This window comes from Vibrio rarus, from assembly GCF_024347075.1.
GTDB classification, from domain to species: domain Bacteria; phylum Pseudomonadota; class Gammaproteobacteria; order Enterobacterales; family Vibrionaceae; genus Vibrio; species Vibrio rarus.
In genome coordinates this window covers 57,672-115,342 of record NZ_AP024901.1, presented here as the reverse complement: position 1 = coordinate 115,342, position 57,671 = coordinate 57,672, and the positions used below count along the sequence as shown (strand labels likewise).

The window sequence follows — 57,671 nt, the reverse complement described above, 5'->3', positions numbered from 1 at the left end:
TGCGAACTCTAAGTTGTGCTGTTGATGTAGAGGTATCTTGTCGATAAACGTAGGGATAGGCGTAGGGTCAGTTTAAAAAAAACTATGGGTCAGGCGATGTTGTAGCCTCTGCCACAGATAATCTTAAAAACTGGCTCTATAGCGAAATCGAATGCCTGATTACATTGATGTCATCAACGATTGAGAATGGAATTTAAAATGGGATTAGCGGCAGTATTTGTATTCTTTGCCGGAATGATAAGAGGCTACAGTGGCTTTGGCTTTGCCATTATCACAGCTTTGTGTCTCAGCTTTATTTATTCTCCTTTTGAGTCTATTGCTATTGCCCTTACCCTAGATCTCCTGAGTAGCCTTTGCTTACTTCCAGGGATCAAACGACAAATCAATAAACGACTGTTGGCTCTACTCACCGTAGGTATGTTAGGGGCAATCCCTATTTCTCTGTTGTTTATCTCTCAGATTTCTGCCCATCAACTAAAGATGATGATTGCGGGCTTCTCTTTTATTGCGGGTACTTTGATTATGCTGAACCTAAAGGTGTCTTGGCTGAATCAGCGCTATGCATTGCTCGCTGGCGCCATATCAGGGTTTAGTATGACAACAGCCTCAGCAGGAGGACCGCCACTGGTGTTATACCTTTTGAATCTATCCCTAAATGCTCGCGAATTAAGGGCGACTGCCATTATATTTTTTATCTTCAGCTCATTGGCATCGCTAATTGGACTGCTGTATGTGGATGCCATTTCAGCAGAGTCTATCCACTTTAGCTTATTGCTTTTTCCCGCCGCGGTCATTGGCAACATAGTCGGCAAAAAGCTATTTAGCAAATATCCAGACCCATCACCAAGAAAAACAATAGCGCCCATTCTCGTAATGTTGGCACTACTCATCATCGTATTTTAAGAAGGAACTCAGAATGAAAAAAATCGCATTTATCACTGGCGCAACCTCCGGTTTTGGCAAGGCCGCCGCACACAGATTTGCACAAGAAGGATGGTCATTGGTGTTATCTGGTCGTCGTATTGAGCGATTGCTTGATCTGAAAGAAGCACTGTCTGTGCCTGTACACGTCATGCAATTGGACGTTCGTGATGCTGACGCAGTAAAACAGGCGGTAGACGCTCTGCCAGATGAGTTTTCAGCCGTAACTGCTCTCGTTAACAATGCAGGCTTAGCCCTTGCGTCACAAGGTGCTCCAGAGGTTGAGTTAGCCGACTGGCATACCATGATCGATACCAATGTAACAGGTTTAGTCAATGTTACCCATGCTCTATTACCCACCCTCATCAAAACAGGCGCAGGCGCAACCATCATCAATGTGGGCTCAATTGCAGGTCAATGGCCCTACCCTGGAAGCCACGTATATGGGGCGAGCAAGGCATTTGTTAAGCAGTTCAGTTACAACCTAAGATGTGATTTACAAGGTACTGGAGTGCGCGTTACTGATCTCTCGCCAGGCATTGCAGAAACCGAGTTCACGCTAGTACGCACTAAAGGCGATCAAAGTGCTTCTGATAATTTATATCAAGGTACTACTCCACTTAGTGCCGAAGATATTGCAGAGCAGATGTTCTACATTGCGTCACTACCGAATCACATCAACATCAACCGTGTAGAGGTAATGCCAACGCGTCAGGCCTGGTCTCCATTTGCGATTGAGCGCGACTAATATTGTTCGCAATTAAACTTGTAGGCCCTAGTTATCAACCAGCATCGCCTGAACATTTTAAGCATGTGATAAGCCGTTGCTGACTAGGAGCCCTAAAGGCTCACTCACTTTGCTTTTCTATAATATTTACACAAAGGTAACTAAACCGATTACGACGCAATATTTGGCTATATTATGTGAAAATAACAGCTTGGTAAAATCAGGTATAGGGCGTTGTAACTCACTATGTTATCAGAATAATTCTCTAAGGATCCTGTTATGGCTACGCAACCAGAAGCTCACGTTGAAACACCTCAAACTACTCGCCTTGAAGAAGATCTATTAGGTCAACGTTATATTCCAGCCGATGCTTACTACGGCATCCACACTCTGCGCGCAGTTGAAAACTTCAATATCTCAAATGTCACGATCTCAGATGTACCTGAATTCGTTCGCGGTATGGTAATGACTAAGAAAGCGGCGGCTTTAGCAAATAAAGAATTAGGTGTCATTCCTAGCGAAGTGGCTAAATACATCATCGAAGCTTGTGACCTAATTCTAGATACAGGTAAGTGCATGGATCAGTTCCCATCAGACGTTTTCCAAGGTGGGGCTGGTACGTCTGTAAACATGAACGCGAACGAGGTTGTTGCGAACGTAGCACTTGAACTTATGGGCAAAGAAAAAGGCCAATACAAGTTTATCAACCCAAATGACCATGTAAACCGCAGCCAATCGACAAACTGTGCATACCCAACTGGCTTCCGTATCTCTGTTTACAACAGCGTTCGTAAACTGATTGAGGCGATTGAATACCTAAAAGGTGCATTCGAAGTTAAGAGCCAAGAATTCAACACCATTTTGAAAATGGGGCGCACTCAGCTTCAAGACGCCGTTCCAATGACGGTTGGCCAAGAATTCCACGCTTGGGCTGTCACCATCAATGAAGAAATCAAAAACCTAGAATATACCTCAAAACTACTACTTGAAGTAAACCTAGGTGCAACCGCTATCGGTACGGGTCTAAATGCAGCACCGGGTTACCAAGGTCTCGCCGTTAAGCACCTAGCAGAAGTAACCGGCCTCAAGTGTGTTGCGGCTGAAGATTTAATCGAAGCAACCTCTGACTGTGGCGCATACGTAATGACACACGGCGCACTTAAACGTCTCGCGGTGAAACTGTCTAAAATTTGTAACGATTTACGCCTGCTTTCTTCTGGCCCACGTGCAGGCCTTAATGAACTCAACCTTCCTGAACTGCAAGCAGGCTCTTCAATCATGCCAGCTAAGGTAAACCCCGTTGTTCCTGAAGTAGTCAATCAAGTTTGCTTTAAGGTTCTAGGTAACGACAACACAATCTCTTTCGCTGCGGAAGGTGGCCAACTGCAACTGAACGTCATGGAACCTGTTATTGCACAAAGTATGTTTGAGTCTCTAGACATCCTAACAAACGCTTGTGTGAACCTACGCGACAAGTGTGTAGACGGCATTACAGTAAACAAAGAAGTCTGTGAATCACACGTATTCAACTCTATCGGTATCGTCACTTACCTAAATCCATACATTGGCCACCACGAGGGTGACATTATCGGTAAGATCTGTGCAGAGACAGGTAAAAAAGTTCGTGAGGTGGCTCTAGAGCGCGATTTATTAACCGAAGAAGCGCTTGATGACATCTTCTCTGTTGAAAACTTGATGCATCCTCAGTATAAAGCGAAGCGTTACAAATAACGCTAGGAACATATATGGTTCTGTCGTTTGTTTAGCAACGATTATCTGATCATAAATGAAGCCTTTTTCTATCTAAATTTCATTATTTAATAAGAAGTTAGCTCTTAAGATCCTGTCTATGTATTGGCATTAAACTATTACTACTAAAATTCAGGTTGAGACATTCGAGTAGGGAATACTCTTAAAATCTCAATACAGTTATCTTTGACTCGATAAGGTATGAGATATGGATACTTATTTAGGACAAGCTCTCTTGTTCCAAACACTCGGCCTGTGCGCCCCATAGCGGGATTTGTTTTTAGGAGGTTTGTTAAGTCATAGACCTCTTGAACAAATTCACGTGATGATAGTGGGTTGTGTTCGTGTAGATACTCCGCGGACTGCTCTAGATTGACTAAGGCTTTCCTCAGCCACTTAATCTGCATTCACACCCCACTTAGAGAATACATCCTGCACTTCTTCCTTATTGGCAAATTGTCCAGAATCAGCTTCATTCAGAGCGTCTTTGATTTCATTAATCTGCCAAAGCTCACGAACTAGGTAATCTTGAATTGCTTGGTTGGTAATCCATGACTTTGTTCGCCCCGTGGACTCTGCAAGTAGTGTTAGTTTTTGTTCGATATCTTCGGGGATTCTGACTGACATAGATGGCATGGTAAGCCTCCTTGTATTACGTTGATTACATTGTAATACAAATTTTGGTTCTGTCGTAAACTTTGAGGCTTTAAGTTAATATTTGCTTAATTTCTAAGTACTGGAATACGTTCGTCCTAAATATGCTTGTCGTCAGTGCGAGCAAACTGAAGACAACAACCGCATCGTTCAAAAGCCAGCACCGCAGAGCATTATCCCTAAAAGCTTCGCGACAGAAAGTTTATTGGCCAATATCATCCTTGGTAAATACCAATACGCAATGCCACTATATCGCCAAGAATCCTTGTTTACTCAATCGGGAATCGAACTATCGCGAACTACGATGGCAAGATGGGTTATCCAAGTCAGTGAGAAGTTCGTTCCACTTCCTGTTGCCTTCTTGGGGGATTTTAGTGGTTATCTGCAAACCGATGGTTATGGAGCCTATGATGGTCTTCACCAAGTAACCAATGTTGGTTGCTTGGCGCATGCACGGCGTAAGTTCATAGATGCGAAGAAGCTTCAAGGCAAAGGTAAATCAGGCAAAGCGGATAAAGCGCTGGTCAAAATCCAGAAGCTTTATGGGATAGAATCTCGCTTAAAAGGAATGTCTGCCCAGAAACGAAAAGCAGAACGTCAGCAGCATGCCAAGCCGATACTGGATGAGTTGTATGAGTGGATGACGACTCAACAAGTTGTAGGGTCTAGCTCACTGGGTAAAGCGATAAAATACACGCTCGGTCAATGGCCGAAGCTTATTCGCTATATCGATGATGGTCACTTATCGATAGACAATAACCGTGCTGAACGCGCAATTAAACCGCTGGTCATTGGTAGGAAGAACTGGCCAAAGCAAATGGTCTTATCTTGTACGACTATCTGGTCAAATGCATGCAGGAGCTAGCGAAAGCTGAACCTAATATCGATGCACTCCTACCTTGGAACTTCAAACACTAACAATATCGCCCCGAGGGATCATGGGACGCATACGTTGTTGCTAACCAGATACTATAAAGGCTTAGTCTGCGACTAAGCCTTTTGTTTTACCCTATACCCATTAACAGTGAAAATTAGAAATACTGTCACATGCCAATTTTATTGTTCCACGAAAGGATTACTGTATTTTTCATCACTTAACATGCTTTGATCGGTAAGCGTATCGAAGAATGCGATTAATGCTAGCTTCTCTTCATCTGTAAAATCAAATCGAATAGGCTCATCATTACTGCCTAAAAGTGGGCTCAATAAATTTTCATGCTTTTGGATACCGGTACTGTAGTGTTCAATCACCTCATCCAAATTGGCAAACCGGCCATCATGCATATAGGGCGCTCTAACTGAAATATTACGCAAAGATGGGACTTTAAATTTACCTTCATCCTTTCTTAGTTGAGTTGTTTCAGCAACACCTAAATCATCAGTTGATACCAGATCAAGCCCATTATTTGTGGCAATAGTTGTTGCTAATTCCTCATTTTCGAGTGGAACAACGCCAACAAATGCTTCGGATATATGACATCCAGCGCAATTGACCATGTCACCATTTCGAGTCTCTTGCGGTAAGAAAAATAGCGATTTACCTAAATTTTCCTGCTCGGTAAATTGAGGAAAATCTCTTATTGGTGAGCTTACATCTTGCCTTGCAAGATCATACTTTGCCGTAGTACTGACCATGCTCCTGATAAACTGGGCTAAAGCTCGTGAGATTCTGTCACTTGAAATCGTCGAATCGCCAAAGGCATCTTCAAACAATACAGGGTAATAATCCTGATTTCTGACAATCTCTTCTAACTCAGCTAACACTAATCCCATTTCCACAGGATCTTGAAAAGGCATTAACACTTGTTCTTCTAATGAATCCGCCCTTTCATCCCAGAAGAATTTACCTGAAGAGTAAAATGTGGCATTTGTTAACCCCATAGAGTGTCTTCTGGTTTCACCACCTTCAAAACCCACACTTAATACTTTAGGATCGGAAAAGCCATTTTCTTGGATGTGGCAGGAAGCACACGAAACGGTTCCATTAGCCGACAATTTTATATCGTAAAACAACACTCTACCCAACGTTGCTCCCGAATCTGTAGTGAAATTGTGATCCGGCTGATTATCCATATCGATCGCAGCGCGCTGAAACTGAAAGCCCGCTGGAAAATCGTTCACCAAATAATGTTCAGGAAGCTCAATATTGGAGTAATTAAAATGAGTCTCAGGTAAATTGAGTACTGGTGATGGGCTAGCTTCAGGGGGGCTTTCTGGGCTTGTCGGTATTTCAGGATCAACGCCTTCTCCCCCGCTACCACTATCACCCTCACTGTTGCACGCCGTTAAGCATAGCATCGTAAGTAAGATAACTAACGCAGTTTTAGTGCTTCTTGTTGGCATCATTAGCAATAACTTTAATCCATTAATTCATATGCTAGTTTAGCATACCCGAGCGTTTTGCAAACTGACGGCCAAAGGCAAGTTTACGTTGCTCAAGTAGAGATTGACGCGCTTGTTTCCAGTCATTTTTCTCTTTTGCAGGCCACTTATACTTGGCTTTTCCAAGGCGTTTATACCAAAGGGCGAAGCCTGTTTTATCCCAATACAATTCTTTGATTTTATCGCGCTGTTTATTGGTGAACAGGAACAGGAACAGTGCGCCACTTCCTAATAGTAAGTCGGTGTCACTTTCGATAATCGCAGCAAGGGCGTTGATGAACTTTCTCAAATCGACGCTTTCTCCATATAGGGAAATCTCTGAGGCGCTGAGCATACCTTTAATGACAATGCTCCCATGAACTCTGCAAGATAGGCCGCTGGCGTACCTTGCGAAATACTCAGCTCAACAACATTGACGAGAAGAGCCCTATTCGCGGTGGCTATTTGAGCTTGATACTTTGTTCTGTTCACGATGACTTCAGCCCGAACAAAGCCTTGAGATGCGTCAGTCTTATTCAATTGCTGGCGCTTAGCATAAAATGTAGAGGGGTTGCGTTCATTGTGCTTACAAAATGCCAGTCGTGACAATGAACTCGATTCAGATGGCTCGATAAATGTTTGTCATTCTTGCTTGGTACGTCGTTTACTATTTCAAATCTCCTCTTGACTGGAGACTGGATCTTAATATTCGTGCTAGGTGATTAGAATGTGGGATTTATGGAGCGCTTACTCAGTGACTAGCTACTTGCTTGATTCATTAACACAATGACCAAACATTCTATTTAGCTTGTAACATAAAAAAAGCCCTACTTATATAAGTAGAGCTTTCGATAATCTGCAGTAAATGAATACCAACTAGCGCATCATCCCCAAATCTTTTTGCATATGATCAGAAAGATCACGCGCGTAGTAAGTTTTACTTGGCTGCCCTTTGCCGAACAATATGTCGACAAGGTGCATCATCAATCCTTTGAAATCAATAGAATAGCTCTTTGCTTCCTGAGAGCTTGGTACTGCTATGGTGTTAATGTGCATTACTTGCGCCATGAGTGCCTCTTTAGATTCTGTAAGTTTCAATAAGTTATGGGGCAAATATAGGCAATAATTTGTTAACAATAAAACGAAGAATTTTTCATTTTCGCATTAGTTTTTCTAATTTTACAACATGGCAACACGGCTGAAAATCAACCAACATAATGCTTGCATAAATTATCATATATGCACCACTGAGTGCATAAGTATGAGATGGTAAATCGTCACCATGGTAATTTAACATTTTGATTACATTAATTTTAATTGTATTTATGTGATTAGCCCTAATTTAATTTGGCTTTCAATACGCAAATCATCGCGAGAAACAAACTCTAAAAAGCAGTCGGCCATCGACATTGCCGTCACTAACCAATCATCTCCACAATTGAGTATGGATGAATAGCCTTCTTTTCCTTTCATTGTGTATGCCGATGACGTTCCCCAATAGATCTGATCAGGTTGGATCTCGCACCACCCTTGCCTTTGATCGTACACTTTTAGGTTTTTGACTCTGTGTCCCTTTGGCCCAGTCAATACCACCTGATAATCTAATAGATAACAGTACGGATAACTTCCTGATCCTGTGCCACTTTTATCAATCGCATTATCAATAGCCCCTTCAAGAATGTCTTTGATATAACGCCCTGCTATAGCGTACACACCAATAGGTACTGCAAACGGCAGTAACTTACCGGTAATATCGGCTTTACTTATCGGGCCTGCGTTTAGTGAGCAACGCACGCCTCCTGCATTATGAATCGCAAAATCAACCCTATGACCACGGTGTTGCATGGCATGATAAAAAGACTCCGCCACTAGAGAGCAGATTTCACTGCCTCCCTTTTCATCAGGAATGCGAACGTGTCGCAGGCCACTTTGAAGATGGCCAACCATACTGGTTTGTAATGCATGCACGGCGGGTTTATAGGTTTGCATAAGCAAATGATCCAGTGCGTGATCTTTTTTACAGCGCACAACGTTTGGGTGGGTATTTAAATGATCAAACACCTGTTGATACTGGCCATCTAACGAACTGTCACTCATGGTGGCATCAAGACAGAGTCTTCTGCCGATCAACAGTTCGTTAAGACCGTTAAAGGCCACAATATTTCCTTGCTCATCAAAGTCGATATCACAATGACCTAATGCCTGCGCATGCATACCCGCCTGCACAATATAAGTACCATTCACTTGGCGTCCATAATGATCTTTAGAGGCAAGACCAAGATCGGAAAAGTCACCCTGTAACACATGTGAGTGTCCTCCAACAATAAGGCTGATGCCATCCACAGATTCGGCGAGCTTTATATCCGCCTCATAGCCTAAGTGACTCAGTAATATGACTTTATTGATGCCAGATTGCTTGATCTGTTGCAGCGTATTACGGGCTGTTTGCAATGCATTAACAAACGGAGTATCACAATCGGGATTGGCAATGTCTGCCATTCTATCAATAGATAAGCCAAAAATAGCAATGCGTTGCTGAGCGATATTATGCACCCACCATTTTGCGCATTGACGCTGAGGTTGATAGGAATATACGTTGTTAGCATCGCCAATTTTAAGGGGCTTATCCGCAGCTTCATTGGATAAATCCCAGTTACCACACAGTAAAGGAAACTGGATATTTTTTACAAAGGTTGCCACAGGCTCGTTGCCCATATCCAACTCATGATTGCCCAGTGTCATGGCATCAAGACCTAATAAATTTAATAGCCTTGAATTGGCTTCACCTTTAAACAGCGAAAAATACAGTGTGCCTTGAAAGCAATCTCCAGCATGTAAGAATAAAAATTCTCGGCCCGCTTGTTTGGCTTGCTCTCTTAATTGCTGCGAGCGTGTCTTTATGCGTGCAAAGCCACCGACACTCACATAAGGAGATACCGTTTGCTGATTAAAACTCAAACAAAGTTGCACCGTAGTCGGCTCAAAGTAAGAGTGTGTATCATTAATGTGAGCGACGCGTATTCTAGTCACTTTATTGCTTTTTTTATTCATTTATTCATCTCTAGATTCCACGCTATTGTAGTCGCGCGACTATGACAAACCAATGAATTATTTCAGTTTGTACCATTTGTAAAATATCGCTGTGATTAACTGAAATGGCGTTTCGATGCCTATTCCCTTCACATTGATTAGAACCATAATAATTATCAATTAGTTAGAAACTTGCCAAGCTTCGCAGAGAAAGTGTGCTCTGTTTTCTATAATGAAAGAAAAAGGGAATCGGCTATGCAACTAGAGCAAATTGAGATCTCAGGCTTTCGTGGAATCAAGCGCCTTTCCTTGCCTTTTGAGCAGTTAACAACGCTCATTGGCGAAAATACATGGGGGAAGTCTTCACTACTGGATGCTTTATCAGTGGCATTACCTACTAATGCACAACCCTACCAATTTGAAATGCGTGATTTTCATGTGGATTACGCTATCTCACATCCCCAAACGCAATATTTACAAATTATTCTGCGATTTCGTGCTAGCACCAACAATGAGCCTCGCTCTGGGCGTTATCGAAAAATAAAACCCATCTGGAATGACTATTCCAATGAACGTTCAGAAATTATTTATCAGTTAAGCGCCACTTTACAAGGCACTAAAGTCACCACTGATTACGCCTTTTTAGATAGAAATGGCGTGGTCAAAAAGCTCCATCACAGTGAAAAATTAGCGCAACAATTGATGGTTCTACATCCTGTTATTCGTCTGCGAGATTCGCGACGCTTTCAACGCATTGACCAGCAAGCGATGCCTGCTAATTCTAAAATTGAACAAAGAATCAAAAATACGTGTCGGCGCCTGATCTCACATCCAGGCTTGGTCAGTAAAGAAGAAATGAAAAGCAGTGTAAAAACCATGCACGATTTAGTGGATCATTATTTCTCCTACAAAAACCATGTACGACATGATCCCAGAGCCAGTCGCGACGGTATCTTTACCTCTAGCGCCGGCAGCAAAATGTCGCTGAAACAGTTTGTTGATCAAACCCAAGATAAGCAAACTCGTCTACTACTGATGGGGCTACTCAACAACTACCTACAAGCTAAAGGGAATACAGAGTTAAGACGCTGCGCGCGCCCCCTGTTGATAGTGGAAGATCCCGAGGGACGCCTGCACCCTACCCATTTAGCCCGCGCTTGGGCACTGTTACAAATGATGCCGATGCAAAAAATCTTGACCACAAACTCTGCTGTATTGCTGGGCGCTGTGCCATTAAGAAGCATTAAGCGTTTAGTGAGGAAATCTGATCGCACCGAAGCAAAATACATTCGCCCTGAAATGCTGTCAGCAGACGAGTTACGACGGGTGGGGTTTCATATTCGCTTTCATCGTTCTAGCGCTTTGTTTGCCCGCTGCTGGCTTCTTGTTGAAGGCGAAACCGAGGTATGGCTATTTAACGAACTGGCTAAATTATGTGGCTATGATTTAGCCGCAGAAGGGGTGCAAATTGTGGAGTTTGCCCAATCGGGCTTAAGATCGCTCTTAAAAGTGGCCCGTGCGTTTGATATTGACTGGCACGTGGTCACCGATGGGGATGCAGCAGGCAAAAAATACGCCGCTTCCGTGCGAGGCATGTTAAAGGGAGAGCAAGAGCGGCATAGGCTCACCGAATTGCCAGATAAAGACATAGAACACTACCTATATAACAATGGCTTTGAGTACTTCTTTCGTGACATGGTGAAAATCCCTTATGACCATCCTATTCCAGCGAAGAAGGTGATCAATCGAGCCTTAAAAAAACACGCTAAACCGGATGTGGCACTGGCTATTGTTGAATACTGTGAAGTGCATGGTGATGGCACTGTCCCCTTACTGATCCGTTGGACACTAAAGCGTGTTATCAGTATGGCAAATGGCAATACTTAACCCTCTATTTATATCACTCCTACTGCCCGTTAATAGAGCAATCCATTAACGGGCGGCTTAATGACCATGGGTCGCTATTTTTTCTTACCTTCGATGTGTAATTCCATGTCTACATAGCTTGATGCGCCCATGATTGGAATATTAAAATCGGCCAGTTGTAAACGAGTTGTCCCCATAAATCCGACCCGTTCACCACCCCACGGGTCTTTTCCTTGTCCAATAAAATCAGCGGCGATAATCACAGGTTTAGTCTGTCCATGTAGGGTTAACTCCCCCATCACTTCCAGTTTGCCGTCACCTTTATCGGTCACTTTAGTACTGGTAAAAGTGGCTTGTTTATACTTAGAGGCGTCAATAAAGTCGCTACTTCGAATGTGTTTATCTCGTTCCGCATGATTGGAGTCTAAACTGGTAGTATCCACCTTCACCATCACTTTTGAGGCGCTGACATTTGCAGGATCGTAGCTAAACTCACCGTCAAATCGATTAAAGCGCCCTTTTATAAAGCTGTAGCCTAAATGACTTACTTTAAAGTTGATGGAAGCGTGCGCTCCTTTAGTATCAATTACATAATCGGCAGCACTGACCTGAAACGGTATCGCTATAGCGACGGCTAAACCCAATATTGTTGCTAGTTTTTTCATTTTTAACTTCCTGTCATTTTGCGTAATGTGTCATCTCGATCAATAAAATGATGCTTAATAGCCGCTAGAGCGTGAATAACAGCTAACCCAACTAAAGAGCAAGCCACATAAAAGTGAATCTCACCGGACAAATCCGCTTGCCCTTCAAAAAGCTTACCAATTGCAGGGATCTCAAACCAACCAAACACTGAAATGCCTCTTCCGTCTTCGGTAGAGATCAAATAGCCAGAAACAAACAGCGTGAACAACAGCACATACATGAGGTGATGAGCAGCTTTGGCCAACTTAACTTCCAGCACTGTTCCAGTAACAGGTGGTGAGCCTTTTAATGATTTCCACAGCAGGCGCAACACCGTTAAGGACATAAGTAACAAACCAACAGATTTATGCCAAAATGGCGCCAGTTGATACCATTTATGGTAATAGTTGAGATCCACCATCCACCAGCCTAGCCCAAACAATCCCACAATCAGTATTGCCGACAGCCAATGCAGAATGCGTGCGGTTAGATTATAGCGAATCAATCTTTCACTCTTCATTTGCTTCACTTATATGCATCTTTTTACTAACATCTAGGCTACAAGAATATTATTGTATTGGTAAAGGAAAATTATGCAGGAGTGTGTGAATATAACTCACTTAATTTAAATTTTTGAACATACTCGTGATTTACCTATAAAGATAAGTAGAATTAATTTGATATCATCCACCTCTCATTTCTTCATCTGGATTCACCCTTGTTAAAAGACATTGTTGTTCAAACGTTAAAAGCGGTGCAAAATGACTGCTTATCTCTGTCGCAACACCACTACCCCACAGTGCACAATAGGGGTATGAATAACAATCATTTAACAGCCATGGTGGAAAGACGCTTATTGAAAGTCGCCAAAGAGTTTGCCTTGAGCGCAGAAACTAACGGAGTTGAAATAGAGAAAAAGGATAATATAGCGAATACGGTTTATCGACGGATCACATTACATCACGGTAGCGTTTGGTTATTTCCCTATTCAATCAAAACGGCCAACAAGGTGTTTAAATCTCACCTTGTGCAAATGCTCAGTGTTTGGCGGGCTGAATACGCTTATGCCATTCAACCTAACGATTGCGTTGTATTAGTGTGCGATCACTGGTTAAATCGCATTAGTACCAGCCAACAGTTACTGCATTGGTGGCACAATCAACTACCAGAGAATAATAGTGAATATGAACAACAAGCCATATTCCTAGAGCATTCACCGGCCCCTAGGTTAGATGATGTAATGAAAGCTCTTAATTTGTCTCCTTGCTACAAAACACACGTGCATCCATTGAAAAAACAAGAGGACGGATCTTTGGTAAAAAGATACGTCCACCTGTATGCCATCTTTGAGTGTAAATAACGTTATTTTGTCACCGCAGCTAGCACCTCACTAAAGCGGGTCCAAGACTTTTTATCGGCGTCTTCTCGATAACGCTCAGAACCAAAGACGGTAAAGGCATGCGGTGCACCGCCATAAGAAACCATTTCATGTTTAATGCCGGTTTTTTCTAATTCGTCAGCCAACATGGCAAAATCTTTCATCGTAATTGCGGTATCCGCCGTACCATGGAAAATCACCACTGGCGCTTTAGTCATTTTGTAGTCTTGACCTTTAGGGGTTGATAATCCTCCGTGGAAAGTCACAAAGGCTTTCGCATCGGCTCCCGCCCTAGCGGCTTCTAATACGGCCGCACCGCCAAAGCAATACCCCATAACCACGGTATTATCGCCATTACCATTTAACATCTCGCCTTGACGTTGGCTTTCTGCCATAAGCTTTTGTAATTTGGCACGATCTTTATATAGCTCACCGGTATGCTGTTTTTTATCTTTTACTTCCGTTGGACGAATACCTTGACCAAATAAGTCGGCGGCAAACACATTATATCCTTGTGCATTGAGCATTTCCGCACGCTTTATTTCATAGTCCGTTAAGCCATCCCAATCATGAACTAATATTACCAAAGGCGCCGTATCTGATACTTTTGACCAATAGCCTTGATAGGCATTTCCATCCACTTCATAAACAACATTTTCTCCAGCAACCGCACTTCCGCAACAGGCCAATAATGTTGCATATAAAAAATGACGCATGACTTAATCTCCTTTTTGTATGAGTCAATCAAAGTGTAGTACGCGCATAGAGAATTTAAGGATCTTTACACTCTTCCCTAGAACGAAATTACGCGACTTGGCTCACATAACGTGTCGTACTCTATTTTTATCTATTAATTTCGCCCTCTTTTTGATTGAGTTGGCTTGATGGATGGCGACTCATTACCAAATAAAACAACCTGTCACACAAAACCAACTAAGATAATAAATATTGCTAACGATGTTCTACCACTATAGATGAGAGCCAGTGCTTTGAAGCCATTAGCGGACAATGAAGATCACTTACATCCCACTCAACATTCTGCCCATCAGCCGATCCCGTTAGTTCGTGCTGATATTGTCAATGCGATTATTATGCAGTTTGAAAAGCAAGGATTTGATACCACAAAGACATTACAACAGGCCAACATCAGCCGTGGTATGTTGTTTGATGCTAACAATATGATTCTTAATGACTGTGCTATATCAATTTTAGGTCAGACCTATCAAAAAGAAGGTATCCTTCCTTTTGCGAATGCCATCGCAAGTGTAATACGTGATCATCTCATCCCTGATTTTGTAAAAACACTACCCAAAGCACTCACCGTTAGAGAAGTGTTAACCAAGTTCAACCTACTTATACGCGATTCCATTCCTGCAGCCTCACAATACTTAGAGGTAGGTGAGCATAATGCTTGGTTTTGTTCAGCATTTAAGCACACACAGATACGTGACTGGCAAGAAGTCTTCAATATTCTCTACACCACAGAGTTAGTACGAGCATTAACTAATAATTATAACTGGAAGCCCAAAATGGTTTCATTACAGCAAGGGCTAGATAAAGACTTTGCTCAAAATATCCCCCGCGATATCCAACTGCTCTTCTCTCAAAGTCACACCAAAATCAGTGTCGATTTAGATTTTCTAGACCAAACGATCAAGACACCCTACCCAGAGCCTAAACCTCGAGAAATCATCTGGCACAGTACTTTTACCGATACCGTTTACACGGCTTTAGCGCCCTATATTCATGAACAACGTTTAGATATTGAATTAGCTGCCAAGCTGTTTGGAATGAGTTGTCGCACATTACAAAGAAAGTTACACCAAGAAAAAAGTGCATTTAGAACCATTAAAAATAGCCTGATGTTTAATACAGCCTGTGAGTTGATGAGCTTAAACTTAAGTTTGACCCAGGTTTCTGTTCAGTTAGGTTATGCGGACATTTCTCATTTCTCACGCGCGTTCAAACGCTTTAGTGGCTTAACACCTAAGCAATACCAAGCCGCACTGCTTGATGATAGGCAGGATCAAAAATCTTAGTCCTGAATTTTTCGGCTATAGTTACCCAATACTCAAAGCCAATGTAAACGAGAATCACTCCAAAGGCGCACTATGAATACGACTTACACTATCGATAGCTTAGAGTCTTTTCTTATCGCAATCTCTGTGCTATTTCTTGGCCAGTTTATCAATAGACGCGTACCTTTTTTAAAGCAATATCAAGTACCTGAGCCCATTGTAGGGGGGTTGTTTGTTGCCATAATTATTACCATTTTACATGTGAATGGCATTGACTTAGATTTTAATCTGCCACTAGAAAAAATACTTATGCTGATGTTTTTCACCACCGTTGGTCTTTCCGCCAGTTATTCACAGCTGTTAAAAGGGGGTAAAAAGGTATTTGTTTTTCTTGGTGTGGCTTCTATTTATATCGTCATCCAAAATGCTATCGGAGTGAGTTTAGCCAGCATGTTGGATTTAAACCCACTACTGGGTTTAGTCGCGGGGTCTATTACACTGTCCGGTGGTCATGGTACAGGCGCTGCTTGGGCCGCCACTTTTGAGGAACTTTATGGATTAAAGACTCTTGAGTTTGCCATGGCGTCAGCCACTTTTGGGCTTATTGTAGGTGGTTTAATCGGTGGCCCTATTGCTCAGAGACGCATAAAAAAACATAACCTCATTTCACAATACGGTGACGGTTCAAAACACCATGATACCTTTCCCGATGTGGTTACCTATAATGAAACCGAAGAGGACAAAGTCACCCCTCGCCGTATGATCGAAACCCTATTTATGGTGCTTATCTGTGTGGTTGGTGCTACCTATATTAAAGCATTCACTGCCGACCTTGGCATTAGCTGGTTAAAAGGCATTCCCGATTTTGTTTTTGCGCTTTTTCTCGGGGTGATCCTCACTAACCTATACGAAGTAAGCGGGATCTATAAGTTTAATACGGATACCGTAGACATTATTGGCACTGTATCCCTATCACTATTCTTAGCCATGGCATTAATGAGCTTAAAGCTTTGGGAAATTTTTGATTTGGCGATGCCCTTATTGGTTATTCTAGCCGTACAAACTGTTGTATTAGCTATCTTTGCCTATCATGTCACCTTTAGAGTCATGGGCAGTAACTACGACGCGGCTATCATAACGGGCGGGCATTGCGGGTTTGGTATGGGAGCCACCCCTACCGCAGTAATGAATATGGGGTCTCTGGTCAACCATTACGGCCCATCACCACAAGCTTTTATGGTGGTTCCCATCGTGGGCGCCTTCTTTATCGACATTGTCAATTTAGTGGTGCTTCAGGGGTACATTGCATTTTTAGGTTAGCGGTTATGATTGTAATGATCTGTGGCTCTTTATCACCGGTAAGCTAACCTAAGTAGCTTTTAAAACAACAACGCGTTCAACCGACAGGCTAGCCAAGATTCCAATCAGCCTTTTTGTTTGACAACCAATACTGATAAAGCCCTTCAACATCCTTAGAGCATAAATGCATCATAGCTTGCTTAAGTTGCTCTTCAGGCCAATCCCACCAGCGCATTTCAAGTAATAATTTAATCTGTAATTCAGCAAAGCGAAATTTAATGTGTCTAGCCGGATTAGAGCCGACGACCTCATAAGGCAATACATCTTTAGTCACCACAGCGCGACTGGCAATAACCGCCCCATCACCAATGGTCACCCCCGCCATAATCATGGCTTCACTGCCAATCCACACATCATTACCAATAACCGTATTCCCTGCGCGAACAAAAGCATCCTTAGCATCTGTAAACTGAAGAAAATCCTGATAATAAAATGGAAACGTGCTTATCCAATCATTACGATGACCTTGATTTCCGGCCATCATAAATACCGCCCCTGTTCCGATAGAGCAAAAGCTGCCAATAATGAGTTTATCCACATCATCACGCAATGGATCCAAATAACGAGCACACTCATCAAAACTATGCTTATGATAATACCCAGAATAATAACTGTGCTTTCCCACAATGATATTCGGATTCCTCACCTGCTCCTCCAACGAAACACCCGCAAAAAGAGATTCAAAATAATTCATCAATCGCTTCACTTTTCACTTATCAGACACCCATACTTAATAGCACGTTTTGAAGTGCTGGACTAAACTAACATTTATCATCCATGTTAAAACAGTACTATGCCGAGCCCAAGAAGAAATCAAATAAGTATTGAAGATACCCCTTACTACCACTGTTGTAGCCGTGTTGTCCGGCGAGCCTTTCTATGTGGAGATGACCCTTATTCAGGCCAAAATTACGATCACCGTCGCAGTTGGGTTGACTCTTTATTGATGAAACTTAACAGCGTATTCGCTATCGACATTGCAGCATTTGCGATCATGTCTAATCACTTACATGTCATTTTACGGATTGATGTCGATACCGCAAATCAATGGACTGATCGTGAAGTATTAGAGCAATGGCACTTATTATTCAAGGGGGATGATTTAACTCATCGTTTTGTAAAAGGAGCATTAATTGAAGGCAACGAAGTCACCAAGTTAAAACACACTATTGCCACCTATCGAAGCCGACTGTGCGACATCAGTTGGTTCATGCGTTGCCTCAATGAACCTATTGCTAGGCAAGCAAATCAAGAAGATAATTGCACTGGTCGATTTTGGGAAGGTCGTTTCAAATGCCAGGCTCTGCTGGATGATACCGCGCTTCTTGCTTGTATGGCTTATGTAGATTTAAACCCTATTAGGTCTAAACTGGCCAAGACATTAACTCAATCAGAACACACCAGTATTAAGCTACGTATTCAGGCTGCAATTAACAGTGAACAACCAAAATCCCTGCTTCCTTTCATTGGTAATGAACATCAAAACCAGCTAAAAGGCATTGCTTTCTCTCTTAAAGACTATCTCGAACTTGTAGATGAAACTGGACGTATTATAAGAAATGATAAACGAGGTACAATTAGTAAACATACTGAGAAGATACTCAGCCGCATGGCATTACCTCATGAAAATTGGCTAAAAATCATTACAAATTTCGGTGCGCTATTTCATGGCCCAGTTGGAACATTGAGCGAGTTATCTCTGTATTGTGAGCATCTAGAAAAACAGCGACGGCATTTTTCCAAATGTTGTCACTATATGAGTAGTGGCTAAGTCTGATTTATCTGAATTTAACCTTTTATTATCCACTTTGTATATCAAAGTAGATAAATACGCCTAAAATCTTCAAATACCCCCTTAATAAACTAGATCTTGTAGCTAAATCTACACTCTCCTATTTTTTTAGCATAATTGGATAGCACTAAAATCCCTGTATTTAATCGTAGATAATATAGTACTGATAAGTGGTTGAATTAGAATGGGTGGCTAGTTTAAAACTGGTTTAAAACTAAAGATGCGGATAGAAAAGAGGCAGCAGGTGTTACGCTCTGCTGCCTCTTATCATGTTATCAATACTTATGCTTTAGCGTTAAATACCACTTGGTATTCGCCAATGCCTTCGTAGTTGATAGTTGTTGGCTTATCAAATTCTACTTCTACGATGCCACAGTAAGAGCCTGTGATGATGGTTTCGCCTGCTTTAAACTCAACGCCACGACGAGTCATGAAGTTGATTAGCCAGTAGATTGGGCTTTGCGCTGATTGGTTTGGATGTACGCCATCAAAGTTTTGAACCTTGCCGTCTTGAGTCACGGTTACGTTAACTTTTGCCGCATCAAACGCTTTTTCACGATCGATTTCAGGGCCAACGTATAGGCCTTGGTTTACCATGCAATCTGCTAGTTTTTCGTAAAACTCAGCGTCGCTGTCTTCGGCAAAACGAGATTGCATGAGCTCTAGTGCCATATGGCATGAACCGATTGCATCGTTAATTTGTGCTTCAGTATAACCTTCAGGGTTTGCCGGTAGGTTTTTACCTAGTGTAAAACCAATTTCAGGTTCGATGCGCGCTACGCCATTATCAGCAAAAAACTGACATGTTTCGCCACGCTCTACGCTATCTGTGAAGATAGGTGCAACTATGTATTTGTCTTCTGCTAGAGGGTTTAGACATTTCCAGCCCCCTACTTCGCCGTTCTTTTGTTCAATCATTGCAGCTTGAACTTGTAGCGCTTGTTCAAGCGTTGTTGGGCGGATTTCTTCTGCTAAGCGTGGCGCTTTGGTGCCTGGTACGCGGCGACTTAATAGCTCAGTTGCGGCAGCACTGTAAAAGTTAGTCATATTATATTACCGATGGATTGTTTTTACTGATGATATAGCAATTTCAAGGATGTGAATAGACCACAAGATCACCGATAGCCTGTTCTTAAATGACTACGATTGAAAATTCGCCAATAAAAAAGGTGGCTTACAAATAAGCCACCTTTGCCAATCAACTTTACACAGTCTTAGTTACAAAATAAGACAGCCGTTAACGATTAAACGTCGTAAGTTGTTGATGCGGTATCACCGCCTGTACCAGTCCAGTTAGTGTGGAAGAATTCACCACGCTCACGGTCGATACGCTCATAAGTGTGAGCACCAAAGTAGTCACGTTGAGCTTGTAGAAGGTTCGCAGGCAGGCGTGCTGTTGTGTAACCATCAAGGAATGAAAGCGCAGAAGTCGTACAAGGCATTGGGATACCCACTTCTAGAGACTTAGCCGCCACTTTACGCCACGCACCTAGACAGTTTTCTAGGATAGCTTTGAAGTAAGGGTCTGAACCTAAGAAAGCAATTTCTGGATCAGTATCGAATGCATCACGGATGTTACCAAGGAATGCAGAACGGATGATACAACCGCCACGCCACATTAGCGCTACGTTACCATAGTTAAGATCCCAGCCATTTTCGTTAGATGCTTCGCGCATTAGCATAAAGCCTTGCGCGTAAGAGATGATTTTTGAAGCCAGTAGCGCTTGACGAAGTGCGTCAACCCACTCTTGCTTATCACCTGTTACTTTTTCTACTTTCTTACCAAACAGTTTTTCTGCTGCAACACGCTGATCTTTCAGTGAAGATAGGCAGCGAGAGAATACTGATTCAGAGATCAAAGTCAGTGGAATACCAAGATCAAGAGCATTGATACCCGTCCATTTACCGGTACCTTTTTGCCCAGCAGTATCAAGGATTTTATCCACTAATGGCGCGCCATCTTCATCACGGTATTTTAGGATATCCGCGGTGATTTCTACAAGGTAGCTATCAAGCTCAGTGGTGTTCCAATCAGCAAATACGGCCTGCATTTCGTCAGCAGACATGTTAAGACCGTCTTGCATAAATTGGTACGCTTCACAGATAAGCTGCATGTCACCGTATTCGATGCCATTGTGTACCATTTTAACGAAGTGACCTGCGCCATCGTTACCCACCCAATCACAGCAAGGCTCGCCTTTGTCTGTTTTAGCAGAGATGCCTTGGAGAATTGGTTTAACCGCATCCCAAGCTTCAGGAGAACCACCTGGCATGATAGATGGACCAAAACGTGCGCCTTCTTCACCACCAGATACACCAGTACCGATGAAGTTAATGCCTTTTTCGCGTAAGTACGCAACACGACGGTTAGTATCTGGGTAGTTAGTGTTACCACCATCAATGATGATGTCACCTTTATCTAGCAGCGGGATAAGTTGCTCAATGAAGTTATCAACAACGTCACCAGCACGTACCATAAGCATCACTTTACGTGGTGACTCTAGTTTATCGACCATCTCTTGTAGCGAGTATGCGCCAACAATGTTGGTGCCTTTTGCTGGGCCTTCAAGGAACTGATCAACTTTAGCAGCTGTACGGTTGTGTGCCACAACTTTAAAACCATGATCGTTCATGTTTAAGATAAGGTTTTGACCCATAACTGCGAGTCCAACTACACCAATATCACCTTTCATTATATTTCTCCTAGTATTCTTATCTTAAGCAATCTTGCTTGCTGCATCTGAGTCTAAAAACCATTCAGTCTCACCCACATTAGAGTGAATTTTTGCCGCCGGATATGGCAGTTCTTCAGCTGGAGTGTGATAGATCTCATTTACGATATCTGTTTTTCCTGCGCCAAGCACCAAATAGCTAATACGCTTTGCCGCTTGTAGCACTTTTGCTGACTTCGAAATACGCAACTGACCCGATTCTGGGTGAGAGGCAACGATAGCCAGTTTTTCTTCATTGTAATTGGTTTGCTCTGGGAACAAAGAGGCCGTGTGACCATCGGCCCCAACCCCTAGTAAGATCCAATCAAATACAGGTACGCCATTTTGTGTTGGGATAACATCCGTCATCTCGCGAGCAAAGCGAACCGCTTCTTGTTGTGGATCATTTTCACCCAAAATGCGATGAATATTGTCTTCAGCTACGCCGACAGGGGTAAATAACAATGCGTTTGCCTCGCCAAAGTTACTTTCTGCGTTATCCGGTGCCACACAACGCTCATCACCCCACCAAAAGTGCAGGTTTTGCCATTGTATCGCATTTGCATAAGGCTCGGATGCCAATAATTTAAACAGCATCTTAGGCGTGCTACCACCAGATAAAGAGATATGAATGGCACGGTCAAGTTCACTGAACTGTTGTAACTCTTTGGCCAACTGCTCAACAACCTGCGCAGGTGTATCGAAAATTTTCGTCTTCATTATAATTCGCAATAGTCCGTATCAGTTAAGTTTTTACATGGGAAACGCCACGCTCGACCATCACGCTCAAGAAGAGCATGCGCCTCTTTTGGTCCCCATGTACCACAAGCGTAACCAAATAGTGCTTGAGTGCGCTCTTTAAAATCCAATATTGGTTGGACGTATTCCCAACACGTTTCTACAGCATCTGAACGCGCAAATAAGGTCGCATCACCGTTTAAAGCATCCAGCAGTAAACGTTCATAAGCGGTCAGCATATGAGCTTCATTTAACGACTTATAATGGAAGTTCATTTTCACTTCTTTAGCATGGAAACCCGCTCCAGGCTCTTTTAAGCCAAAGCTAATTTGAATGCCTTCATCCGGCTGAATACGGATGATAAGTTTATTCTCTGGCGCATCCTGTGCAAATACTGGGTGTGGCGTATCTTTGAAATGGATAACCACTTCGGTTACGCGTGTCGGTAAACGCTTACCAGTACGAACATAAAACGGAACACCATTCCAGCGACTGTTATTAATGTACGCCTTTAAGCCTATATAGGTTTCGGTACGAGAGTCTGCTGCCACACCCTGCTCTTCTCGGTAACCAGGAAGGAAATCCCCTCGCACAGTAGATTCTGTATATTGACCAAGGATAAGGTTATTCGTCAAATCATGTTCATCAAGCGGTTTAAGGCTTTTTAACACCTTGACCACTTCATCACGAATAGAGTCGGCATTAATGTGAGGCGGTGACTCCATCCCCACCATTGCCAACACTTGTAACAAGTGGTTTTGGAACATATCACGCACCGCACCAGAGCCGTCGTAGTAACCACCACGTTCCTCTACACCCAGAAATTCAGAACCGGTGATTTCGACGTAATTAATGAAGTTTCGATTCCATAATGGTTCAAACATGATGTTTGAAAAGCGAAATACCAGCAAATTCTGCACGGTTTCTTTACCAAGGTAATGGTCAATTCGGTATAACTGCTCTTCATCAAAATGAGTATGAATTTGCTCATCCAATTTTCTTGCTGAGGCTAAGTCATAACCAAACGGTTTTTCCACGATCAATCGTTTCCAACCATCATCTTCTTTATTTAAACCATGAGCGGCAAGGCTTGCAGGAATAACAGAATATAAGCTCGGCGGCGTAGCAAGATAATACAGTACGTTACGCTGCTCTAGTTGATAGTGCGCAGCTAGTGCATCTTGACGTGTCGCCAGTTTGGCATAATCAGCGGCATCCGAGGTATTAATCGCTTGATAGTGAAGGTGACTGATAAATTCAGCTAATACAGACTCTTCTGTTTGCTCGAACTCTTGCAGCGCTTTTTTCAATTTTTCACGATAAGATTCATCACTATACTCGGTGCGGCTCACACCTAAAATATAAAAAGATTCTGGGAGTTGACCGCTTTGATACAGTCGATATAAAGCGGGAATTAACTTACGGTAAGTTAAGTCACCTGAAGCACCAAAAATCACTATGCTGCTTTTATCTGGTATAACCATCATTGTTCCTTACATGCCTTTAAGGGTGTCATACACAGCGCCATGAAGGGAATCACGTCGCAATGACTTATATGCACCATAAAAAGAATTCTACACCGAATAGGCGGAATTGAAATATTTTGTCACTATCTCATAGCGAATAACTGCAATCTAAAAGCAAAAAATCCCCGCTTAACTAACGGAGATACCTTCGGCGCCATAGTCTAGCTTTATACAAGCTCAATACAAACGTTTTGATGGCGATAAAGGCTCATTTGCTCGTAATCTAGGCAGTCTATACCCAGTGCATTCACAGCCAACACCTTCACTCTTGATATACTGCGGCCTAGATTACATCAGATGCTCTTAATTTATAACTCAACTCCTTGCATATGATCTTTCAATTATTAGGAAGACGCAGCACTGATGCCTGTCGGCGCAACGACACTCACGCCATGCGAAATAAAGCACAGCATGACTTCTCTTACAAACAAGACTCTACACAACAAGCATGCCGTTGGACGAATTTACCGCTTATAGCCATTAAGGGCGCAACTGCAAAATCTTATCAATATCTTCAGCACAGTGTCGCTCGGGAAGTTGTTCCCACACTTCACCAAAAGCGCGATTTACGATACGGCCTCGTTGTACGCCTTCTCTTTGTTCGATCATTTTTGCCCATCGCATCACATGAGAATACGACTCAACCTGCAAAAATTGCGCAGCATCGTAGAGTTTCCCCAGCACTAGGTTGCCATACCAAGGCCAAATGGCCATATCTGCGATAGTAAAACTATCCCCAGAAACAAATGCATTCTGCGCTAATTGTTTATCTAACACATCCAGTTGACGTTTTGCTTCCATGGCAAATCGATTAATCGGGTACTCTTGTTTCTCATCGGCATAGGCATAAAAATGGCCAAAGCCTCCCCCCAAAAATGGCGCAGAACCTTGAGCCCAAAATAGCCAATTCAATGTCTGCGTTCTTTGCGGGCCCGACGGAGGTAGAAAATGAGCGAATTTTTCCGCCAAGTGCATCAATATAGATGCCGACTCGAACACATTAACCGGCTTTTCGCCACTTTTATCGACCAACGCTGGGATTTTTGAATTAGGATTCACCGCCACAAAGCCCGATGAAAACTGATCAGATTCACCAATATTAATTAGGTAAGCATCATATTCCGCTTCCTTAATGCCTAACGCTAATAACTCCTCCAGCATAATGGTCACTTTTTGTCCATTAGGTGTACCTAAAGAGTAAAGCTGAAGTGGATGCTGACCTTCTGGCAAATCGTGCTCAAAGCGTGCACCGGATTCGGGGCTATTTATGTTGGCCCATTTATTGTTGCCATTACTGTCATTGGTCCAAACTGCTGGGGGTACATAGGGTTGACTCATAACCTTTCCTTAAATGTTCACATACCTATTCACTATAGACTTGAATTAGCCTAATAAGTGCCATTATTTAAAAATCAACGCACCAACAAATCTTGTTACGATCGCACTTATTGCAGCCCTTTTATTTCAGTGGCTTCACCACAGAGTCTAGCCCTTCCACTTTTAATGCCAAACATAATTGGAGTAGTTGCCCTAACTCGCCGGACGGCCATTGAGCTTTGTTTTGAAACCACAGTAGGTACTCTTCAGGAAGGTCAATTAATACACGCCCTGCGTATTTTCCAAATGGCATTTTCATTCGTGCCAATTTGACTATATTCTCTTTATCTAACACCGCTTATCACCCTTACAAACACTTCATGACATTTAGCATAATATCGACAATACTAGAATAACGTGCTCACAACCAAAGGAAGCGGTTTGCACAAAACCACCACTATTAGCGCCCTTGCAATTTCGTGTTTCTCCTTGCCGTGTTGGGCCGAATCTAGTGAAGATACCTGCCTAAGCAGGTCAACCGATAATAGGCCAATTTCTCGTGCTTATCACTTCCTAAACACTAAATTTTGCCAGCCAGCGGTATGGTTTGATGATTTTTTTGCCGACGAGCGTGTAACAGAAGATGCACGAGCGGGCACCTCTGTTCGCTGGAAAAATGACTTCACCTATTTTGAAAATAAGGGCCTTAAATACGAATCGAAAATTGATGCGAAGTTTAATCTACCTAAAGTGACTAAACGCCTTAAAGTGATTATTGAGTCAGAGGGAGAGGATGACCTGTTTAATCTATTTCCACGCACAGAGGAGGAAATACAAAACACTATAGGCCTTAGGTACGACTTCTATGCCAAAGGGTATAGCAGTTTTAACATCAAAACCACGTTCCAACCTAAAATAGAGGCAAGGTATCGTTTCAGCTACCCCATTACCGTTAATACGGTGTTCCGCCTAACGCAAAAAGTCTATCAAGAGAAAGAGTTTACCGGAGAATCTACACAAGTTGATATCGACCAAGCGCTATCGAAAAACTTATTACTGCGCTGGACATCCTTTGCCGAATTCAACCGTGATCAAGACGCCGATAACAGTATTTGGGAGATGGGTACAGGATGGGTGCTATTTCACTACCTTTCAACCACTCAAGCTATCAACTATACCATTAGCACAACAGCAACGGACTCCCCGCGAACCTATATTGATAACACATTAATTGGGCTAACGTACCGGCATAACTATTTTTTTGACTGGTTCTACTATGAGATTTCCCCTGAATATAACTGGTACAAAGAGCACGATCAGAGCTTTGAGAAACAAGCCAGTATTCGATTACGACTAGAAATCCGGTTTGACAACTTTTAACCGCCATAAAAAAACGGCAACCTAAGTCACCGTTTTGTGCATTATTGAATAAGAAGGTTATTCCCAATCAAGGATAACTTTACCAGAAGCCCCGCTACGCATAGCGTCAAAGCCTTTTTGGAAGTCATCAACTTTAAAGTGATGTGTGATAATTGGCGTTAGATCTAGGCCTGATTGAATCAAGCTTGCCATCTTATACCATGTCTCGAACATCTCACGACCATAAATCCCTTTGATGACTAAACCTTTAAAGATCACTTGGTTCCAATCAATACCCATGTCTGACGGTGGAATACCTAACAGTGCAACGCGACCACCGTGATTCATGGTTTCTAGCATAGAGCTGAATGCTGCTTGTACGCCGGACATTTCAAGGCCAACATCAAAGCCTTCCGTCATATTAAGCTCAGCCATAACGTCTTTTAAATTTTCTTTTGCCACGTTAACCGCGCGTGTTACGCCCATTTGACGAGCAAGATCGAGACGATATTCGTTCACATCTGTAATCACGACATGACGAGCCCCTACATGCTTGGCAACAGCGGCAGCCATAATACCAATTGGGCCTGCGCCCGTAATTAATACGTCTTCGCCAACAAGATCAAATGACAATGCGGTATGTACTGCATTACCAAACGGGTCAAAAATAGAGGCAAGATCATCAGAGATGCCATCTGGGATTTTGAATGCATTAAACGCAGGGATCACTAAGTACTCCGCAAACGCACCAGTACGGTTCACACCAACCCCTATCGTATTACGACAAAGGTGAGTACGACCGCCACGACAGTTGCGGCAATGTCCACAAGTAATATGGCCTTCACCTGAAACGCGGTCGCCCACTTCAAATCCACGGACTTCTTGACCAATGGCGACAATTTCACCCACATATTCATGGCCGACAACCATAGGGACGGGAATGGTATTTTGCGACCAAGTATCCCAATTATAAATATGTACGTCTGTACCACAAATGGCGGTTTTCTTAATTTTGATCAGAATGTCGTTATGCCCCATTTCTGGCATATCCACTTCATTCATCCAAATGCCTTCTTCAGGCTTAAGTTTTGACAGTGCTTTAATTTTCATTACTTGATCAATCCCATGTCATGACCGACCTCAATAAAGGCATCGATAGCGCGGTCTAGTTGTTCACGAGTATGTGCTGCAGACATTTGAGTACGAATACGCGCTTGGCCTTTTGGCACTACAGGGAAAGAGAAGCCAACCACGTAAATGCCTTTTTCTAAAGCGCGTTCCGCAAATTCTGCGGCCACTTTTGCGTCACCAAGCATAATTGGGATGATAGCGTGATCTGCGCCCCCCATAGTGAAGCCCGCTTCTTCCATACGAGTGCGGAAATGTGATGCGTTATCCCAAAGGTGTGCACGAATATCGCTACTTTCTTGTAGAAGATCCAGTACGCGCAGTGAGGCAGATACAATTGCCGGAGCCACAGAGTTTGAGAACAAGTAAGGACGAGAGCGTTGGCGTAACCAGTCGATCACTTCTTTCTTACCAGAAGTGTAACCGCCTGAAGCGCCCCCCATTGCTTTACCCAGCGTACCAGTAATGATATCGATGCGATCCATCACATTGTGGTAATCGTGAGTACCTGCACCTGTTTCACCCATAAAGCCAACAGCGTGAGAATCATCCACCATCACTAATGCATTGTACTTGTCTGCCAAGTCACAGATAGCTGGAAGATTAGCTACCACACCATCCATTGAGAAAACGCCATCAGTTACGATAAGTTTATGGCGAGCACCCGCTTCATCAGCGGCAATCAATTGTTGCTCAAGCTCTTGCATGTTGTTATTTGAGTAACGAAAACGCATTGCTTTACATAAACGCACACCATCAATAATAGAAGCGTGGTTAAGTGCATCGGAAATAATCGCGTCTTCTTTACCTAAAATCGTTTCAAATAATCCTGCGTTTGCATCGAAGCAAGAAGTATAAAGAATGGTGTCTTCTGTTCCTAAGAAAGCAGAAAGTTTTGCTTCAAGCTGTTTGTGAATGTCCTGAGTACCACAAATAAAGCGTACTGATGCCATACCAAAGCCGTATTCATCCATACCTGTTTGAGCCGCTTTAATAAGCTCAGGGTGATTGGCTAGGCCTAAGTAGTTATTTGCACAGAAGTTCAGTACATCTTTGCCAGTAGAGATAGAAACGGAAGCTTGTTGTTGCGATGTGATAACACGCTCAGACTTGTATAAGCCTTCCGTTTTTACTTCTTCGATTTGTTGCTGAATTTGCTTATAAAACGCTGAAGACATGACTCTATAATCCTTTCAATAGACTGGGGAACTTAAACGCAAAACATCACTATATGAAGAGAAAATATTTTACGAATTTACAGTGTAAAGAGATTTTAGTAGAAAGACGATACGAGTATAATGCCAGTAATGGAATATCATTTGTGAACAATAGGCACAGATAATGAAAACAACTCAACTGATGGCGCTGTTACCCGATTTAGCCACTTATACGCTAGTGGTTCAACAAGGCAATTTTACCAATGCAGCCAATAGGTTAGCTATGACTCCTTCAGCGGTATCCAAAACGATTACCCGCCTAGAAAAGGCGCTTGCTGTCAAACTGATTGAGCGTACTACCCGTACTCTTCGCATCACAGAAGAAGGCCAAAAAGTCTATGACCAAGCCACAAAAATGCTCGGAGCAGCAGAACAAGCAGTAGAGTTGTCGTCAGCCAGTCATACTCAGGCGCAGGGAAGCATTCTAATTTCCGCTCCTGAGGCGTTTTTATCGTCGGTATTACAACCTTTAATTCTTGATTTTCTAAAAAAATATCCAAAGATACAGATCAAAGCAAGAGCCATTGACGGCGCAGTAGATTTTCATAAACAAGGTATTGATATTGCGTTCAAACTGACGGATTTGCCAGATGAACAGTTAATACTAAAAGAGCTGGGTCAAACCCGCTTATTACTGTGTGCCTCAAAACCTTACTTGATGAAGCACGGTCACCCTAGCCACCCTAGCGATCTTATTCATCATAACTGTTTGTATTTGGCCGAAACGGAACATGACAACATTTGGACGTTTCACAAAGAAGAACAATCACAATCGGTTACTGTTCAAGGAAGATACGCCGTAAACCAAGCGCAACTTAGGTTTGATGGCGTAAAGAATCACTTAGGTATAGGCTTATTCCATGACTTTGTTGTTGAAAACGCTCTGCAGCATGGCGAGGTGGTACAAGTTCTCGACGATTGGACGGTAACCAGTAATCATCATGGAAGTGTACTAATGCAATATGCACAAACCCAATATATGCCCGCTAGGCTCAGGTTATTTATTGACTTCATTAATCATGCCCTGGGTTAAAATCCTGTGCGGAGATTGGGACTCAAACACACCATTGATATGCACAGGTTTTAGTGTGAATTTAATTAAAAACCGTTTAACATCAAACAAATAGAACTCTAAAAAATGTAAAGGTCTCAATATGTTAATGACGACTACCCCTTCCATTGAAGGTAAACACATTGTTCACTATCACGGCGTGATGTCTGGTGAGGTTATTTTAGGAGCCAACTTTCTTAAAGATATGTTCGCAGGTATACGTGATTTCGTCGGCGGACGTTCAGGGACTTATGAAAAAGAATTAGAGCGAGCTCGTACCATTGCCATGCAAGAGTTACAGCAAAAAGCCCAAGATATGGGCGCTAATGCCATCGTAGGTATTGATATCGACTACCAAGTTTTAGGTAAAGATAACGGCATGCTTATGGTCAGTGCTACAGGCACTGCTGTTACAATTAACTAGCCAAACAATGAGCATACACTTAAGACAAGCAAAACATGAGCTTGGCCCGCTGCAATTTTTAACCTTAGTTCTGTCAGTCTATGTATTGTTGGCACTATTTGTTGAAAATGCCTTTCAGCTTGATCCTGATACCAGAGAACTGCTTTCAACCATAGATAGCTTAGTGTGTATGGTATTTTTAACGGATTTTCTGCATCGTTTTCATCGAGCCCCTAATAAAATGGCCTTTATGAAATGGGGCTGGATTGATCTTCTTTCGAGTATCCCAATGGTGGACGCTTTACGTTATGGCCGTTTTATTCACCTAGTCCGGTTTTTGCGTATGCTAAAAGCCATTCGCTCGACCAAAATCATCCTCTATTATTTATTCCATAACCGCCGTGAAGGCACCTTTTCCATCGTCGCCAGTATCTCTGTACTGGTGGTTATCTTTGGCGCAATTGGTATCTTGCAGTTTGAAAAGGGCTTAGCTGAGTCCAATATCCAAAATGCCAGCGATGCACTTTGGTGGTCATTTGTGACTATTACCACAGTAGGTTACGGAGATTACTACCCTGTCACACCACAAGGTAGAGCGGTAGCCGCCGTATTAATGACCGCAGGAGTGGGCCTATTTGGTACCTTTACTGGGCTTGTGGCCAATTGGTTTATGACCGAAGAAGATCAGCAAGCTAGCCAAAATGAAGCCAAAGAACGTAAAGAATTAAAACGGGAGCTTGATGCTCTACATAGTGAAATTGATGAGCTCAAGCAATTGATTAGAAACCAAAAATCATAATAGCTCTTTCGCTATCAAATGCAGTAAAAACGTTTCTCGTTCAATGCTGAGACCTTTTTTATCACTGTCTGATAGGGTTCGTTGATTATGCGCAATCGCATCATGAATATTAATCCACACGGCCTGCATGCCATTTTTTATCTCATAATCTTCAAAATTAGGCGCTCCTAGTTGAGCGTCTACACTACAGGTATAACAATAAGAGAACATACGCATGACGTCGGCACCGTCTTTATACCAAGGACGATACTCTTCAAACACACCAAAGGGTTGGATATTGCGTATGTTTCTCGCCCCTGTCTCCTCTTCAAGTTCACGTACCAAGCCTGCCTGTAGATCTTCACCTTCATCAACACCCCCACCAGGTAACGAATAATCGTGATAACGCTCAGTGTAAAGTAGCAAGATGACCTCTCCTTGAAGCACTATGGCCCGAGTGGCACGCCTTTGCATAATACGCAGGCTAGCAAGATCGGTCAGTTGAGGGTGAACGACGGTTTTTAAATGGCGCATAAACGAGGTTTAAATGGGGGAACTGGCAATTATTTTAGCATGTAAGCCATGGTTAACTATTGAATTAATTAAGATATCTCGTACACTAATTCAGATAAACTAAAACAATTTAGTTCTTTGGAGCCAATAATAATGAAGAAAGCACTTCTTTTATCTGTAATGACAGGCACTGTGCTACTAGCGGGTTGTGCAAGTGAGCCTGATGAGTACACCGTCAAGGACTGGGATCCAATTACAAGCAAAGCCTCTATGTATTGTGTACAACAAAATCATGATATCGAGCGTGCCACGGAGAATGGTAACCGTGTGACTTATTGTGAATTGTCTGATGATGAAAAGTATGACATTTGGGAATACTACTATCAAAATCATGAAGATGAACGACCAGAGAATCAGTCTACAACAACTGAGCCGGCAACAAACGCATAATTGCGATTAAAATGACATTGATAAAGCCCCATGAGCCTGCGCTCTACGGGGCTTTTTTTTGGTATTTATACAATTTCCCAAGAATGTGTCAGTGTTACTGCCTTATCTAACATCAAGCACACTGAACAATATTTCTCTAAAGAGTCTTGGGCTACTTTCGCTACAATCGCAGGATCGAGATCATTTCCTGAAACTTCAAAGTGAATATTAATCGTGGTAAAAAATCTAGGTGCGATCTCGCGGCGCTCACCAGAGAGTTTGGCTACACACGTCGTAACATCTTGATTGACACTTTTTAAGCCGTCCACCATATCCACAGAACTGCACCCACCTGCGGCAATAAGTACCAACTCCATTGGGCTAGGTGCGGTTTTACCACCACTACCATCTAAAACAATGGAATGACCCGACTGGGATTCTCCGATAAATTTAAAGTCATTAACCCAAGATACCGATGCTTTCATAATCACGTCCTTTTTTTAATTTGTCTTATTGTACAGGGAGACGGTGCGAACTCAACACACTGTATAATGACAATCTGGTTACATTGATGACAAGATTAAAATTTATATGAGAAAAGTTGAATATACATAACAGAATTGAACAATACCTCCTGCGCTACTGCGGTGATTTTATTGACTTATTACCTCTGCTCTATACACTAAATCGGGTAAGAAAATTTTGTTTTTGTTCTTTAATTGAAGCGTTGACGACTTGTCAGCACGATGTATTTCAGAGTAAAAATAACTTATTACTTGCGCTTAGAATGGTCGCAACAGGCTAAATTTAGTTATATCTCAAAGGAAAACTGACAATGTCAAACACAGTTACTGGCACCGTAAAATGGTTTAACGAAACAAAAGGTTTTGGGTTTATTCAACAAGAAAACGGTCCAGACGTATTCGCTCACTTCTCTGCTATCCAAGGTGACGGTTTCCGCACTCTTGCTGAAGGCCAAAAAGTTGAATTTGTTGTTACTACAGGTCAAAAAGGCCCACAAGCAGAACAAATTCGCGCAGTATAATCTGAGCTTCGTAAGCCAGTACCTTGCTGGCTTACTTTTATCCCCTATTATCTATATAATCACACGCCTACATCCTATTTTCTGGAATCCTACTTTGGCGCTCAAACCCACAATCTATAAGTTCCGTGTTAACCTTGCAGACACAAATCGCAACCAATATTCTGATATAAACCTCACTGTGGCGAAACACCCGTCTGAAAACCAAGTCAGAATGATGGTTCGCTTGTTGGCTTTTTGCCTCAACAGCACAGAACATTTAACCTTCACTAAAGGGTTATCCGATCAAGATGAGCCTGATATTTGGGAGTTGTCCGATATTGGCGATATATTGACTTGGATTGATGTTGGTGAGCCGTCAAGCGACAGAATAAAAAAAGCGACGCGCAAATCCAAACACACTCATATTTATACTTTTAATGAAAATAAATCCGATGTGTGGTTTGGTAAAAATCAAGCCGCATTGCGCCAGTTAAACGTATCCATTACTCAATTGGATTTTGCTCCTATTGAAGCGTTAACTCACGCACTACAAAGAACGAATGATCTTAGTTTGATGATTTCCGGCCACTCGTTATTTGTCACATTAGGTGAGGTTAACGAAGAAGTAACGCTCACTGAACTACAAACCCAAGAGTAAATCACATACTCACCAAGGAGAGAGGCACTTAGCCGCTCCTTGGATGAATAACGCCATTAGTTAAGAGTTGTTCTTTTGGGTGAGTCCCGCGCTCACTAGGCTTGAGACTAAAATGGCTAGATAAAACACACCGGCAATGGCTTGAAAATACGCAACAAATCGCGTTAGCGGTTCGCTCGGGGAAATGGCACCATACCCCACCGATGTCATCGTAATAAAGCTGAAATAGATCATCTTAGATAAATTGTCTAACCAAGGTCCATATTCAATACCATTAAATCCACCGTCGAGTACTTCTAGCAACAATAGCTGCACAAAAGCAAACCACAGGCCCATCATTAAGTAGATGCAGATAGAGCCTACTATTTGATTTCTATCTATTTCTGGCGCAGTTAAAATCAGCTTAGTCGCATGTTTTAGATACTGGCCAATAAATAGAATTAACGCCACCAGCGACAACATGGCCAAATTTATCGTTTCAAAAATAGAGATCAAAGACGAAATAAACACCAGCACGACCAAAAAGCCAAGCCAACCTCGGGTGGTGGATTTTTGTTTATCTATCCCCAAAATAGAGGTCGACATGCAAAAGAGTAGCCCGGCTAAAATCACGCCCTGCCCAGTACCAAAAAACTGCTCCATCACCGCGCATCCAGCCAATAAAATAACCAGAGCAACAAACAAATATAAAAAATTATCTCGCTGCGATAGTTTGCTCATTACGGCTTCTCACTACCTTGGTTAACGCCAGAATCCGACTGGGCTAACCACGCAATAAACAATCTGTGAGTCACCGCCAGCACTACCGCCCCAACAAATAGCCCCACGATACCTGACATGGCCATGCCACCAATGGCACCGAGTAAAATCACTAGCATAGGAATATCTGTGCCGCGCCCCATGAGCATGGGTTTTAATATTGCATCACTGGCACTCACTAAAACACACCACACAGTAAATATGCCCGCAACTAAGGTAGTATCCGTCGTCCACGCAAAAAATAGAGCCGGGATCAACGCTAAAATGGGGGGAAGCTGTATAATGGCCACCACCAAAACAGCAAGCATCCATAATCCAGCAAATGGAATACCTGCGAAATACAAACCAATGCCAGCCATCAATGATTGGATCACAGCCACACCAATAACGCCTTGCACCACACTGCGCACCGTTGCAACCGATAACTGAGTAAACTGAGCGCCATAGTCGCCAGCCAAGCGAACAGAAATTTGATGGAAAGACTTTTCACAAGATTGGGCATTGGACATAAATACGCCCGCAATAAGTAGCGAAATGACAAACTGCACAACACTACCACCGACACTCCCCACTGCAGACGCTATGGTGCCTAAAACATCCTTTAACTGATCAGAATACTGCAATAAAGCCTTAGTTAAATTGAGCGAAAAGCCCAGTAAAGTTGCGTACAGTTTGTCACCGATTACCGGCCAAGACTTAATGCTCTCCGAAGGGGCTTTTAGCTGTAAATTTCCGTCTTGTACTTGCTGGTACACATCTCCGGCCGTACTAAACAAGCTATCTCCTACCAAATAAGCAGGAAAAACCAACAACATTACCCCACACAACGAAAGCAACCAACTGGACTTACCTTGTGACAAACCGGTTTTACTTTGAATACCTTTGACCACAGGAAAAAGGGCTGTGGCAATAATCGCTCCCCAAATAACCAATAAAGCAAAAGGCCTCAAGATTTGAAAGCACCAAAATAACAACACACCAACAATGATTATCTTAATAAAGGCATCGATAGCATGCTTAGAAAAATCTTGCGAAGAGTTCATAAAAAATCCTTGTAATACAATCCTCTAAAAACAGTTTAGATGGTTTTCAAAGTAAGGTATGAACAAGTATGGATATTTATAATTTTTAGGTAAAATAGATGAAGATTTCACCAACAATGTCTGTTTTGAACAGTTCGAGGATGGCGTTGCACTTGAGGCTGCATTCAAATGTGATTCATAAGGCTATAAAAAGCGAACTCGATTGTTCGCTCTTTGTTGGTTTAAGTGGCGATTATGTTCTGTAAAGCACCTTAGTAACATGTTCATTTCAATGCATTATCTCAACACTTAATACGAAAATAATGTTTAAGGTGGTCACAAACCATCTTACCTATGGCTTTGCAGACTCTAACCACTATGTCCTGTAAAGCACCTTGACGACATGCCAACCAAATTTAGTTTTCACTAAATGAGGAACCAAGGTTTCTCCCGAAAAGCAGATTTTATCAAACTGTGGCACCATTTGCCCTTGTCTAAACTCACCTAAATCGCCGCCCTTTTTACCCGACGGACAAGTAGAATATTTACGAGCAAGCGTTTGAAACTTAGCACCTTTCTTTAGCTGCTTGATAATATCTTCCGCTTTATCTCTATGCTTAACCAAAATGTGTAGTGCATGGGCTGTACGTGCCATAGGAATATCTCAATAAATTACGTATGAATGTATTATACAAAAATACCGACTAAGGACACACACCTCATTCCCTAAAGACTACGTTAAACTACATAAAGGGACAGACACCTTATATTTTACGAGCTCATGTTAGTGATCGTCACTCCATGGCTTCTAAATAAAAGGACACACACCTTAAAGTAAGGTGTGTGTCCTCAATTAAAGTCTATGATCGGGAACGAAAAAACATTGAGTAAACACATACATTGGTATCTCATCAGTACCTTAACGCTACTCTAGCAAGCTAATTTCATTACCGTTAACCCGAGTAAGCGCTCCAATTCCTTTTTCCCTGCTTCGCCATAACGTTCTTTTAACTGCATAGTTAGGCGATTCATTCCTTTTTGGGTAAATTCATGAGCGCTATCAAACATAACTAAGTGATGAAACATTAGGCGTATAATCGCCATAAATTGCGATGCCTCTAAGGAAGATAGCCAGCTTTGAGTAAAACTTTTTAGATCCGATTCAAAATTTAAATGTGTCAGTAGTAAAGAAAAAATTCTATTGTCTAAGGCATTAGTAAAGTCTGTTTTCTTGGGGAAATGATGACTAATACCTGTACGGGATATCCCCGTTGCTTGACTCAAAGTGGTATACGACATTTTGTCATAACCAATGGTTAATAGTTGTTCTACAACGACATCCATAATGTTGTTGACCGTAATTTCCGTATCTTCTTTACTGCGTTTTGGCATTGCTTCGCCTTGTCTAACGTCGATATCTAAGTTGGACTTCATACTCATATAGATGTAATCAAGATTCAATAATGGGCACTTTATCCTGACAATCTAATGACAAAATGACATTCTCAATACACGTTTTTCAAATTTAAGTTTAATCATTACAAATATTTTTGTAGATGAACACCTCGATGCTATGTACACTGATGACAAATCATTACAGGAGATTGACTATGTCAAGAGTAATAAAAGAACCTGAAGTATGTGAAGCATGTGGTGTAGCCGGTGAAATGGGCTTTATTATCAATGAAGGTGACGAGGTATCTGAAGTATCTCTATTTTCTTCTACTAAAGAAGCTGTAGAAGCGGAATTTGAAAAGTACGTCGAACTGGCTAAAACAGTGAATAGCGCTGTTGAGCATAGCTTTGAAATTGTGGAAAACGAACAATTCGAACTTCATGCCAAATTGAAGTTTGAAGTAAGTGCAGAAAAATTGATTTTCGATCTTAAGAGCCGTACTCTTTCACGCTAATCCTTACTTATTAAAAAGGGTCGAATCACATTCGACCCTTTTTATTCACCACCTGCGAAACTACCCTCATTACACGGCTATCCAGGCAATCACTTTTACAAAGCAACTCACTTTTTATTATCGTGTTATGCGACAACTTCTAACGAGTTATCCTTGGATACGTTACGAACAGGATTTGCATAACCATCAATCAAGAATGGACGCGCAGCCTCATCCAATTGCGCTAACTTCTGATTAAACTTATCACGTGTTACCTGATTAATACTGCTATCTTCAACCCCTGCTGCAAGAAGGTTGATTGGGAAAATTTTATAATTTGCATGTATTTGTCGATCAATTTCGTCAGCCAAAGTGTCAGGATCGTCAATATCTTTCGTAATCACATCACCAAAGCTAATATTTACGCGACCTTTATAACCCGTAATGCCCTGTACTATGCTACTAATATCTTCAAATTCTGATTTTTGATACTGCCCAGTAGTGGCCTTTTCATGCAATTCTTTGGCTTTAGCAATATCACAGGGATCAATCTCATAAGAAATGGCTACGGGTACAATTTTGAGTGATTTAACATACTCAGCAAAAGACATTTTACGCTTGCGCCCTTCAAGCTGAATCATCTTAATGATCGCGGGATCGGTAAAATCATTGCCATCTTTAGCTCGCCCCTCTTTTTGGGCAATCCAAATCGAATTTCCCGTTTCTAAAGAGTGCTTAATATAAGAAGATAATAACCCTAAGGCTTTCAACATCTCTCTAGGCCCTTTAGCAGAACGTTTAACAATGAAGCTTTTGTTTATTTTCATCAACTCAGTAGAGCAAGGTTTGCTTAACAGGTTATCACCAATAGCAATACGTACTGTTTTATGTGAGGTATGGTGCAAACCATAGTTGATCAATGCTGGATCCATCGCAATATCGCGATGGTTAGAAATAAATAGGTAAGGAGTACTTTGATCAAGCTTATCAAGACCTTCAAACGTTACCCCATCTGTCGTTGCATCCAGTGCCTTTTGTAAATATTGTTCAACTTCGACCTGAACAGAATCCACAGAAGTCAGTCTACCTAAGCGTTTTTTTAGATATACCTTAACCAAAGGTGACATTAATTGTTGGCACCATTGCGGGTAGTGAGAAAATTTATGCTTTAAAATTGCAGAGGTAAATTCCTCATCTTCAATTAGTCGTTGGATCGCAGGCGCAATCTCTGCATCGTTGTAGGGTCTAATCTCTTTATAGATATCGTTATCAGTGGACATATTCATCATCGTTTACTTAAAATCACGTCGATTTTACGCATTTACACCACAATTTTCAGCTAGTTTGATGTATGAATTTATAAGGTCTGACCATATAACTGGATATTATCACTGATTAATGGGCTTTGGGGTTGGCAGGGCACAGCATAACGCGATAACCTAAGTGAAATTTGTTGAACGCACCCTATACAACATGCATTACGCAATACAGTTTGAAAAAAAACAATTTGAATACCTGACGCTCACCTCTAGAAAACCCACGCTTAAGCATCAACTTATCCATGTGACAGAAGGCGTCATTACCCTTCGCTTAGGCAAATTAGAATACGCTATAGTTGCAGGTGATTCATTTTGGGTACCCGCTAATTGCCTATCGGCAATGAGCTACTTTCCAAATACTCGCTGTCATATCGTGGCAGTATCGCAACGTATCAACAAGTTATTTTCTAGCCAAGCAGGCTATATAAAACCCAGTGCGTTATTAGTGGCCTTAGTTAATAAATTAACACAGGTTCCCCCTCAATCAGAGCAACAAAAGATACTGCTAACTGCCATTGAGTATGAGCTATTAGAGATTCACCCTAATCTGCAAATGAATGCCTTCAGTCAAAAAATAAATCAATGGGATAGCCATAACAAGCCTCTTTCAGCAGAGTACCAAATGGTTATGAGGATAAAGGAAGCAGAGAAACTGCGCCTTTCAGGAAAGAAAGATGGCTATATTGCTCAACAATTATTTTCCGGTAATGAACAAGGGTATAGAATGGCAAGAATGGCGATTTTAGGCCCACAGAAAGGTGACTAAGAAGGAAAAATAGGAAAGTAAAAGTCACCTTTATTTAGAAGGGAACCTCCACCTGCACATGAATCACATCCTCATGGCGTTCGTGCCACTGGTAGTCCAGTCTCACTCGTGGCTCATTTTTCTTTTTTTCACCAATGCCTACACTCAATTGTAAGCCATGAGTTTTGATCCAATCCTCGTAAGAAAGGTCAGGATCATTATCTGTCATTTCATAAGGACGATAAATACCTAAGCCAAAGAACCCCTCATCTACGCGTTGCGTCAATAAAGGCTCGTCAACATTTTGTAACATCCACTCAGACCAGTAACCCACCGTCGTCGATTGTTCTTTAAGATGCGTAGAAACCAACAGATCATCCACAAGTTCATCCACTGTTTCAATAAACTCTTCACAAAGTTCAAGTGTTGATTCAATTAAGACAATTGAACGAGACGGATCGCGATCGACAACGCAAGCTTCAGAACTTGCAGCCATAAAAGTGCCACATACCAATGCTAATATTCGCTTAAACTGCGCCACAACGTTCCATTACACCCTTAATCAAACTGGTTTCATACCCGTTTAAATAATGCGGTATAAGTCATTGTTTTGCAATATTTTGACCACGCTTTCACTGGTCAAATGTTGAATATCTTGACCCTGCACCAGTTTTTCGCGTATTTCTGTACTCCGAATCGCAACGGTTTCTGGACAAGCCAACACACTCCAACGTCGCATTATTTCTTCAAATTTATAGAACTTTGAAAAATTAAAAAGATTATCGGGTCCGATAACAAAAGTCAGTTCAGCATTCGGGTTGGCCATTTGTAACGCACAGAGCAGATGAAATGTGGTCACTGGCCCCTGTCCATTTTCTAATTCTTTTTCAATGCATGACAAACTGACATTGCTACAAGGGATATCACTAATAAATGCCTTAATCATAGAACAACGCTCTGTATAGTCGAGCATCTGTTTCCCCCATGCATGAGCAATACTCGGTACAAGTAACACCTGATCAAAATGAGATAGACGTTCAATCACACTCAAGTGACCAAAGCTAGGCGGATTAAATGCACTACCAAACACCGCTATTTTATTCATGATTTCGCTTTCTCTTCCATGTTGTAAATTGAGCCCAATGTGAATTTGCAATATGATAGCAAAAGTTGCCTTTTAATTTTTAGGACATTTAACTCATGGAACAAGAAATTCGCCAAGAAATGCGTGTATTGCCAAGCATCGACGTTGACTTTGAGATTGAACGACGCGTTAACTTTATAAAAGAAAAAATGCGTGAAGCAGGCTGTAAATCTCTCATCCTGGGTATAAGCGGAGGAGTGGACTCAACTACTTGTGGGCGCCTAGCACAACTGGCGGTAAACCAACTCAACGCGGAGAATAAAGACCATTATCAATTTATTGCTGTTCGTTTACCTTACGGCGAACAAAAAGATGAAGATGAAGCGCAACTTGCACTTTCTTTTATTCAACCTTCTCACTCAGTATCGGTGAATATTGAAGAGGGTGTCAATGGGTTGCATAGTGCCACCGGCGTTGCATTGCAAAATACCGGCTTAATGCCAAACAGCCCAGAAAAGATTGATTTTGTAAAAGGCAATGTCAAAGCGCGAGCACGAATGATCGCCCAATATCAAATAGCAGGCTATGTGGGAGGGTTAGTTTTAGGAACTGATCACTCAGCTGAAAATATCACTGGCTTTTATACCAAGTTTGGCGATGGAGCTTGTGATCTGGCGCCACTATTTGGATTGAGTAAACGACAAGTTCGCCAATTAGCGAAACAATTGGGTGCACCAGAGCAATTAGTCACTAAGATCCCTACCGCCGATCTCGAAGAACTGGATCCGCAAAAGGCCGACGAAGATGCTCTCAGCGTTACCTATGATGATATTGATAACTTTCTTGAAGGAAAGCCATTAGCTGAGCAGGCTAAACAAACCATCATCAATATTTATAAGCGTACACAGCACAAACGTAAGCCAATTCCAACCATTTACGATTGATTCAACTAACCAACAAAACAAGGTACCGATTTCAAAATACGGTACCTTTTCTCTACTTTTCCATCAGGTATTTTGATTGCTTATTGTTTTTTAAGAATTAAGATTCCGTTTGTCCTTTCTCATCACATATTCCCTATGCTATCGAAAATTCGTCACGTCTGTTTATTAATTAAACGCTTGTCTAAGGAATAAAAATGAAAAAGATCCCTGCATTTACTTTAGCTGTTATCACGGCCTCTCTGCTATCAGCTTGTAATTCTGATTCTGTGGATAATGCTATTAAACATGAAAAACATAAACTGACTCAAGACATTATCGCTACGACAATTGCCCTTGAACTTCCAAGCTCAGATACCGGAGCCCCAGTAGATACTTGCTATGCTGTAGCCTCAAATGACCCAGATAACCAAGCCTATAATGTGAGCACAGTGAAGGCCAACTTACAATCAATGGATAAGCAAGCTACGATCAAAACAATCCATGACACAAATGTCTGTAAAGATCTTGGTGTGAATGCACAAGTGACTTCTATTCAAGTTTATTTTGATAATCACGGTGGTGTAGCTGAGCTATTTAGAGAAATTGATGGCATTCAAATCAATCAAGATTTCCAACATACCCATGGTATCAACTATAAAAAAGCACACTTCGGCCGCATTGAATTGCGCAAAGCTGATCAAGATAATAAAGGTTATGACTCTAGCTTCGCTATTGAAACTAAAGATCTAAAAAGCGATGCACTTTATGTAACTAGTGCAACTGTTAAGCACGGTCAAGATGCAAATAAAGCGAAAAATTTGCTCGATCATGAAAACCAATTTAGCTTTGATAGCATGCAGCAGCTAATTGATAAATCAGGTTTAAAACAACTACCTTCTAGCCTTATCAGCCAAGAAAGCGCAAGCAAAAAATGGTCTGATAACTTAATTTCTGAAATTCAGTAAGCAGCATATATCACACCGACCAACATTAAAAAATCCCCTTAATTGGGGATTTTTTATATCTAACATATCTAGGACACACACCTAACATATCTAGGACACACACCTTACATTTTTAGATTCATAGCCACACCCTACTCTCAACTCAAGCACCTTTAGTACCATTCAAGTATGAATTGCAACTGATTTAGACTCTGTTGATACCTTTATTCTCTATTTAGGCTATTTATTAATATCTAACATGAATTTCTGTGGGCATCGGTATGACAACAGCCAGAAAACAATTGATATCTATAGAGGCAACCCCCTACTACCATTGCGTATCGCGGTGCGTTAGACAAAGTTATCTGTGTGGCCGAAACCATAGTACTCAAACTAATTATGAACACCGCAAAGGATGGGTAGAAAGCAAAATGAAGTCACTCGCCCATATGTATTGTGTTCATATTTGCGCTTATGCCATCATGAGTAACCACTATCACGTTGTTCTTTGTGTTGATAAAGCACAGGCTTTAGCTTTGTCAGATGAAGAAGTCGTAGAGCGGTGGAGCCTTAATCATAAAATTCCAACTATCATTAAAGATTGGCTTCAACTAAAAGTAATTAGCAATATAGATAACAGTAAATGTCTCTCTATTATTGATAAATGGCGTGACCGCTTATGGAGTTTAAGTTGGTTTATGAAAGAGTTAAATTACTATATCGCCTGTAAAGCAAACCAGGAAGACAAATGCAAAGGTCACTTCTGGGAAAGTCGCTTTAAAAGCCAAGCGTTGCTCAATGATACAGCGCTTTTAGCAGCAATGGCTTATGTAGATCTAAACCCTGTTCGAGCAGGAATAGCCAGCACACCAGAAGAGTCCCAATTTACATCATTTAAGGCTCGAGTAAGCCACATAAAGCAAAATACAATGGGCAAATGTCATCTCAAACCATTTTATAATGAAGCGCTCAATGAAGCTTCAGATTGTTTACCATTTTCTGCATTTGATTACTTTCAACTGGTCGATTGGACAGCTAGAGAATTCAGAGTAGGAAAATCCTCTATTAATAACCAGGCCCCCCCCATTCTCGATCGATTAAAATTAAAACGAAAACGCTGGTTGTATACATGCAAATATTTAGAAAGATCACGCTTTACTGCTATTGGCTCTAGTGATGACGTTAAACACGCTACAACTCTACTTGGTAAATCGAAAATACACATGTATCCGATGGGTTAAACAACTTAACTAATAATGTTGATGCATCCATATCAATTATTCAGCCATAGTGGCATTTTTTAATAGCTGATTTTTATACCTTAACCTCCACCCTCTGCTTCTGCCTTCATTTTTTTAGCGGTAGGTAAGGTGTGTGTCCTTTATTCTGTTATTTCACTCATTTACATAAAAAAAACTGCAGTCCATATTTGAACTGCAGTTTCAAGATTATGCTTACCGATTAGTTATTACACTAATCCTAGATATTAAATACCTAGAGCTTGGCCACCACCGATTTGTAGTGTTTCAGCAGTAATAAACGAAGCGTCTTTGCTTACTAAGAAAGAAATTGCTGAAGCAACTTCTTCAGGTTGGCCTAGACGACCAAGCATGATGCTATTAGCCCAAGAAGCAAATACTTCTGGTTTAGTTGATTTGATTTGAGCATGGAAAGGAGTATCGATAGTACCAGGAGATACAGCGTTAACACGAATGTTTGCAGGTGCTAGTTCTTTTGCTAATGCACGAGTCAAAGTGTGTACAGCAGCTTTAGATGTACCATAAATACCAGCACCAGGGCCGCCGGCATTCCAAGCTGCATTTGATGTGAAGTTGATGATAGAAGCATTTTCAGACTTCTTCAAAAATGGGATTGCAGCACGAGATACGAAGAATGCACTGTCCAAGTTAAGAGCCATAACTTTACGGAAGAAATCTGTTTCCATACCTTCGATTGGGCTACGACCACCTAAGCCACCAGCGTTGTTTACAACAACGTCAATATGACCGTATTTCTCACCAATAGTGTTGATGTTAGCAGTTACTGCGTGCTCATCAGTTACGTCAAAACCGTAGTATTCAGCTTCGATACCCGCTTCTTTAAGTTCAACTAAACGCTCTGCACCTTTGTCATCTTCGATACCGTTAAGAATGACTGTATAACCATCTTGGCCAAGACGTTTAGCAACTTGGAAGCCAATGCCACCTGTTGCGCCAGAAATAAATGCTACTTTATTAGACATATTGATGTTCTCTTTATTGAATGGATACCTCACTAAAGGTAATTAAAAGTCTAGATGTCGTACCACTTTCACGAACAACTAACTAATACCTTCAGCAACTTAGATTAATTGTATTACAATAAGGTTTTTAATGAAACCGTCTGTTTTAAGTCTTTAAGCGTCATAGTTCACAAAATGTGATTATCTTTTACACAAATAAAGCCTCATGCATACATAAGTATAAGTGTAGGCTTATTCATAATCAGACTGTCCCTTTAATTTGCCACACTATCACAAGCAAATAATTAGACTGTCCTCTAAAAATTAGTTCTGAAAAACGAAAAAAGGGCTCGGTTCTCACCTAGCCCTTTTTTTAGTGATTTGCTTTTAATTAAACAACTGTTATTACATCATCTGTTGCTAAACGTGCTTTAGGTTTTCCATAGTTATAATCTTCACCGTCAAGGTGGTAACCGATAGCAAGAGCAAAATCACATTGATAACCATCTAATTCTTCAGAAAAAATTTCGCCAATAAGTGCAGGATCAACGCCTTCCATTGGAGTAGATGCAATACCCATGCGAGCTAGGGTATGTAACGTATTTCCTACCGCGATATAGGTTTGAGCTTTTGTCCAATGGCCATTAAAGCCCGTTTCATCGGTATTATTTTCAACAAAACCGAACGCCCCATTTAGCATTGTGTCATACATGTCGGCAGGTAAGTGGCCAGAACTCACTTCAGCATCTACCACTTTACGATAATCATCTTTCGTAAAGGTCGGATTGTGGGCGAATAAAATGATATGAGAAGCTTCTTTTGCATGCGGTTGGTTAAACTGATGCATATTCGCAAAGGTGTCGTGAAAGCGCTGTTTAGCCGCATCGCTTTCAATGACAATAAACTTCCATGGCTGTGAATTAATTGATGACGCCGATAAGCGAATAGCTTCTTTAAGTACTTCCATATCTTCAGCTGAAATGCGTTTATTAGTGTCGTATTTCTTAGCGGTGTAACGAGCATTCAAATCATTGATAATTGGGTGTGACATAATGAATTTCCTCATAAGCGTTGTCGATGGAGCGAATAATATGAGGATCTACAACAATAAAAAAGGCTCTTTAACACCAATCATTATGGTGAATATTGTCCATAATAGCTTCAACTTAATGATCTCGTCTATCTTCGCCTACCCACGCTTTTTTAATTAAAGACACTATGATTTCACCGGGTTCAGGAGAGCACACCTGTCCCTCAGACACCATCTGGACTCGGTTCAAGCGAGTCACTATAAACAGAGTCTGAATCAAGTTTCTATTATATTGCTGCAAGTAATCTTGATAGGTAAAACTTTCACTCAGCTTGGTATGCTTAATCTCAGCCCCTTGATTGATCAAGGTGGCTAACTTTTTAAAGCTATGCTTGGCGGAGAATAATATCTGCCCATAAGCTTCTTTACTTACCATGTGCTTAAAATCATTATTGTTTTTTGCATCCCTTAAACAAAAAACTCGATGTCCACCAAAATCAGAGCGGTATTGCATGCACGCCATTATATTAAAATGCTTATCGGGACTCAGAGCCACCACATGCCCTATGCCAATTAAATCTAAATATTCATCCGCATGGCTAGAGGTAGGGTTACCATAATAGAACTCCAAACCAGACATTTTTGCCTGACTGATATAATCCCAATTTGAATCGGCAACAACCACACGTAAATCATATTTAGATAAGGCTAACGCAATCGGTCGCGCCACATCATTAGCACCAATAATCAAAAATCCACGAGGGGCTGGTTCTGCTACATCCAACCATCGAGCGACAGGTTTGGCTGAAATGCTCTGTAACACTACCGTGCCAATAATGACCATAAAGACCAAAGGTACCAGTAATTTGGCATCTTCAATACCAAACGCATACAACTTAATGGCGAACAAAGCAGAAATAGAAGCGGCCACAATCCCTCTAGGCGCAACCCAGCCCAAAAAAACCTTCTCTTTGAAATGTAATTGGCTACGTAATGTCGCAAATAAAATTGATAAAGGACGAGAAACAAGTTGAATCACAACAAACAAAACTACAGCGCTCCAACCTAGAGCCTGAAAATCCTCAAGATCTATTCGGGCGGCCAAAATGATGAAGAGACCTGTAATAAACATCACCGTCAGATTCTCTTTGAAATGCAAAATATGCTGAATACTGACCTCTTTTGCATTAGCAAGCCAGATCCCCATCACAGTCACAGTGAGTAACCCGGCTTCAGATTCAAGATAATTTGAGCCTGCAAACACCGCAAGAACAATGCTTAATACGGCAAAAGGTTGCAAGTATTCAGGTAACCAACCGCGACGAAGTACACTCGCTACACCCGCTCCAGCAGCAACGCCTACTCCAAATCCAATCAAGATAATTAAACCAAACACCGTCATGCTTTGCGCAGAACTGCTTGAAATAATAAATTCGTAGATCATCACCACAAACAGAGCACCAAGAGGATCAATTAAGATCCCCTCCCATCGAAGAATATTCGACAACCGAGCACTGGGCCTAACAGTGCGAAGCAAAGGTACAATAACAGTCGGCCCTGTCACAACCGTTAAACTGCCAAACAACAAGGAGATAGACCAGTCAAACCCTAACAAAAAATGCGTCGCAATACTGGTGACCGCCCAAGAGATCAACGCGCCAATAGAGACAATGCTCCAAACCGTATTGCTCACTTCTTTTATTTCTGAAAACTTAAGCGTTAGGCTTCCCTCAAAAAGAATGACAGCCACCGCTAAAGAGACCAAAGCAAAAAAATGCTCACCAAAGATGATCTGTGGCTGTAGCCATCCACTAATAGGGCCTGCGATTATCCCAGCCAGCAACAAAAACAAAATCGCGGGTAGCTTCAATCGCCATGCCAACCATTGGCAACCCAACCCCACAATCCCTAGCGCCGCAATTCCCAGCGCAGCCCAATCCTCATGCATAGTGATCCACTAAATTATGACTACCTGTACACACCTTAGTCGATTCAAACACTTATTCCACATTATCTCCTCGTAAATTGTAATCACTAGGTTGTGAACAAATGTCATATTCAGTGCCCTTTAAATAAGCAGTTACGCACTAAAATAGCCCTTTATAAATGTCAATAACAAAGGTAAAGCCTATAATATCAGCAACTTAATTATTGGCACTTTAGTTGCATATTAATCATGAATGCGATTAGGTTATGTGAACATTAAGGATGGCTATTATGGACATATCAAGCAACATGTTGCTTATCAAGCACAACAGTACAAGAAAGGCTCTTAATCCATCAATAACAACTCTGTCTCAAGGTTTTCAAACCATTCAGTTGGTGTTTTCTTTAATTGAAGCGGTAAGGTTACATCGTTCTCTCATGTACAAGAGGTTAACCCAGCAAAAAGTGGATGCTATAGCCATTGCTAAAGCTAAAGACACGCTGAATACTCTAAGTAATAGAGTTGCCGCTTACCCCTACCTTGGAAGTGGTCCTGAACGACGTATTTTAGCCATTCGATTGCACCAATTAATCCAAAATGATCATCAACAATCATTGTCTAAACATTTAGTGCTTCATGGGCAGGTCATTCGTTTGTTGTTTTTTTGCTGTGATTGCGCGGTGTTAATGAGCTTAAAAGGGATGAAACTGTCGATGGTGGAATACAACCATCAATGGCAAGGATTATTAGATATACTGGATGCGCTCACGCAATACCGAATCAGTATTGGGTCCGCGATACAAAATGGATTACGTAATCCAAAATTAATGGTTGGCAGAGCACATAACTTAGTCTCCAAAATACGCCGTTTTGACAAGACGGGATTCAGCAATCAACAATCGTTAAACACGCTCACCGAACAATTAACTCATTCGGTTCATTGCCTTGTATACGGCCAAACTCCCACTCTTAGTCAAAACCCTGCATCAAGTAAAGAAATTACAATCTCAACGCTGTATTGCGATACAAGTGAGCTCTCTTTACAAATATTTAAAGTCTATAAGCAGGTTATCAAGCATCAACTAGAACGATGCATTACGGCTAAAGCCAATGCAAGCATATCAGCTTAAAGGGTATGTTAGGACCCAATGAGCAAGGTTAATACCCCTCGGCCAAGGATTTTAGCTGTATTTGACCGAGGCATAATTTGTTATTACAAGGCCGACGATTATTGACTCGCTAACAATTTAGTGGCAACCCAACCCTCATAACCATTGGTGCTAATTAAAGACCAGCCCTGCTGCTGCTTTAAAATATTGACAAAACCATCGCCTTGCAGTTGAAACAATACCTTTCCTTTCATGGAAGGCAGGTTTCGCGCATTCGCTTTCTCAACAGTTAACTTAGCCAGTTGTTTACTCAATTTTTTTGCTCGGCTTTTAGTTTGAGCAAGATATTTAGAAGCGACCCATCCTCTCGCCTGTCCCGCTTGAATATAAGACCAAGAGTCGGATTGCTTAAAGACTTTTACCAAATCGAGATGCATCAATTTAAACTCAACCTGAGCCGTTGCCGATGGATGACGCCTTACATTAAGAGATTTAGCGGTTACTTGGGCGGTCTCCGCGACGGTTGTATGTTGATGGTAGTCTGCCGAGTTCAATACCGTGGCTGAAACACCACCAATGAAGCCCATCACCATCAAGCCAATCGTAATTCTATGTCGACTTTTATCATTCACTAACGCACGAGAATGGCGTGGATGCATTATGTTATCTACATTAAATGCAGACTTTCTATCTTTTTTATCATAAATAACGTGATCAAGGGCGATAAGTAGCCCTGCAATGACATAGTAAACCCCGCGCATAACCCAAGATACGACCACAAACAACAGTGACACCAGCGCTTTTGTTGCCGTGTACGCAATGTAACAAAACGCCATAATACCGAGTGTTTCTATAATACTATCCAATAAACTGGATTCATCGCAATCGCTCATATTTACCTTATTCGTTGATTTATCGCGCGCATTATAATCAATATTAGAAAAAAATCATTACCATTATGCGTCACTGCTCTTATTTTTAGGCGCGAAATAGCACCATTAATAGCCATTCACTCATAATTCACAGCTAATTACACAATCTCAGACGAACAAATAGACGTTATAAACATTTAACACAATGAACTGTATTCCCCCACACTATAGGTAATCCAGCCTTAGACTGGGTTGTTATTTGCCGTGAGGGTAAAAAGCCATAAAAATAGAAAAAGGCGAGCATGAGTAAACATGCCCGCCTTGCTTCTACCTAGCCATCTACGTGGTTATATTTTATTTAATTACGTAGTCTGGTCCTGCAATATCTGCAGTAATAATGGTCAGTTTAGACACATCCGCTCCGACATTTTGTGCAGATTCAAAGCCATTTACCGTGGTAATAGAGGGCAGTTCAGCGGAGTATGCCGGAATTTGCCCCGCTTCGGTGACTGTCCCCACATACACTTCATCAGAATATGTGGCATCACGCAGTGGGAAATCAGCAGAAGCGCGTACCGCAACAAACTCTGGGTTGGCCGAGTTATCCACTAAATTACCTTTAAATCTGATATCTACCCCAGAAAAAATGCTTTCTACTTCTTTATTGTCGAACAAGCTCACACGGTGAGTTTGGTTGCCATAGACAATCCCCCACTCTGTATCAACTAATGTGTTGTTCTCGATAGCGATATTCTTAGGTGTCCACTGCTTGTTAAGTTCTTTTCCCTTAACAGATTGGTCAAGTTGTTCACCATTAGCCACATCGATAATACCCGTATTAATAACAATACCACCACGAAGATCCGCGTTACCTGCAATTAAGCCATCACGACCGCGAGTATTCGCAATATAGTTATTACGAATCACATGATCTTCATCATAGATACGCATCCCACCGGTTAAACGTTTTTTGTTTCCTAAAATGACGTTATCTTCAACCACATTGGCTTTACCATGGCGAAGAGATATCAAGGCGGTGCTAGCAAAAATCGTGTTACCACCAATAACATTGCCACCCGATTTAATCGAGATCAGTTCGCGCTCACCATCCATACCCACCAACAGGTTTTCTACAAACTGGCTGTTTGAAGGCCATTGCGATGACTTTGAATCACCAATACGAATCGCTTCCCAACTGTTGCCGTTGTATCGAATCGCTTCTTTGATATCAAACTCATTGTATTGGTTGGGCTTTTGATCAACAAAAATATTGTGTTTAATAATATGGTTATCAGGGGTTTCATTCTTTTGCACCCCAATTAAAGTGCCACGCTTTTGTTTGCCTTCAAAACGGTTGTTGACCACTTGACCCTCTTTGCCCCATAAGGAAACCCAAAGGTATTTCGGGTATTCAGAGCGACGAGTATCGGGTTGGTATGGGTAATCATCATTGAAGTAGTAAAACGTTGAATTACGCAAAATATTACTATCACCCATCATGCGAACCCCACCAAAACGTTCGTTTGGCCCCCCTTCAGTAAAGACCAAACCATCAATAGTGATGTTGTCACCTTTTAGCTCAAACTGAACTAAGCCAGTGATCCAAGCTGTACCAGGCTTTCGCGCTTTAATTGTAACGTTATTCGCTTCGATAGTCAGTTGACCAAGATTGCGATACTTGCCCGCCTCTATCTCAATGACATCACCCTCTTTCGCGTTAAGGATTTTGTTACGCAATTGCACAACTTCACCTTGATACGCCTCTTCCATACTGTCGCGATCAATCACAGTTAATCGTTCACTGTCTAGTAACACTGAACGGTTCACGTCCGCTGTGGTCATGGTTTTTTGTTCAGTATCACTAAATAAGCTACAGCCAGACAAAGCAAACGTTGCAGCTAAAGCAATGGCAGTTTTTTTCATTTTTTGTCTCGTCGATTATGGGGCAAAAAAAGGCGGGCAATAACACCCGCACCAAATTAAGAATAGCTTACAAATTACTCAGCCGTTTGCTCACGTAACTCTTCCGTCGTGTCGTCAACGGCCTTCACTAATAGCAGACCCACAGACATGACAATAGCGCCACACAATATGAAGATAAAACGACCCCATAATGGATTAGGCAAAGCAAACATCAACATAACGCCCACACCTGCAACCGCGATAAGTGTACCTAGCATACGACGCTGTTTGTTATCCAGTACCTTTTGCTCTGCAGACTCAGCAACCAATGGCGTGTGCAGATTATTAAAGAACTTATCAACATCAGCTTGACGCTCTGCACTTAATGGCTTGTAGAACAAAGTAGTAAGACAGAAGAAGCCCGCAGTGAACACTAAGTGACCAATAAGACCAATCGCTACTTTAAGATCTGACCACTCACGACCGGTTAGAGGCTCAAGGTTAAACCAGTTAGCGACCATATCTGCCGTAATAACAAAGCCGACGTAGTAAGAGACGATACCACCAACAACTAACGTACCCCAACCAGCCCAATCAGGTGTCTTCTTAATAAAGAAACCACAGAAAGCAGGAATAGTCATAGGGAAACCGATAAGGGCACCCACATACATCATAGTATCGAACAGGCTTAGACCTTTCAGTGAGTTAATAAAGAGTGCGACTAAGATAATGGCAATACCAAAGAAAGTAGAGGTTAACTTAGAAACAACAACCAACTCTTTTTCTGTCGCATTTGGGCGACAAATTGGTTCATAGAAGTTCTTAACAAAAATACCAGAGTTACGGTTAAGGCCTGAATCCATAGAAGACATGGTTGCGGCAAACATAGCTGCAATCAAAAGACCCACCATACCCGCTGGCATGAAGGTTTCAACGAAGTACAAGTAAGCAAAGTCACCAGCTTTAGAGCCTGCATCAGGGTAAATAGCTGCTAAATCAACACCTTGACCTGCAATAAACCAAGAAGGCATAAACCAAATTGCAGGACCAATCGTCATTAGTACACAAGCAAGTAGCGCCGCTTTTTTGGCGTTTTTAGAATCTTTTGCCGCTAGGTAACGGTAAGAGTTAAGCATGTTATTGGTAATAGAGAACTGCTTAACGAAAATGAAAAATGCCCAAATGCCAAAGATGCTTAAGTAATTTAGATCGTTACCAGATACGAAAGAAGCACCCTCATCTGTTGGGAAGTTAGCGATTATTTCACCCACGCCACCACCTTGAATGATAGCAACCACCGCACAGGTAACCGTTACTGCCATAATGATAACCATCTGCATGAAATCAGAAGCGATAACGGCCCAAGAACCACCGGTAACTGACATAACAAGAACAACAAGACCGGTTAGGACTATCGTTGTCGTCATATCAAAGCCAAAAATACCTGAAGCAATAATAGCCAAACCATTTAGCCATATACCTGCAGATATTACGCTGTTTGGCATACCTGACCAGGTAAATACCTGCTCGTTAAAGCTACCAAAACGCATACGAATAGCTTGAATTACCGTGACAACACGTAGTTGACGAAATTTAGGTGCGAAGTATAAGTAGTTCATTAAGTAGCCAAATGCGTTGGCTAAAAAGATAACGGCTACCGCAAAACCATCCGCGTACGCTTTACCGGCGGCACCGGTAAATGTCCATGCGCTAAACTGTGTCATAAATGCCGTCGCACCAACCATCCACCAAAGCATACTACCGCCACCTCGGAAGTAATCACTTGTCGTGCTTGTAAACGTTCTGAACATCCACCCTATTGCTATTAAGAATAGGAAATAGACGCCAACAATAACTGTATTGAGATCCATCGTTAACCCTTATGAAATTAATGTTATATGTAATTTTGGGGAATTCTAACCAGAACCAGAGATAACTTGTACTACAATAAGTTTTAACTGTGACGTACGCCTCGTCATTTTTAATTCCATAAATACTACAAGTGATCTGCATCTAACATTCGATAAAGTTCTAAGCGGAGAGAGTTAAATAACAGAAATAGCTTGTTACAGACAAAAACAGATCGTTACCCGCATATAATGCGATGAAGATCACATTATATGTTAATTGAATTACTTGGTTTTTACTTATAGGAAATATTTATATATCTATAAATCAAAAATATACCCAATATTTGTATGACTAATTGAAATATTTTAAGCCACTTTCCATCAGTTCAATTCTGAAAGGTTAAAGTAGAATTTATTAAAGATCATAAGAGGACACACACTAATAAAACATTTCAAATCATCTAGATACTAAAAGGACAGACACCAATTAAACAGGTCATCCTATTTGCTATTACAGGCACAATGAATAAAAGAACGAAGGCCCTTAAGAGGCAAATTCCAACTTGGATAAACATAATGAGCAGAAGAAAAGTTTGGGGAATTAAAAGACAGGTGGATAGAATGAGAAAGCAAAACCGACAACAATGCTTAGCCAATAGGGTTAAAGGAGTTTACTACCTATGCTGGGAGTTGATGTGGTGAGACTTATAGGCAAAAAAATGCGGGCAACAAAGCCCGCATTTACTATTGGTTAACTAAAGTAAAATTATTTATTTAGCAACACTTTCTTCAAGGTTTTCTGCAGAAGAGTCAACAGCTTTAACAAGAAGCATACCAACACCACCAACAATGAAACCACAAAGGATGAAGACCAAACGTCCCCACGTTTCATTTGGTAATAGAGCCATAAACATGATGAACACACCCGCTACAGCAATCAGTTTACCAAGCATTTGACGTTGTTTGTTATCAAGTTTTTTCTGTGCAGCAGACTCAGCAACCAATGGAGTAGCTAGGTTACCAAAGAACTTATCAACATCAGCTTGACGTTTATCAGATAGAGGTTTGTAGAACATCATTGAGAAGATGAAGAAACCACCAGTGAATACAATGTGACAGATTAGACCAATTGCAACTTTAACGTCAGACCATTCACGGCTAGTTAGCTCTTGTAAACCAAATGCGTGAGAAACCATTTCTGCATTGATAACAAAACCAACCACGTAAGAAACGATACCACCAACGATTAGTGTACCCCAACCAGCCCAGTCAGGAGTTTTCTTAATGAAGAAGCCAAGGAATGCAGGAATAGTCATTGGGAAGCCGATTAGAGCACCAACGTACATCATTGTATCGAACAAGCTCAAACCTTTAAGAGAGTTAATGAACTGTGCGATAAGGATAATACAAATACCAAACACCGCTGAAGTGATTTTAGATACTGTTACTAGCTCTTTCTCAGAAGCTTGACCTTTACGAACGATTGGTTCGTAGAAGTTTTTAACAAAGATACCTGAGTTACGGTTAAGGCCAGAGTCCATTGAAGACATAGTTGCAGCGAACATTGCAGCAACTAGAAGACCTACCATACCTGCTGGCATGTATTCTTGTACGAAGTATAGGTAAGCAAAGTCACCTGCTTTAGAACCTGCATCAGGGTAGTGAGCTGCAAGATCAACACCTTGACCTGCAATGTACCAAGAAGGCATGAACCAAATGAATACACCGCCTAGCATAAGAACACAAGCAAGAAGTGCCGCTTTCTTAGCATTCTTAGAATCTTTTGCCGCTAGGTAACGGTAGGAGTTAAGCATGTTGTTCGTAATAGAGAACTGCTTAACAAAGATGAAGAACGCCCAGATGCTGAAGATGCTTAGGTAATTAAGGTTGTTACCCGCTACGAAAGAACCAGTATCGCCCACAGGGAAGTTACTGATGATCTCACCAACACCGCCACCTTGAACAATCGCTACAACAGCACAAGTAATTGTTACTGCCATGATGATAACCATCTGCATGAAGTCAGATGCGATTACCGCCCATGAACCACCTGTAACAGACATCGCCAGTACAACGAGACCTGTAATCCAGATAGTCATCATCATATCAAAGCCAAAGATACCTGATGCGATGATTGCTAGTGCATTAAGCCATACACCTGCAGATACAACACTGTTTGGCATAGAAGACCAAGTAAATACTTGTTCGTTCGTAGCACCAAAACGCATGCGAATTGCTTCAATTACCGTCACTACACGTAGCTGACGGAATTTAGGAGCAAAATACGCAAAGTTCATGAAGTAACCGAACGCGTTTGCTAAGAAGATGATCGCTACTGCGAAACCATCGTTATATGCTTTACCGGCTGCACCAGTAAATGTCCAAGCTGAGAACTGAGTCATAAACGCAGTTGCACCAACCATCCACCAAAGCATATTACCGCCGCCACGGAAGTAATCACTTGTCGTACTTGTAAATGTTCTAAACATCCAACCTATTGCAATTAAGAATAGGAAATAAACGCCAACAATAATCGTATTGAGATCCATCACATTACCTTAAACTGTAAATAATTATTTCAAATCCCGTTCATTTTAATCAGTTATCTAGATCTTTTGTATTACAATACTTCATAAATGTGACGTGGGGCTCAAGACTTTACCTAGATTAAATCATACAAGTGATCAAGAGCTAACTGTTGACTAAATAGAAACAACAATTCTTAAGCTGTAACTGAGGATTAATAACTGGAACAAGGCAATTCTAGTCATTGTTTTGTCAACATATGCATGAAATCTAAATGCCACATCTACCATTAGTCATATATATTATTTGTTACAGGCAACACATTCTCATACAAATAGTAGTACTAATTTATGAATTTAATACTGCTAATTTTACTTCTAGCTGGTGTCTTTATTTATCAAACTTGTGATTAAAGTACTTGCCGGGGTCAGTTCAACTTTAGATGAACTTAATTTCAATGCAGCACACATCACACAATTGATCGGGTTTTAACTACAGTAGAAACGCTCAATCAATGACACTTATTGATTAAATGAATAGTGGTGACTTTTTATACAGAAATTATCCGATATACCTAAGACGACAAATTGCCGAACGCCTACCCTCTTTCATTTATGACTCATTATTAGTAACAGAATTTAAGAATAAATGAGGATAGTAAGAAATCGATTTTCAGCATAATTTTTTGTAGGCATTTATTTAATATTTTTTACTGTAATTTTCAAAACAGTAAAAATCGTCAGAAAACACTACAATTGCAATAAATAACCGAGAAAATGATGAGCAAAATTCAACATTTATCTTAATAAACAATAAGTTAAAATGAATAATCCATCTATAGTCAAGCTCATTCACACCATTCGTAAAATGTAAATCGATGTGATAAAAATAGAGGTAATTCACGTTTTTTTCTGGACAATATTAAAGATTGTCTTTTCCAATTTTTTATTAGAGATACCGCTGGAATATTATGCATAAAAATGAATGACTATGTTATTTTTATTTATGTTTGATATTTACTAAAGCCATAATATTAAAATAAACCTTGCTATCTATCACATTATAATAAAATAATGAACGCGGTTCTTGCTTTGCAGACATAAGCCAATGGGCACTAATATCACCATACTCAGTTAGTACAGTTTGCCAATGGTTACATTGGCTAGATTTATTGCTACTAAACCGTTAATAAATGCAGCTAGCACCCATTGCATGTACACTGTTAACACCTCTCGTTAATTATATTCAACCTGTAAACATCCCTAGCAAAACGCAAAAAAAAACCCATAGGCAAGTGCATAGCCTATGGGTGAATCGGTGGTGTACCGAGCCTAAACACTAGAAGGGGATGCTTAGGCCATTATTAGTAGTTATGGAGTTTCACTAGTTCAAGCCGGTTTATAACAAACCCACTTTTTTAGGAAAAGGTATCATAGGTGTTTCTAAGTTACTCAACCAGAAACATCTAGTAAGCAATGATCAATACCATTCTTAAATTATATTGTATTACAAATAGTAAAAGCAAGGGGTATTCTAGGATTATCACAACAGAACATAGAGTGAAGTCTAAACTTTGGAGCTAGCCGGACATAAATCTCTTAAATAACAATAAGATACAACTTATTCCTACGTGAGAGCACCGCAGATACTAATTGTAGTATTGCGAGCAGAACTCACCAACATAACAAATATTATCAATCCCTTTATCCCCTACTCTCTCGATAACTAAGAAGGTAGCAATGACATAAGCAGCAATTGTCAATTTTGTCTTATGCATTGGGTTTTACCTGTAATCATCAATTCATGGGAAACGCTAAACTTCAAACATAATTAAAATGATGAGGTTACTCTACAATCAATACATAATTGTCGATATCCATTTTCAAGCATACCATCAAATATTAATCCTTCTGGTACGTCAATAATGTACAAGTAAAAATCTTTTAATTTACTGATTTTCAGAACATTAACTTTAACATCAGCATAAAAAAACCGGCTATATAAGCCGGCTTTGTCGTTAGATAATCAAACTAGATTAGAACAAATCAGAACCTAGGTTATCAACATATGAATAAGTACCAACAGAACTGTTATCACCAGCATAGATCGCCACTAAAGTTGGAGCACCATCTACATTTTCAGCAACCAACGGAACTTC

General features: G+C 41.3%; 57 protein-coding genes and 2 pseudogenes (1 of these 59 only partly in view). 22 read left to right on the top strand and 37 right to left on the bottom strand.

Going from position 1 to position 57,671, the window contains the following annotated elements; all coding sequences use genetic code 11:
- Window positions 1-198 precede the first annotated feature (198 nt).
- From OCU56_RS13530 to aspA, 3 genes are all read left to right on the top strand, one after another.
- A complete protein-coding gene (locus OCU56_RS13530) occupies window positions 199-903 on the top strand; it encodes a sulfite exporter TauE/SafE family protein (RefSeq protein WP_315973193.1) in 705 nt (234 codons plus the stop codon).
- Window positions 904-916: 13 nt separating this feature from the next.
- Window positions 917-1,669: an SDR family NAD(P)-dependent oxidoreductase gene (locus OCU56_RS13525; RefSeq protein ID WP_261875270.1), complete on the top strand. Its 753-nt coding sequence runs from the start codon at window positions 917-919 to the stop codon at window positions 1,667-1,669.
- 258 nt (window positions 1,670-1,927) lie between these two features.
- Window positions 1,928-3,379 carry an aspartate ammonia-lyase gene (gene aspA / locus OCU56_RS13520; RefSeq protein WP_261875269.1) on the top strand — a complete coding sequence of 484 codons (1,452 nt, stop codon included), beginning with the start codon at window positions 1,928-1,930 and terminating at the stop codon, window positions 3,377-3,379.
- Window positions 3,380-3,522: 143 nt separating this feature from the next.
- On the opposite strand, the gene OCU56_RS13515 is transcribed toward aspA, so the two are convergent.
- Both OCU56_RS13515 and OCU56_RS13510 read right to left on the bottom strand, forming a co-directional pair.
- On the bottom strand, window positions 3,523-3,804 hold the full coding sequence (locus OCU56_RS13515) for a type II toxin-antitoxin system RelE/ParE family toxin (RefSeq protein ID WP_261875268.1): 282 nt from the start codon (window positions 3,802-3,804) through the stop codon (window positions 3,523-3,525).
- Window positions 3,794-4,033, bottom strand: coding sequence for a CopG family ribbon-helix-helix protein (locus tag OCU56_RS13510; protein ID WP_261875267.1), 240 nt, complete (start codon window positions 4,031-4,033; stop codon window positions 3,794-3,796). Before OCU56_RS13510 ends, OCU56_RS13515 begins: the two co-directional genes overlap by 11 nt.
- A 97-nt stretch (window positions 4,034-4,130) precedes the next feature.
- Here OCU56_RS13510 and tnpC point away from each other — a divergent pair.
- Window positions 4,131-4,969, top strand: a pseudogene (gene tnpC, locus OCU56_RS13505) (IS66 family transposase); the annotation flags it as partial.
- 138 nt (window positions 4,970-5,107) lie between these two features.
- On the opposite strand, the gene OCU56_RS13500 reads toward tnpC, so the two are convergent.
- From OCU56_RS13500 to OCU56_RS13480, 5 genes and pseudogenes are all read right to left on the bottom strand, one after another.
- Window positions 5,108-6,397 carry a cytochrome-c peroxidase gene (locus tag OCU56_RS13500; RefSeq protein ID WP_261875266.1) on the bottom strand — a complete coding sequence of 430 codons (1,290 nt, stop codon included), beginning with the start codon at window positions 6,395-6,397 and terminating at the stop codon, window positions 5,108-5,110.
- A gap of 172 nt (window positions 6,398-6,569) precedes the next feature.
- Window positions 6,570-6,767, bottom strand: a pseudogene (tnpB, locus tag OCU56_RS13495) (IS66 family insertion sequence element accessory protein TnpB); the annotation flags it as partial.
- Window positions 6,719-7,045: an IS66 family insertion sequence element accessory protein TnpB gene (locus OCU56_RS13490; RefSeq protein ID WP_261875609.1), complete on the bottom strand. Its 327-nt coding sequence runs from the start codon at window positions 7,043-7,045 to the stop codon at window positions 6,719-6,721. The pseudogene tnpB and the gene OCU56_RS13490, both read right to left, overlap by 49 nt.
- A 243-nt stretch (window positions 7,046-7,288) precedes the next feature.
- A complete protein-coding gene (locus tag OCU56_RS13485) occupies window positions 7,289-7,480 on the bottom strand; it encodes a hypothetical protein (RefSeq protein WP_261875265.1) in 192 nt (63 codons plus the stop codon).
- Between the two features lie 255 nt (window positions 7,481-7,735).
- Window positions 7,736-9,463, bottom strand: coding sequence for a bifunctional metallophosphatase/5'-nucleotidase (locus OCU56_RS13480; RefSeq protein WP_261875264.1), 1,728 nt, complete (start codon window positions 9,461-9,463; stop codon window positions 7,736-7,738).
- Between the two features lie 234 nt (window positions 9,464-9,697).
- On the opposite strand from OCU56_RS13480, the gene OCU56_RS13475 reads away from it, so the two are divergent.
- A complete protein-coding gene (locus OCU56_RS13475) occupies window positions 9,698-11,329 on the top strand; it encodes an ATP-dependent endonuclease (RefSeq protein ID WP_261875263.1) in 1,632 nt (543 codons plus the stop codon).
- A gap of 74 nt (window positions 11,330-11,403) precedes the next feature.
- Here the strand turns inward: OCU56_RS13475 and OCU56_RS13470 are convergent, their stop codons facing one another.
- Window positions 11,404-11,973, bottom strand: a complete 570-nt coding sequence (locus OCU56_RS13470; RefSeq protein ID WP_261875262.1) for a YceI family protein — start codon at window positions 11,971-11,973, stop codon at window positions 11,404-11,406.
- A gap of 2 nt (window positions 11,974-11,975) precedes the next feature.
- Window positions 11,976-12,512, bottom strand: coding sequence for a cytochrome b (locus tag OCU56_RS13465; RefSeq protein ID WP_261875261.1), 537 nt, complete (start codon window positions 12,510-12,512; stop codon window positions 11,976-11,978).
- Between the two features lie 198 nt (window positions 12,513-12,710).
- On the opposite strand from OCU56_RS13465, the gene OCU56_RS13460 reads away from it, so the two are divergent.
- Complete coding sequence (locus OCU56_RS13460) at window positions 12,711-13,352, top strand: hypothetical protein (RefSeq protein WP_261875260.1); 642 nt, start codon at window positions 12,711-12,713, stop codon at window positions 13,350-13,352.
- Between the two features lie 2 nt (window positions 13,353-13,354).
- On the opposite strand, the gene OCU56_RS13455 is transcribed toward OCU56_RS13460, so the two are convergent.
- Window positions 13,355-14,086 carry a dienelactone hydrolase family protein gene (locus tag OCU56_RS13455; protein WP_261875259.1) on the bottom strand — a complete coding sequence of 244 codons (732 nt, stop codon included), beginning with the start codon at window positions 14,084-14,086 and terminating at the stop codon, window positions 13,355-13,357.
- Window positions 14,087-14,359: 273 nt separating this feature from the next.
- Here OCU56_RS13455 and OCU56_RS13450 point away from each other — a divergent pair, with 273 nt between their 5' ends.
- Window positions 14,360-15,409, top strand: a complete 1,050-nt coding sequence (locus OCU56_RS13450; protein ID WP_261875258.1) for a helix-turn-helix transcriptional regulator — start codon at window positions 14,360-14,362, stop codon at window positions 15,407-15,409.
- Between the two features lie 72 nt (window positions 15,410-15,481).
- Window positions 15,482-16,708 (top strand): sodium/glutamate symporter, encoded by a 1,227-nt coding sequence (gltS, locus tag OCU56_RS13445; RefSeq protein ID WP_261875257.1) that lies wholly within the window; start codon window positions 15,482-15,484, stop codon window positions 16,706-16,708.
- Between the two features lie 88 nt (window positions 16,709-16,796).
- Here the strand turns inward: gltS and catB are convergent, their stop codons facing one another.
- Window positions 16,797-17,444, bottom strand: coding sequence for a type B chloramphenicol O-acetyltransferase (catB, locus tag OCU56_RS13440; protein WP_390904875.1), 648 nt, complete (start codon window positions 17,442-17,444; stop codon window positions 16,797-16,799).
- Between the two features lie 96 nt (window positions 17,445-17,540).
- Here catB and OCU56_RS13435 point away from each other — a divergent pair, with 96 nt between their 5' ends.
- Window positions 17,541-18,518, top strand: coding sequence for a transposase (locus OCU56_RS13435; protein WP_261875255.1), 978 nt, complete (start codon window positions 17,541-17,543; stop codon window positions 18,516-18,518).
- Between the two features lie 303 nt (window positions 18,519-18,821).
- On the opposite strand, the gene OCU56_RS13430 is transcribed toward OCU56_RS13435, so the two are convergent.
- From OCU56_RS13430 to OCU56_RS13405, 6 genes are all read right to left on the bottom strand, one after another.
- Window positions 18,822-19,586, bottom strand: coding sequence for a hydratase (locus OCU56_RS13430; protein ID WP_261875254.1), 765 nt, complete (start codon window positions 19,584-19,586; stop codon window positions 18,822-18,824).
- 197 nt (window positions 19,587-19,783) lie between these two features.
- The gene (gnd, locus tag OCU56_RS13425; protein ID WP_068699535.1) at window positions 19,784-21,232 is read right to left on the bottom strand and encodes a decarboxylating NADP(+)-dependent phosphogluconate dehydrogenase; all 1,449 of its coding nucleotides are present in this window, start codon (window positions 21,230-21,232) and stop codon (window positions 19,784-19,786) included.
- 24 nt (window positions 21,233-21,256) lie between these two features.
- Window positions 21,257-21,973, bottom strand: a complete 717-nt coding sequence (pgl, locus tag OCU56_RS13420) for a 6-phosphogluconolactonase (RefSeq protein WP_261875608.1) — start codon at window positions 21,971-21,973, stop codon at window positions 21,257-21,259.
- Complete coding sequence (gene zwf, locus OCU56_RS13415; RefSeq protein ID WP_261875607.1) at window positions 21,970-23,472, bottom strand: glucose-6-phosphate dehydrogenase; 1,503 nt, start codon at window positions 23,470-23,472, stop codon at window positions 21,970-21,972. Before zwf ends, pgl begins: the two co-directional genes overlap by 4 nt.
- Before the next feature lie 522 nt (window positions 23,473-23,994).
- Window positions 23,995-24,852 carry a glutathione-dependent disulfide-bond oxidoreductase gene (gene yghU / locus OCU56_RS13410; protein WP_261875253.1) on the bottom strand — a complete coding sequence of 286 codons (858 nt, stop codon included), beginning with the start codon at window positions 24,850-24,852 and terminating at the stop codon, window positions 23,995-23,997.
- Between the two features lie 121 nt (window positions 24,853-24,973).
- On the bottom strand, window positions 24,974-25,186 hold the full coding sequence (locus OCU56_RS13405; RefSeq protein ID WP_261875252.1) for a DUF3820 family protein: 213 nt from the start codon (window positions 25,184-25,186) through the stop codon (window positions 24,974-24,976).
- Window positions 25,187-25,272: 86 nt separating this feature from the next.
- On the opposite strand from OCU56_RS13405, the gene OCU56_RS13400 reads away from it, so the two are divergent.
- Window positions 25,273-26,211 (top strand): hypothetical protein, encoded by a 939-nt coding sequence (locus OCU56_RS13400; protein ID WP_261875251.1) that lies wholly within the window; start codon window positions 25,273-25,275, stop codon window positions 26,209-26,211.
- A 57-nt stretch (window positions 26,212-26,268) separates the two neighbouring features.
- Here OCU56_RS13400 and tdh read toward each other — a convergent pair whose 3' ends face one another.
- Window positions 26,269-27,300 carry an L-threonine 3-dehydrogenase gene (tdh, locus tag OCU56_RS13395; RefSeq protein ID WP_261875250.1) on the bottom strand — a complete coding sequence of 344 codons (1,032 nt, stop codon included), beginning with the start codon at window positions 27,298-27,300 and terminating at the stop codon, window positions 26,269-26,271.
- Window positions 27,300-28,496, bottom strand: a complete 1,197-nt coding sequence (locus tag OCU56_RS13390) for a glycine C-acetyltransferase (protein ID WP_261875249.1) — start codon at window positions 28,494-28,496, stop codon at window positions 27,300-27,302. The genes tdh and OCU56_RS13390 overlap by 1 nt, the downstream gene beginning before the upstream one ends.
- Before the next feature lie 163 nt (window positions 28,497-28,659).
- On the opposite strand from OCU56_RS13390, the gene OCU56_RS13385 reads away from it, so the two are divergent.
- From OCU56_RS13385 to OCU56_RS13375, 3 genes are all read left to right on the top strand, one after another.
- Window positions 28,660-29,568, top strand: coding sequence for a LysR family transcriptional regulator (locus tag OCU56_RS13385; RefSeq protein WP_261875248.1), 909 nt, complete (start codon window positions 28,660-28,662; stop codon window positions 29,566-29,568).
- A gap of 121 nt (window positions 29,569-29,689) precedes the next feature.
- Window positions 29,690-30,010, top strand: coding sequence for a heavy metal-binding domain-containing protein (locus OCU56_RS13380; RefSeq protein ID WP_261875247.1), 321 nt, complete (start codon window positions 29,690-29,692; stop codon window positions 30,008-30,010).
- Window positions 30,011-30,017: 7 nt separating this feature from the next.
- Window positions 30,018-30,788, top strand: coding sequence for an ion transporter (locus tag OCU56_RS13375; protein ID WP_261875246.1), 771 nt, complete (start codon window positions 30,018-30,020; stop codon window positions 30,786-30,788).
- Here the strand turns inward: OCU56_RS13375 and OCU56_RS13370 are convergent.
- Window positions 30,783-31,301, bottom strand: a complete 519-nt coding sequence (locus OCU56_RS13370) for an NUDIX hydrolase (protein ID WP_261875245.1) — start codon at window positions 31,299-31,301, stop codon at window positions 30,783-30,785. The two genes, OCU56_RS13375 and OCU56_RS13370, sit on opposite strands and share 6 nt — an antisense overlap.
- Before the next feature lie 132 nt (window positions 31,302-31,433).
- Here OCU56_RS13370 and OCU56_RS13365 point away from each other — a divergent pair, with 132 nt between their 5' ends.
- Complete coding sequence (locus OCU56_RS13365) at window positions 31,434-31,730, top strand: putative hemolysin (RefSeq protein WP_261875244.1); 297 nt, start codon at window positions 31,434-31,436, stop codon at window positions 31,728-31,730.
- A 65-nt stretch (window positions 31,731-31,795) separates the two neighbouring features.
- Here the strand turns inward: OCU56_RS13365 and OCU56_RS13360 are convergent, their stop codons facing one another.
- Complete coding sequence (locus OCU56_RS13360) at window positions 31,796-32,194, bottom strand: OsmC family protein (RefSeq protein WP_261875243.1); 399 nt, start codon at window positions 32,192-32,194, stop codon at window positions 31,796-31,798.
- 350 nt (window positions 32,195-32,544) lie between these two features.
- Here OCU56_RS13360 and OCU56_RS13355 point away from each other — a divergent pair, with 350 nt between their 5' ends.
- Complete coding sequence (locus OCU56_RS13355; protein ID WP_017029576.1) at window positions 32,545-32,754, top strand: cold-shock protein; 210 nt, start codon at window positions 32,545-32,547, stop codon at window positions 32,752-32,754.
- 94 nt (window positions 32,755-32,848) lie between these two features.
- Window positions 32,849-33,391 carry a YaeQ family protein gene (locus OCU56_RS13350; RefSeq protein ID WP_261875242.1) on the top strand — a complete coding sequence of 181 codons (543 nt, stop codon included), beginning with the start codon at window positions 32,849-32,851 and terminating at the stop codon, window positions 33,389-33,391.
- A gap of 60 nt (window positions 33,392-33,451) precedes the next feature.
- On the opposite strand, the gene OCU56_RS13345 is transcribed toward OCU56_RS13350, so the two are convergent.
- From OCU56_RS13345 to OCU56_RS13330, 4 genes are all read right to left on the bottom strand, one after another.
- Window positions 33,452-34,111 carry a potassium channel family protein gene (locus OCU56_RS13345; RefSeq protein WP_261875241.1) on the bottom strand — a complete coding sequence of 220 codons (660 nt, stop codon included), beginning with the start codon at window positions 34,109-34,111 and terminating at the stop codon, window positions 33,452-33,454.
- Entirely contained in the window at window positions 34,111-35,193 is a 1,083-nt protein-coding gene (locus OCU56_RS13340; protein WP_261875240.1) for an AI-2E family transporter, read from the bottom strand. Before OCU56_RS13340 ends, OCU56_RS13345 begins: the two co-directional genes overlap by 1 nt.
- 355 nt (window positions 35,194-35,548) lie before the next feature.
- The gene (locus OCU56_RS13335) at window positions 35,549-35,827 is read right to left on the bottom strand and encodes a peptidylprolyl isomerase (RefSeq protein WP_261875239.1); all 279 of its coding nucleotides are present in this window, start codon (window positions 35,825-35,827) and stop codon (window positions 35,549-35,551) included.
- 275 nt (window positions 35,828-36,102) lie between these two features.
- The gene (locus tag OCU56_RS13330; RefSeq protein WP_261875606.1) at window positions 36,103-36,564 is read right to left on the bottom strand and encodes a TetR/AcrR family transcriptional regulator; all 462 of its coding nucleotides are present in this window, start codon (window positions 36,562-36,564) and stop codon (window positions 36,103-36,105) included.
- Window positions 36,565-36,782: 218 nt separating this feature from the next.
- On the opposite strand from OCU56_RS13330, the gene OCU56_RS13325 reads away from it, so the two are divergent.
- A complete protein-coding gene (locus tag OCU56_RS13325; RefSeq protein ID WP_261875238.1) occupies window positions 36,783-37,082 on the top strand; it encodes a YfcZ/YiiS family protein in 300 nt (99 codons plus the stop codon).
- Window positions 37,083-37,207: 125 nt separating this feature from the next.
- Here the strand turns inward: OCU56_RS13325 and OCU56_RS13320 are convergent, their stop codons facing one another.
- Window positions 37,208-38,341, bottom strand: a complete 1,134-nt coding sequence (locus tag OCU56_RS13320; protein WP_261875237.1) for a 1-acyl-sn-glycerol-3-phosphate acyltransferase — start codon at window positions 38,339-38,341, stop codon at window positions 37,208-37,210.
- A gap of 163 nt (window positions 38,342-38,504) precedes the next feature.
- Between OCU56_RS13320 and OCU56_RS13315 the strand changes: the two genes are divergently transcribed.
- The gene (locus OCU56_RS13315; RefSeq protein WP_261875236.1) at window positions 38,505-39,146 is read left to right on the top strand and encodes a hypothetical protein; all 642 of its coding nucleotides are present in this window, start codon (window positions 38,505-38,507) and stop codon (window positions 39,144-39,146) included.
- Window positions 39,147-39,180: 34 nt separating this feature from the next.
- On the opposite strand, the gene OCU56_RS13310 is transcribed toward OCU56_RS13315, so the two are convergent.
- Together OCU56_RS13310 and OCU56_RS13305 are read right to left on the bottom strand one after the other, a co-directional pair.
- Window positions 39,181-39,621, bottom strand: a complete 441-nt coding sequence (locus OCU56_RS13310; protein WP_261875235.1) for a hypothetical protein — start codon at window positions 39,619-39,621, stop codon at window positions 39,181-39,183.
- Window positions 39,622-39,708: 87 nt separating this feature from the next.
- Complete coding sequence (locus tag OCU56_RS13305; protein WP_261875234.1) at window positions 39,709-40,230, bottom strand: nicotinate-nicotinamide nucleotide adenylyltransferase; 522 nt, start codon at window positions 40,228-40,230, stop codon at window positions 39,709-39,711.
- Between the two features lie 95 nt (window positions 40,231-40,325).
- Here OCU56_RS13305 and nadE point away from each other — a divergent pair, with 95 nt between their 5' ends.
- The 3 genes from nadE (at window position 40,326) to OCU56_RS13290 (ending at window position 43,317) form a co-directional block, all read left to right on the top strand.
- Window positions 40,326-41,153, top strand: a complete 828-nt coding sequence (nadE, locus tag OCU56_RS13300) for an ammonia-dependent NAD(+) synthetase (protein WP_261875233.1) — start codon at window positions 40,326-40,328, stop codon at window positions 41,151-41,153.
- Between the two features lie 194 nt (window positions 41,154-41,347).
- Window positions 41,348-42,097 (top strand): hypothetical protein, encoded by a 750-nt coding sequence (locus OCU56_RS13295; RefSeq protein WP_261875232.1) that lies wholly within the window; start codon window positions 41,348-41,350, stop codon window positions 42,095-42,097.
- A 410-nt stretch (window positions 42,098-42,507) separates the two neighbouring features.
- Entirely contained in the window at window positions 42,508-43,317 is an 810-nt protein-coding gene (locus tag OCU56_RS13290; RefSeq protein ID WP_261875231.1) for a transposase, read from the top strand.
- 245 nt (window positions 43,318-43,562) lie between these two features.
- Here the strand turns inward: OCU56_RS13290 and OCU56_RS13285 are convergent, their stop codons facing one another.
- The 3 genes from OCU56_RS13285 to OCU56_RS13275 form a co-directional block, all read right to left on the bottom strand.
- Window positions 43,563-44,318, bottom strand: coding sequence for an SDR family NAD(P)-dependent oxidoreductase (locus OCU56_RS13285; protein WP_261875230.1), 756 nt, complete (start codon window positions 44,316-44,318; stop codon window positions 43,563-43,565).
- 370 nt (window positions 44,319-44,688) lie between these two features.
- Window positions 44,689-45,348, bottom strand: coding sequence for an NAD(P)H-dependent oxidoreductase (locus tag OCU56_RS13280; RefSeq protein WP_261875229.1), 660 nt, complete (start codon window positions 45,346-45,348; stop codon window positions 44,689-44,691).
- A 115-nt stretch (window positions 45,349-45,463) separates the two neighbouring features.
- Window positions 45,464-47,275, bottom strand: a complete 1,812-nt coding sequence (locus OCU56_RS13275; RefSeq protein WP_261875228.1) for a cation:proton antiporter — start codon at window positions 47,273-47,275, stop codon at window positions 45,464-45,466.
- Between the two features lie 269 nt (window positions 47,276-47,544).
- Here OCU56_RS13275 and OCU56_RS13270 point away from each other — a divergent pair, with 269 nt between their 5' ends.
- Window positions 47,545-48,384: a hypothetical protein gene (locus tag OCU56_RS13270; protein ID WP_261875227.1), complete on the top strand. Its 840-nt coding sequence runs from the start codon at window positions 47,545-47,547 to the stop codon at window positions 48,382-48,384.
- 98 nt (window positions 48,385-48,482) lie between these two features.
- Here OCU56_RS13270 and OCU56_RS13265 read toward each other — a convergent pair whose 3' ends face one another.
- The 6 genes from OCU56_RS13265 to OCU56_RS13240 form a co-directional block, all read right to left on the bottom strand.
- Window positions 48,483-49,256, bottom strand: coding sequence for an SH3 domain-containing protein (locus OCU56_RS13265; protein WP_261875226.1), 774 nt, complete (start codon window positions 49,254-49,256; stop codon window positions 48,483-48,485).
- Window positions 49,257-49,589: 333 nt separating this feature from the next.
- The gene (locus OCU56_RS13260) at window positions 49,590-51,158 is read right to left on the bottom strand and encodes a polysaccharide lyase 6 family protein (protein ID WP_390904874.1); all 1,569 of its coding nucleotides are present in this window, start codon (window positions 51,156-51,158) and stop codon (window positions 49,590-49,592) included.
- Window positions 51,159-51,232: 74 nt separating this feature from the next.
- On the bottom strand, window positions 51,233-53,008 hold the full coding sequence (locus OCU56_RS13255; protein ID WP_261875225.1) for a sodium:solute symporter family protein: 1,776 nt from the start codon (window positions 53,006-53,008) through the stop codon (window positions 51,233-51,235).
- 749 nt (window positions 53,009-53,757) lie between these two features.
- Window positions 53,758-55,536 (bottom strand): sodium:solute symporter family transporter, encoded by a 1,779-nt coding sequence (locus OCU56_RS13250; RefSeq protein ID WP_261875224.1) that lies wholly within the window; start codon window positions 55,534-55,536, stop codon window positions 53,758-53,760.
- A gap of 1,625 nt (window positions 55,537-57,161) precedes the next feature.
- Entirely contained in the window at window positions 57,162-57,290 is a 129-nt protein-coding gene (locus OCU56_RS13245; protein ID WP_261875223.1) for a hypothetical protein, read from the bottom strand.
- Between the two features lie 258 nt (window positions 57,291-57,548).
- A protein-coding gene (locus OCU56_RS13240; RefSeq protein WP_261875222.1) for a hypothetical protein crosses the window boundary here: on the bottom strand, window positions 57,549-57,671 show its 3' portion. It continues 1,734 nt past the right edge of the window; 123 of the gene's 1,857 nt are visible here — the last part of the coding sequence; its start codon lies off the right edge, out of view — the gene reads right to left on this strand; the stop codon is at window positions 57,549-57,551.

Bases quoted from the DNA above. Each gene is read 5' to 3' on its own strand.
- OCU56_RS13325 (WP_261875238.1), top strand. From the start codon at position 36,783: ATGTCAAGAGTAATAAAAGAACCTGAAGTATGTGAAGCATGTGGTGTA.
- OCU56_RS13500 (WP_261875266.1), bottom strand. From the start codon at position 6,397: ATGATGCCAACAAGAAGCACTAAAACTGCGTTAGTTATCTTACTTACG.
- OCU56_RS13480 (WP_261875264.1), bottom strand. From the start codon at position 9,463: ATGAATAAAAAAAGCAATAAAGTGACTAGAATACGCGTCGCTCACATT.
- OCU56_RS13365 (WP_261875244.1), top strand. From the start codon at position 31,434: ATGAAGAAAGCACTTCTTTTATCTGTAATGACAGGCACTGTGCTACTA.
- OCU56_RS13270 (WP_261875227.1), top strand. From the start codon at position 47,545: ATGGACATATCAAGCAACATGTTGCTTATCAAGCACAACAGTACAAGA.
- OCU56_RS13305 (WP_261875234.1), bottom strand. From the start codon at position 40,230: ATGAATAAAATAGCGGTGTTTGGTAGTGCATTTAATCCGCCTAGCTTT.
- nadE (WP_261875233.1), top strand. From the start codon at position 40,326: ATGGAACAAGAAATTCGCCAAGAAATGCGTGTATTGCCAAGCATCGAC.
- OCU56_RS13275 (WP_261875228.1), bottom strand. From the start codon at position 47,275: ATGCATGAGGATTGGGCTGCGCTGGGAATTGCGGCGCTAGGGATTGTG.
- OCU56_RS13390 (WP_261875249.1), bottom strand. From the start codon at position 28,496: ATGTCTTCAGCGTTTTATAAGCAAATTCAGCAACAAATCGAAGAAGTA.
- tdh (WP_261875250.1), bottom strand. From the start codon at position 27,300: ATGAAAATTAAAGCACTGTCAAAACTTAAGCCTGAAGAAGGCATTTGG.
- OCU56_RS13340 (WP_261875240.1), bottom strand. From the start codon at position 35,193: ATGAACTCTTCGCAAGATTTTTCTAAGCATGCTATCGATGCCTTTATT.
- OCU56_RS13245 (WP_261875223.1), bottom strand. From the start codon at position 57,290: ATGCATAAGACAAAATTGACAATTGCTGCTTATGTCATTGCTACCTTC.
- OCU56_RS13355 (WP_017029576.1), top strand. From the start codon at position 32,545: ATGTCAAACACAGTTACTGGCACCGTAAAATGGTTTAACGAAACAAAA.
- gnd (WP_068699535.1), bottom strand. From the start codon at position 21,232: ATGAAAGGTGATATTGGTGTAGTTGGACTCGCAGTTATGGGTCAAAAC.
- OCU56_RS13345 (WP_261875241.1), bottom strand. From the start codon at position 34,111: ATGAGCAAACTATCGCAGCGAGATAATTTTTTATATTTGTTTGTTGCT.
- OCU56_RS13375 (WP_261875246.1), top strand. From the start codon at position 30,018: ATGAGCATACACTTAAGACAAGCAAAACATGAGCTTGGCCCGCTGCAA.
- OCU56_RS13320 (WP_261875237.1), bottom strand. From the start codon at position 38,341: ATGTCCACTGATAACGATATCTATAAAGAGATTAGACCCTACAACGAT.
- OCU56_RS13260 (WP_390904874.1), bottom strand. From the start codon at position 51,158: ATGAAAAAAACTGCCATTGCTTTAGCTGCAACGTTTGCTTTGTCTGGC.
- OCU56_RS13475 (WP_261875263.1), top strand. From the start codon at position 9,698: ATGCAACTAGAGCAAATTGAGATCTCAGGCTTTCGTGGAATCAAGCGC.
- OCU56_RS13515 (WP_261875268.1), bottom strand. From the start codon at position 3,804: ATGCAGATTAAGTGGCTGAGGAAAGCCTTAGTCAATCTAGAGCAGTCC.
- OCU56_RS13455 (WP_261875259.1), bottom strand. From the start codon at position 14,086: ATGCGTCATTTTTTATATGCAACATTATTGGCCTGTTGCGGAAGTGCG.
- gltS (WP_261875257.1), top strand. From the start codon at position 15,482: ATGAATACGACTTACACTATCGATAGCTTAGAGTCTTTTCTTATCGCA.
- OCU56_RS13360 (WP_261875243.1), bottom strand. From the start codon at position 32,194: ATGAAAGCATCGGTATCTTGGGTTAATGACTTTAAATTTATCGGAGAA.
- OCU56_RS13530 (WP_315973193.1), top strand. From the start codon at position 199: ATGGGATTAGCGGCAGTATTTGTATTCTTTGCCGGAATGATAAGAGGC.
- OCU56_RS13250 (WP_261875224.1), bottom strand. From the start codon at position 55,536: ATGGATCTCAATACGATTATTGTTGGCGTTTATTTCCTATTCTTAATT.
- OCU56_RS13470 (WP_261875262.1), bottom strand. From the start codon at position 11,973: ATGAAAAAACTAGCAACAATATTGGGTTTAGCCGTCGCTATAGCGATA.
- OCU56_RS13265 (WP_261875226.1), bottom strand. From the start codon at position 49,256: ATGAGCGATTGCGATGAATCCAGTTTATTGGATAGTATTATAGAAACA.
- OCU56_RS13310 (WP_261875235.1), bottom strand. From the start codon at position 39,621: ATGGCTGCAAGTTCTGAAGCTTGCGTTGTCGATCGCGATCCGTCTCGT.
- yghU (WP_261875253.1), bottom strand. From the start codon at position 24,852: ATGAGTCAACCCTATGTACCCCCAGCAGTTTGGACCAATGACAGTAAT.
- OCU56_RS13525 (WP_261875270.1), top strand. From the start codon at position 917: ATGAAAAAAATCGCATTTATCACTGGCGCAACCTCCGGTTTTGGCAAG.
- OCU56_RS13510 (WP_261875267.1), bottom strand. From the start codon at position 4,033: ATGCCATCTATGTCAGTCAGAATCCCCGAAGATATCGAACAAAAACTA.
- OCU56_RS13485 (WP_261875265.1), bottom strand. From the start codon at position 7,480: ATGGCGCAAGTAATGCACATTAACACCATAGCAGTACCAAGCTCTCAG.
- OCU56_RS13255 (WP_261875225.1), bottom strand. From the start codon at position 53,008: ATGGATCTCAATACAGTTATTGTTGGCGTCTATTTCCTATTCTTAATA.
- aspA (WP_261875269.1), top strand. From the start codon at position 1,928: ATGGCTACGCAACCAGAAGCTCACGTTGAAACACCTCAAACTACTCGC.
- OCU56_RS13280 (WP_261875229.1), bottom strand. From the start codon at position 45,348: ATGTCACACCCAATTATCAATGATTTGAATGCTCGTTACACCGCTAAG.
- OCU56_RS13435 (WP_261875255.1), top strand. From the start codon at position 17,541: ATGCCGAGCCCAAGAAGAAATCAAATAAGTATTGAAGATACCCCTTAC.
- OCU56_RS13430 (WP_261875254.1), bottom strand. From the start codon at position 19,586: ATGACTAACTTTTACAGTGCTGCCGCAACTGAGCTATTAAGTCGCCGC.
- OCU56_RS13335 (WP_261875239.1), bottom strand. From the start codon at position 35,827: ATGGCACGTACAGCCCATGCACTACACATTTTGGTTAAGCATAGAGAT.
- OCU56_RS13295 (WP_261875232.1), top strand. From the start codon at position 41,348: ATGAAAAAGATCCCTGCATTTACTTTAGCTGTTATCACGGCCTCTCTG.
- OCU56_RS13290 (WP_261875231.1), top strand. From the start codon at position 42,508: ATGAAGTCACTCGCCCATATGTATTGTGTTCATATTTGCGCTTATGCC.
- OCU56_RS13380 (WP_261875247.1), top strand. From the start codon at position 29,690: ATGTTAATGACGACTACCCCTTCCATTGAAGGTAAACACATTGTTCAC.
- OCU56_RS13465 (WP_261875261.1), bottom strand. From the start codon at position 12,512: ATGAAGAGTGAAAGATTGATTCGCTATAATCTAACCGCACGCATTCTG.
- zwf (WP_261875607.1), bottom strand. From the start codon at position 23,472: ATGGTTATACCAGATAAAAGCAGCATAGTGATTTTTGGTGCTTCAGGT.
- OCU56_RS13285 (WP_261875230.1), bottom strand. From the start codon at position 44,318: ATGTCTAATAAAGTAGCATTTATTTCTGGCGCAACAGGTGGCATTGGC.
- OCU56_RS13330 (WP_261875606.1), bottom strand. From the start codon at position 36,564: ATGCCAAAACGCAGTAAAGAAGATACGGAAATTACGGTCAACAACATT.
- OCU56_RS13370 (WP_261875245.1), bottom strand. From the start codon at position 31,301: ATGCGCCATTTAAAAACCGTCGTTCACCCTCAACTGACCGATCTTGCT.
- OCU56_RS13385 (WP_261875248.1), top strand. From the start codon at position 28,660: ATGAAAACAACTCAACTGATGGCGCTGTTACCCGATTTAGCCACTTAT.